Here is a 50,203-nt window from a genome sequence, read left to right as displayed (position 1 = left end):
AGTGGACTTTCACCACCTAGCGAATTACCATGCACGGCACACAAAAAAGAAGCCATTCCAATTGTTGGAATGGCTTCTTTCATTTAAAGACTTTACTGCTCTGCAGGGAATTAGTACCCAGGATTTTGTTTTAGGGTAGGCTCCCCATCTGCACCTACACTCAAGTCTATTTGAGCTTGTGGAATGGGATAATATTCACTTTTTCCAGGAATAAATCTTCCACCTCTCACATCAGTGGTTATATTTCCCTGATAATCAAAATAGGTGTTAAGGGTTTCTTCTGCAATACCCCATCTAACCAAGTCGAAGAATCGGTGCCCTTCCATAGCAAGCTCCAATTTTCTTTCGAAATAGATTCTCTCCAACGCCATTTCTTTAGATGCAAAGTCGGCCAAGGTATAATCTGCTATCACGTAATTGGCTGCATTACTGTTCTCGTCAAATCCAGCCATTGGGTCATCTTCATCCACATACTGCTTTAAATAGCCATCTGGATTTGCGGCTCTTTGACGAACTCGATTTACATAATCTAAAGCTACATCCAAACTACCAGCCTGTGCTTCTGCCTCAGCTGCCATCAGCAAGACATCTGCAAATCGGATCACACGAACATTAATAGCTGTACCCGGCGCCCAAGAGCTTTGATCCGCATACTGATCTTGCGTAGCCTGCCAATAGATATTCTTTTTTGGCGCATAAGGACCTCCATAGGTCTGCTCCCTTATCCAAGCCATACCAGGATGCTTGCCCCAATCATGAAAAGGTATACCTCTTCTTCCTACTGTCCAGTCTAGCCTTGGATCCAATGTCCTCGTATCGGGACTAAAGGGCTCGCTACTGGTAATCCCCATATCGCTTTTCACTGGATCTGAGTTGTAATTTGAAATATCGGGAAGTCCGGTTACCGGATCCGTCTTATAGGAATTAACCAAATCCTGTGAAGGCTGAAAGAATCCACAACATCTGAATGGACTATTATAAGGGAAGTTTAGCATGCCACCTTGATTAGCATTGGCAATGGAACCGGTCCCATCGTTAGCTACCATTTGAATATCGAAAACTGTTTCAGAATTATTTTCAGTAGCTGCATCAAAATTATCCCTGAATCGTTCAACCAAAGCATACTTAACTCCTCCTGAATTAACGCCATTATTGATCACATCGGTAAAGACAGTTTTAGCTTCGTTAAACTTCTTTTGATATAAATATGTCTTTCCTAAATAGGCCGCTGCTGCCCATTTATTTGCTCTTCCAAAATCGTCCTGTGCTGCAGGTAAGTTATCAAATGCAAATTGGAAATCTGCTTCAATGTTAGGCCATATATCTACATCATTTGGCTGCTTGGGATCTTCAGTTGTTTCATCGATCCAAGGAACCATATTCCACATTTTCTTCAGCTCAAAATAAAAGTGCCCTCTTAAGAATCGAGCTTGAGCAGCAATATTTTTGCTGTCCTCCTCTGAGATATCTGTGGCCTTAGCTAATAATTTCAAGGTGTTATTCGCTCGGGTAACTCCTCCATATAGCGCTCTCCATTTGCTATTGTAATAACCGTTGGATGGATTGGAAATAAACTTTACAATTTGATCAATAGCAGGTTGGTCACCTCCGAAACTTCCTTTACTTGCTTCACCACCCGCTACAGTACCGTAAACCCAATTATCAGGCGCTGCTTCCCAAGCTGCACCTCCAAATCCAACCCCATCCAGGGCCGCGTAAGCACCGGTCAGCAAATTATCTACACCATCCTTATTGGCAATTACATCCTCACTTAAAGCTCCTAAGGCAGGTTGCTCTAGGAAATTATCACTACAACCTACAATTAACAGCGATGTTAGTATAGGTATATATAGTCTACTTAGTTGTTTTATAATTTTCATATACTTTATTTTATCGTTCATCCTCATTAAAAAATTACGTTTACCCCAAATAGAAGTTGTCTCTGATTGGGATAAGCACCTTCATCTATTCCAAAATTAACGGTACCACCAGAAATTTCCGGATCTATTCCTGAATAGGAGGTAATTGTAAAGGCATTTACCATTTGAGCATACAACCTCAACTTGGAAATATTGGCTCTGTTCATTAATTCTGTAGGGAAGGTGTACCCTAACTGAATGTGTTTTGCCCTTAGGTAGGAACCGTCCTCAACAAAATAGGAGTTAGGAACATCTGCTACACTAAACGATCCCGTAGTTTCCTGAATGGGGGCTTTAGCATCCATATTTTGCGGAGTCCAGGAGTTGTAGAGTGCTGTATGACTCTTAGCCCCTGTAAATGAACTATAAAAATCTGTCCACCATTTCACATTATTCCAAATATCGTTTCCTTGGGATCCATATAGAAACATGCTCAAATCCCAATTTTTGTATATCAATTCTAAGTTTAACCCATAAGTGAAGTCGGGATTTGGATTTCCTAGGAAAACCCGATCATCAGCGGTTATTCTGCCGTCACCATCACTGTCTGCATACCTAAATCTACCTACGGCAACATCTGGTTGATAAGTAGCATTCGGATCGCCAGTTACTGCAATTGCTTCCGCATTAGCATCGGCAATCTCATCTTCTGAATTCCAAAATCCTACAATTTTGTATCCATAAAACTCACTCACAGATCGCCCCACCGCATTTCTAATAATTGTACTACCGTTAAATCGTCTGCCTTCCCGGTCAAAGTAGCTATAACCATCGGCAATCTTTTTAATTTCGTTATTGTAAGTAGTTAAGGTTAGCGTAGTGTTTAAACGCAAATCGTCAGTTAGGTTAAAAAAGGTAGATACATCCATATCCAACCCATTGTTTGCCATTTCCGCAACGTTTACGAAGGGAACAGTAGCATTCCCAACAGTGGCCGGTAAGCTAGGATTAAAAAGTAAGTCTTTAATCTCCTTTTTGTAGTAATCTAAACTTAACTGTACACTGCTATTAAACAAACTTGCATCCAATCCTATGTTAGAATTGATATTCTTTTCCCAAGTTGCATCTGGGTTTCCAATTCGTTGTTGTTGGAAACCTTCTGAAATTGTTTGATTACTTCCTGAAATCGCATAGTATGAATTCTGCTGATTTCCACCAAAGGTGGTAAACGAGTTTGCAGGATCTACGTTCAATTGATTCCCCATTACTCCATAACCACCACGGATTTTAAGATCATTTAACCAATCCATTTCTGGCATAAAAGCTTCATTGCTAATGTTCCACCCTGCACTGACTGCCGGAAACCATCCATACTGATTATTTAAAAACCTAGAGGACCCATCGCGGCGAATAGTAGCACTCAATAAATATTTGTCATCATAGTTATAATCTAATCTACCTATCAAGGAAGATAATGCATCTTGTCTTTTCCAGCTGTAATTGGTCTGTGTTCCCGAACCAGTCTCCAAGGTTACATAATCTGGATCAAAAGAGAAATAACTTTGCATAGACCCACCTACTTCTCTCGCTCTGTTCTTATAGGCTTCCGTCCCCACCAAAACATTCAGGTTATGAACATCATTAAAAGTGTTTTGATACTGAAGGGTATTCGTCCAAGTATAATTGAAGCTCGTATGTGCGGCTTCCCTATAGGTGTTTACCGAACTATTTTCGGCATTTTCATATTCTGGGAAAGAGAACGAGTTAAAGCTATTAGAGTAATACTGCCCTCCAAAACTTGTTCTAAACGTAAAGTTCTCCATAAAGTCAACTTCAGCAAACATGTTTCCGAAAATTCGGTTAGACACTCCCCTGTTATTTCTAGTACGATCCATTATAGCAACTGGATTCCTCGCGTTTCCTAAATCGGAACCAAACGATCCAGCATAATTCCCTTTAATATCCCTAACAGGTATAATTGGTTGCTGTCTGATGGCCATTCCAATGGCACTACCCTCGCTCAACGCGCTAATTTGAGGATTTTCTCTAATACTGAAGCTAAGATTCTGTCCTATCCTAATATTGTCAGAAATATTGAATACCGTATTAGATCGCATTGTATAGCGCTTTAAATAAGTGTTTTTCAGAGTTCCCTCTTGGTCAAAATAGTTTAACGAGAATAAATAACTTCCTTTTTCATTTCCATTACTAACGGACAAGTTATGACTGGTTATACTAGCCGGACTAAAGATTTCTTGGAACCAATTAGTTCCTTGCTTATTAGCCTTTACAATCCTATAGAAATTATCCAAATCTGAACTACTGGTATAATTAGGATTTACGTTGTACAACGACTCATCAACGGTATCTGCACCAACAGGAGCAATATAATTTGGAAGTACCGGAGTGGCTCCATTACCGTATTGGCTATGGTTAATGGGATCCCCTGGATTGGTATTCCTCAAGGCCATAAATGTTAAGTCGGCCATTTCTTGTGAAGAAAGAATATTCCATGGGTTACCGCTCTGTACCATCTGGGTACCATAATACGCGTCATAAGTCACCCTCATTTTTCCCTTTCCTTTTTTGGTTGTAATAACAACTACACCATTAGCAGCTCTAGATCCATAAATGGAAGCAGAACCAGCATCCTTTAAAACCTGCATGGATGCCACATCGTTAGGGTTTAGATCGCTAATATTATCGGTTGGAATACCATCTACCACGTATAGTGGATTGTTGTTTCCAAAAGTGTTAGACCCCCTAATTTTTACTTGAGGTGCCTCGCCAGGCTGTCCTCCTCCTGTAATGGTAACTCCAGAAGCCCTTCCTTGCAATTGATTGGTCACCTGTCCCGAGGGTTGCTTTTGCAGATCATCAGTTTTTACCACTGATACTGCCCCTGTAAGATCTTGTTTCCGCTGGGTTCCATACCCAACTACCACAATTTCCTCCAAGGCAGTAACATCGGTTTCCATACTAACATCAATAGTGTTTTGCCCATTTACAGCAACCTCTACATTACTATAACCAATGTAGGAAAATACTAAAACTGCATCCGAAGCAACATTTATACTATAATTACCATCAAAATCAGTTACGGTTCCGTTAGTAGTTCCCTTTTCCAAGACATTGGCGCCAGGAATGGGCATTCCAGTTTCATCTAACACAACCCCTTTTACGGTGCTTTGATATTCACCGATTATTTCGTTGGATTCATAATTGTTCGCCCATAAAGAATTTGGAAGAACAAGCCCGAGCACTACAAGGATAAAACCTGCCCAATAGGGAAAAAATTTCTGCCAGAGCTTAAAAAACAATAGTGTTCTTTTAATCATAATTTAAATAGTTTAGTTAAGTAATTTATTGTCGACCATTCAATAGGAATAATCCTATTTTTTTTTGTGCGACCACCAATATACAAATATTAACAAAACTTTAAAATTTACAAGAACACCCAATTATGCAATATAAACGTAGCTTATGCGACGATCGTCTAAAATACAACAAGCATAAAACACCCACCTAATTTACTATTAATCAGCAGGCAAAACAATCATCACCGTAAAGTAAGGGTAATTTAAAATTTGAATTCCTCCTACACAAAAGCAGTCACAGCAGACACCAAAGATCACCTTATGAATCCCTTACAAGGTTAACTTTAAAAGTATGTTTACGACAGGCTCTAGTTTATGCGAAGATACGGGTTTAAAAATAGGAATAAAATCTATAAATGTAAGTCGAGCTTGGTAAAACCAGGCTCGACTGTGACGAACAATTTGCCGCACACTTATATGAAAAATAATCTAAACTAGAAAAAGATAAAAAGCATCTCCACTAATATGGCTATACCCCTTCTACTTCCTCCTTAACTTCTTCCAGGTCTAATCCCCCGTAATTGCCAGAGCTCATCAGGAGGAGGGCCGAGTTGGCGTACTGCTGTTTAAATACAAACTCCCTAAAAGCTTCTGCATTGGTGAACACCTGTAAATCTTCACGCCCAAAAGCTTCTTTAATTTGTTCTGGGGTAACTTCTTGAAGACCTTTAATTTTCACCGATTCTGGCAAATAGAAAACCGCTGCAGTGGTAGCATCTTCCAACGCCCCTTTATAACCTTTTAAAAACTCTGGATTAAAACTACTGTAGGTATGCAGTTCCAAACATGCTATCAGATTCCTATTCGGGTATTGCTCGCGCACCGCTGCAGTACTTGCCTTTACCTTACTAGGCGCATGGGCAAAATCTTTAAAAGCAACGCTTAATTTCCCCTCAGCCATCTTTTCTAGCCGTTTTGAAGCCCCCGTAAATGTAGCTATAGCCTCATAAAAATCTTCCTCATCCAAGCCCATGTTTTGGCAAATCCACTTAGCACCTGCCAAATTGCTTAAATTGTGTTTTCCGAAGATGGGAATTGGCATAGGGCCATCTGGCGTTTCTAGAATAGTCTCCCCATTTTCCACGGAATATTCTGGAGTACGATAAGCGAGTTTTCTAATAGTATTTTCCGAAGCCTCCACTATTTTAACAACATTCTCGTCTTCCTCATTATAAGTGATACTCCCGCCTTTTACAATACTATCTACAAAACCTTTAAATTGCTCCAAATAGTATTCATAGGTAGGAAACACGTTAACATGGTCCCATGAAATGCCACTTAGCAACGCTATATTAGGACGATACAAGTGAAATTTAGGTCGTCTGTCCAAGGCAGAGGATAGATATTCATCCCCTTCCAATACGATAAAGTCATTCTCCTCACTAAGGGATACCATTTGATCAAAACCATCTAATTGGGCGCCTATTAAATAATCAACAGGACGATCATGATAATTCATAACATGAAGTACCATTGCCGTAATAGTCGTTTTCCCATGACTCCCACCAATGACCACTCTAGTTTTATACTTGGATTGTTCATATATAAATTCTGGATACGAATAGATTTTAAGCCCTAATTCCTGTGCTCGCAATAGCTCGGGATTATCCGCTTTGGCATGCATACCCAATATAACTGCATCCAAAGATGAATGCACCTTCTCTGGAAACCAGCCATAAGAAGCTGGCAGCAACCCCTTTGCCTTCAACCTGGTTTTGGATGGCTCGTAAATTATGTCATCACTACCGGTAACCGTATGTCCTTTATCCTGTAGGGCTAGCGCCAAATTGTGCATAACGCTCCCACCTATTGCTATAAAATGAATTTGCATTAAAATCGAACTTTAAAAACCGTAAAGATATGAATTGTAATAGCCTTATTCACCTTCCAAATAAAATTTTGCAATCATAATAGCTACGAAATATTCATCCCCACGCTATGTGAAAAACATCAAGACTAATTCGGCCACCTGCCACTTCCTTCATTTCCTTATCTTAGCACTAAAATCCATTAAAAATGAACATTAAACTATCCGAACTTACCTCCAAAGAAATTATGCCGGGATATCACGGTAAATTAATCCATACGCAACATATGAGTCTTGCTTTTTGGGAGGTAGAAAAAAATGCCATTGTTCCAGAACACAGCCATAAAAACGAGCAGGTAATGCAGGTACTAGAAGGAGAATTCCAATTTACACTTAATGGAGCAACCAACACCTATATTCCGGGAGATTTAGTTGTAATCCCTCCTATGGTCCCTCACAGCGGCAAGGCCCTAACAGCTTGTAAACTGATGGACGTTTTTAGTCCCACCAGAGAAGAATATCGCTAAATTAATCCCTTATACTTAGAGAAATCACACCACTGGAACTATGGAAATATCACTTAAAAACAAAAAGGCCCTTATAGGAGGAAGCAGCCAGGGAATTGGCAAGGCCATTGCACAACAATTGGCTAAAAGCGGTGCCAGCGTAACCATAATGGCGAGGAGTGAAGACAAACTAAAATCCATTATTTCCCAACTCCCTACCAATCAAGGGCAAACCCATCAATATTTAGTGGTGGACTATACCAACTATGACAGCTATAAAAAAATTATAGAGACGTATTTCACCCAAAATTCGGTGGACATTTTAGTTAACAACACCCAAGGCCCGTCCGCAGGAAATGCACTAGAGAAGGATGTACCTGATTACCAAAACGCCTTTGATCTCTTGTTCAAAACAACCGTATTTACTACGCAGCTAGCCCTTAAAGGTATGAAGGCTAAAAACTATGGACGCATTATAAATATTGCCTCCGTAACCGTGAAAGAACCAATTTCTAACCTAGTACTTTCCAACTCTATAAGGGCAGCCGTAGTTACCTGGGGCAAATCTTTGGCCATTGAAGTGGGTAAATTCAACATTACCGTCAACAATACATTGACAGGATTTTTTAACACAGAACGACTAAAAAGCCTAAATGAAAACAAGGCAAAATCAATAAATATTCCGTTGGAAGAAGTGGAAGAAGATATGATTTCCCATGTCCCAATGGGTAGAATTGGCCATCCAGAGGAGTATGGATTTTTGGTAACCTTCTTAGCTTCGGAGCAAGCTTCTTTTATAACAGGGGCTAATATCCCCATAGACGGCGGAATGCTTAAATCTATATAAGAATAGCGTACACTAAGGTTATTGTTCATTTTTTTAGGTGTAATATTACAATTACGACCAGAAGCGAGAAAGTCCTCCTATTTCTCAACCAATAATAAAAAGCAAGGGTTCTAAGCATCGTTGTACGGTAGGTATCTGAAGCCTTTTTAGATTAATTTCCCCACTCCTAGGCAACAGTGGTATCTTTTTTGCATCTAAGGATTATAGTTCGTTTTTCTTCAAATGAAAATCAACCAATATTCAATAAAGACCTCCTATGAAAAAAATAACCGCCTTAGTTATCATATTTCTTTCCATACAGCTTGCTCAATCCCAAGCAACCCCAGCTTATTATGACAGCATGTGGAAACGGGTGCAGCAATTGGAAAAAGAATCCATGACCAAATCGGCCATGGAGTTGGTTGCCCAAATTTCCGCTAAAGCAAAAAAGGACCATCAGGAGCCCCAGGTTATTAAATCCCTCTTATACGCTTCCAAATATAGTATGGTCCTGGAAGAGGACGCGCAATTGGAAATTATTGAGGATTTTAAAGATAAGATAGCAGAAAACCAGGTGCCTGTAAAAAATATTCTGGAAGGGTATTTGGCCAACTTATATTGGCAGTATTTTCAACAAAATAGATATCGATTTTACGATCGAACCAAAACGGAAACAAAAATAGATAGCGCCGATTTCAGGACTTGGGATTTAACCACCTTGTTTTATGAGGTAGGAAAACATTTTGATGCATCTCTAAATAATAAGTCCCACTTGCAACAAACACCGGTTGATCACTATAATGAAATTCTGGTAAAACAAGACGATTCGGAAATTTACAGACCTACTCTATTTGATCTTTTGGCACATAACGCTTTGGACTTTTATACCAGTTCCGAAAATAGCATCACCCGTCCAGCCGATAAATTTGAACTAAACAACCCAAGTATATTTTGCAATGCAAAGGAGTTTGTTCAGCAAAATATTACTACTAACGATAAAACATCATCACACTTTAAAGCACTTCAACTCTATCAACAATTAGTGTTGTTCCATCTATCCGATCCTTCTCTTGAAGCCTTGGTTGACGTGGATATAGCCCGATTGAAATTCATCTGGGAAAATGCCGTGTTCCCCAATAAGGATCAGCAATATATTGAGGTACTCCAAAATTCTGCCGAAACTTTTAAAGAGAACGAACACAGTGCGCTGTATCGCTATGAAATTGCATATGCACATCATCAGAGCGGAAACACCTATCACCCTACCATTAATCCAACCCCAAGATGGAAACACAAGGAAGCCTTGGATATCTGCGATTCTATAATTGAACAATTCCCGAGTAGCCGTGCAGCTGAACGATGTACCTCCCTAAAATCTCAAATTCTCACTAGCAACCTACGTCTCACCACAGAACAACATATCCCGGTACACACCCCTTCCAAGATTCTGGTTACGTATAAGAATCTTTCACACTTACAACTGGCCGCCCACCAAATTTCAGCCAGTGAACTTAAAACATTAAACACACTATATCCTCAGGAGAAAAAACTCGCTTTCATAAAAAAGCTAGCTTTGGAAAAGCAATGGGAATCCACTTTAAAAAATGAAAACGACCATCAAGAACACCAAACAGAAGTGCTGTTGCCAGAACTCCCAAATGGCAATTACATCCTTTTGGCCACTCCAAAAGACGCCACCTACACCAGCTCCTCGTTCACCCCTATCCAGGTCACAGACCTGGCCCTCGTGGAATCTAGAACAAATGAACTGCTCAACTTCCAAATAATAAATAGAACTAACGGGGCACCTAAGATAGGTGCTAAGCTTAAGATCTCGTATCGGCCCAGCTACCAAAGTCCTACAGAAACTAAGGTATTTACATCCGATAAATTGGGGAGGGTTTCCTTACCCCTAAATGCAAAATCTCCAAATAACATCACCGCAGAGGTCAGCCACGAGGGACAAATAGCCTATTTTAAAGACATCTATGTTCCTAAAAAAACAATGTTAGAGGGAAAGGACACCAGCTATCCCTGTTTTCTTTTTACGGATCGCAGTATCTACAGACCAGGTCAAACCTTATTTTTTAAGGGAATTGCCTTGCAAAGAACAGAAAACACCTCTGAGATATTAACCGAGACAGAAATTGAAGTGACCTTAAAGGATGGCAACCAACAAGTGGTATCGGTTCAGGAATTTAAAACCAATAATTACGGCTCCTTTTCTGGGGAATTTACCATTCCAAACAATACCCTTACAGGCAACTTCTCCTTAGAGGCCACCTCTACGGAATTTAACCTCCACGGATATCAAACTATTTCTGTGGAAGAATATAAACGCCCACGATTTGAAACTACGTTTCAGCCCATCACAGAAACTTATCCGCTCAACGACAGTGTTTTGGTCCAAGGAAAGGCCGTGGCATATGCGGGGAGTACTATAACACATGCCCCTGTAAAATACACCGTAAAAAGAATAGTAAGATCCATAATTTGGCACGGCCAACACCTTCCATATTACCAGGCAACTCCACAAATCATTGCACAGGGCACCACTACCACGGATGCCAAGGGGCAGTTCGGCATAAACTTTATGGCCATACCAGACCTAACGGTTCCCAAAGAGCAGTTACCGGTTTTTAACTACGAGGTCACTGCAGATGTAACGGATTTGAACGGTGAAACAAGGAGCGCCACCACAAACATAAAAGTAGGATACCATGCCCTTACCGCTAATATTGAAATTGCAGAACTCATTAACCAGAAGAATAAAAAGCATAAAATTACAATTAGCACCCAAAACCTTAACGGACAAGCAACTCCTACCCAAGGAACTATAAAAATGTATAAACTAAAGGGTCCAGACCGCGTACTGCGACCACGACCCTGGGCCGCACCGGATTATCCTGGTTTTGACAAAAAAGAGTTTAAAAAACGCTTTCCCCACGATTCCTTTGAAGATGAGTCCGATCCTTCCCAATGGCCAAATGGAGAATTGGTTTGGGAAGCTCCTTTTAATACTGAAAACGGCAAGACCATTGAATTGAATCTCTCTAAGAAATGGGCCTCTGGCAAATATCGCTTGGAGTTAAGCACCTCCGATATTTTTGGTCAGGACGTAAAGGATATTGCTTACACCACCCTCTATAACCCTTCCGATAAAACCCTAGCGGACCAGCAACTTTTTCAGATAAAATACGATAAACCCTCCTACACTATTGAAGACCAGGTTACACTAAAGGTGAGCTCTGCTGCCAAGGACCTATCGGTTACCCTGTTAGTAGAAAAAGAGCGAAAGATTGTTGCAACCCACCTGTTAAAACTTAACAACACCACTAAAACCTTAAGAATTCCAGTTACACCAGGCGATTTGGGAGGATTTGTAATTCATTACTCCTTTTCCTTCCATAATGCTTTTCATACAGATAAGCTGTCCATTCCCGTACCCCACCCAGATAGGGACATCCAAATTGAAACAGTAAGTTTCCGAGATAAAATTGAACCTGGCACGGAGGAAACTTGGTCATTTAAAGTAACAGGACCAAAGGGAAACGGATTAAACGCTGAAATAATGGCCAATATGTACGACGCTTCCCTAGATGCCTTTAAACCCCATGCTTGGTATTTTAATCCCAATTCACATGGAGACTACTATTCCAACATTCACCTTAGCGCTTCCAAAAGCTTCCAAATAACTTCCTTTAGGACAATTACCGATTATGCACCAGGAGATGGTTATATCCCACAACGCTACGATAGTTTTAATTGGTTTGGATTACATTTTGGAAACGGCCACCTTCAGCGGAACCGTATCATGATAAAGGGCGCCGCCCCAAGTGAATTGATGGAAGAAGCAGTGGAATCTTCGGACCAAGTTCTCACCATGGCCAATGAAGCCCAGACACCTGGTGAAAAGACAGGAGATACACCAGTAGCTATGGAGGAAGACAAAAACATAATTGGATTTGAAAACATCCAGATTCGGAAAAACCTTCAAGAAACTGCTTTTTTCCTCCCTCAGCTCCACACGGATAAAGATGGGAATGTTTCTTTTTCTTTCACCACCCCAGAAGCACTTACCCAGTGGAAGGTACAGTTATTGGCACACACTAAATCCCTAAAAAGTGCCATTTCTACCCTTACCACTGTCACTCAAAAAGAATTAATGGTAACTCCCAATGCACCTCGATTCTTACGGGAGGGCGATCAGGTTACCTTTAGCAGTAAAATTTCGAACCAAACAGACCTGCTACTAGCGGGGAAAGCAAAGCTAGAATTGATTGATGCTGTCACTGGAAAAGATATTGGGAAGGAGCTACTTATTGCCTATTCCGATTCCTCTGCAGCCTTAAGCACACGAGAATTTAAGGTAGATGGCAATGGGAATACCGAGGTCTCTTGGGTCTTAACCATTCCAAAGGGAATCCAGGCGATACAATACAAAGTGATGGCTACGGCTAATAACTATAGCGATGGCGAGCAAAACATCCTACCAGTACTTAGCAATCGCACCTTAGTAACCGAAACCCTCCCCATGTGGATAAATGGCAATCAGACCAAAAGTTTCACCATGGAGAAACTCAAGAATCCCCTCTCCCCCACCTTAAGACACCATCGGTTAAGCTTGGAAATCACCTCCAATCCGGTTTGGTATGCCGTACAGGCCTTGCCCTATTTAATGGAATACCCCTCCGAAAACAACGAACAGGTTTTCTCCAGATATTATGCCAATACGCTTGGAGCACATATCGCGCAATCCAATGCAAGAATTCAGGAGGTCTTTAGCCAATGGGCCAATTCTGATGCATTATTGAGCAACTTGGAGAAAAATCAAGAACTAAAATCAATTCTAATAGCGGAAACCCCTTGGCTTAGGGACGCCCAGTCCGAAAGCGAACAAAAGAAGCGAATCGCCCTGTTGTTCAACCTAAACAAATTAAAAAATGAGCAAAACAACAGCTGGCAAAGGCTACAACAAAACCAAATGCCCTCCGGTGGATGGGCTTGGTTTAACGGAGGACCAGAAAACAGGTTTATAACCCAACATATACTTATAGGTCTTGGTCATCTTCAAAAACTCACCTCAGCTTCCCCTTCCGGTATAACATCGCCTAATCCTGAGAACGAGGAGCAGCGACCACTGATTACCAAAGCCTTTGAATATTTGGACGCCCAATTTCTTTCGGAATACGAGCGGTTGAAAAAATACCATACGGACCTCAGCAAAGACCACCTAAGCACAACCCAATTGCACTACCTCTATTTGCGTAGTTTATTCCCTAACCATGCCATGAGTGAAGAAGTAGCTAGCATCAAGGAATACTATCTAAAACAGGCTCTACAATATTGGACAAATAAAAGCCTCTATAGCAAAGGACTACTGTCGCTAATCCTCTATAGGAACAACCATAAGGAGGCCGCTAAAAAAATTATCAAGTCACTTGATGAAAATAGCATCATTAGCGAAGAAATGGGAATGTATTGGAAACAGAATACGGCTTCATGGGATTGGAACCAGGCTCCTGTAGAAACTCAATCCCTATTAATAGAAGCCTTCTCCGAAATTAACAACAACCCCAAGCAGATAGACTTGTTAAAGTTATGGTTATTAAAAAACAAACAGACCCATCATTGGACTACTACCAAAGCGACCACCAAGGCAATTTACTCACTTCTTTTACAGGGAAGTGATTGGCTAGTAGACTCTGAAGCTATAGAAGTCCAAATTGGGGATCAACATATCAATCCAGCAACCTTAGACAATGTAAAGATTGAAGCTGGAACGGGCTATTACAAAACCTCTTGGGATAGGTCCGAAATTAAACCTGCTATGGCTACTGTACAACTCAACAAAAAATTGGAGGGGAGTGCTTGGGGCACTTTAACCTGGCAATATTTTGAAGACTTGGACAAGATATCCTTCGCAGACACCCCATTAAAGCTAAGGAAAAAGGTTTTTCTTAGGAACCACATCCCAACTGGAGAGGAACTAAGCGAAGTTTCGGACACCAAACCACTTAAGATAGGAGATCTTGTACGGATACGGATAGAATTACAGGTAGATAGAGGAATGGAATTTGTACACATGAAAGATATGAGGGCTTCTGGATTAGAACCCACAACAGTACTTTCTAGTTACCAATGGCAAGATGGACTTGGTTATTACCAAAGCGTAAAAGATGCAAGCGTTAATTTCTTCTTCGACTACCTACCCAAAGGAGTTTATATTTTTGAATACGACCTTAGGGTAAACCATTCTGGCGATTTTAGCAATGGCATCACAACTATACAAAGTATGTATGCACCAGAATTTAGCAGTCACACTGAAGGCCTTAGACTACAGGTAGATTAACAAAAACCTTAGTAAATATCTGGATAACATGGAATTTTTTATTAATTTAACATAACCAATATAAAATCCATAATCATGAACTCTACATTTTTCATAGGACTAAGAATAGTCTTCGGACTTTTTCTCATTGTTTTTGGGGCTAATAAATTTCTACATTTTATGCCAGCCGGTGAAATGTCAGAGGCCGCCATGAACTATTTTTCGGCCTTAATGAGCACCAACACCCTATACATTGTTGCCATTGTTGAAATACTTGCAGGAGTTTCTTTGTTGCTCGACAAGTTTGCACCATTAATGATGCTTATTCTGATGATAATCTCTGTAAATGCAATGTTATTTCACGCTTTTCTAGAGCCAAGTTCCATAGGAGGAGCCCTAGTCCTTATAATATTGAATATCGTTATGCTCTATGCTTATAAGGAGAGATACAAAGATATTTTAAGACCCTAAAACAATAAGGATTGAATATGACCATAAACAGCAGCTGGCCAATACCAGCTGCTATTTTTTTTTAAAACCAAAAAGGTCTAATGAAAGTTAAACAGGAATGCTTGCGACTTACTTTTCTTTGGGCGGGTATTTTACAAATGCTTTCTCTACCATAGCCCTCAGTATCTCCTCTCTTTTTTGCGGACCACTGTTTGGATTAAAAGAACGCGTGGCAACAGCTTGCCAAAATAGCTCATCTTTATACCTATCTACAAAATCAAATTGTATTTCCCATTCCATCTTAGAAGCACCTACAGGAATGCCAACAGACAATCCGCCCCCTACACTTCTCCCTGTACCACCAACACCAACACCTACGGTATTTCGTGGAGTGGCATGAAGGGTGCGCCCTAAGATAGCCACATAAAAATCTGGCTCCTCAGACAATAGAAATCCTTTGTTCCTCAAGGTAGAATCGATGGCTCTCATAAGCCTACGGGTATCCAGCTCACTTAGACCGGTCTCCATATCCGGATAGTAGTTATAGGTGGTATAGGCAGAAAAAACAGTTGCCTTATCGTAGTCGTATTGTACATTAATAGCACTACAGGAAACTATCGAAACAAGGATAAAAATGGATAATACCGTTTTCATGGAAGACGTTTTTATAAAAATAGTGAAAATTACACTTCCCTATTTTATAATGCATGGAAAATTAACCAACCCAAGACCAGGCATATCCGTACAAAAAAATCCTAATTGCTCGGTTTGGAATTAATCGTTCAGCATGGCCCAGAGCTTATCTTTAAGCTCTACTAGACCTAACTGCGCCACGGAAGATATAAACATATAGGGTATATCCTTAAAGTCCTTATCTAGCTCCGTTTTCATTTCGGCCATGAGTTCGTCATCCAACATATCGGATTTTGAAATGACCAAAAGTCGTGATTTTTCTAAAAGGTCTGGGTTATACCTTCGGAGTTCATCCAATAAAATTTCGTATTCCTTGGATATATCCTTACTGTCTGCAGGGATCAAAAACAACAAGGTAGAATTTCGTTCAATATGCCGTAAAAAGTAATGACCAAGTCCCCTTCCTTCAGCAGCACCTTCTATAATTCCTGGAATATCGGCTATAACAAAACTTTTAAAGTCCCTGTACTCCACAATCCCCAAGTTAGGCTTGAGGGTGGTAAATTCGTAATCGGCAATTTTTGGTTTTGCGGAAGTAAGTACGGATAGCAAGGTAGATTTTCCAGCATTGGGAAACCCTACAAGCCCAACATCGGCAAGCACTTTCAATTCCATGATAACATCTAACTCCTCCCCTTCCATTCCTGGCTGAGCATATCTTGGAGTTTGATTGGTAGAGGTTTTAAAATGCCAGTTACCACGACCTCCCAATCCACCTTTGGCCAGAATTACCTCCTCTTGGTCCTCGGTGATTTCCAGCAATACTTCTTGGGATTCTGCATCTTTTATCACCGTTCCCAAGGGCACTTCTATATATACATCTTTCCCATCTGCACCAGTACTCCTATTCTTGCTTCCATGCTCACCATGTCCGGCCCTAAAAGTACGGGTATATTTAAAGCTCAATAAGGTCCAAAGGTTTTTGTTTCCACGAACAATTACATGTCCACCTCTACCTCCATCGCCCCCATCGGGACCACCTTTAGTAATAAACTTTTCCCTATGTAAGTGTACAGATCCCTTTCCCCCTTTACCAGATTCTAGGTGTACTTTTACATAATCAACAAAATTTCCCTCAGTCATTTAATTAGTTTAATATTTCAAATCACAAGCTAGAAAAAAGCACTTTAATAAACTTTACGACCTCCTAGAGATTAGTCTGCCACGAACAAAGGTCATATCACCCATAATTACAGGCGTTAACAATGCATTGGGCCTTGTTTATGGAAGTTTAGGCCTCCTGTAATTCTTCAATTACTTTGGCCAAACGGCTGGTTATATCCTCTATGGAGCCTATCCCGTTTACACTATGAAACTTCCCTTGAGCGTCGTAGTAATCTTTTAAGGGTGCAGTTTTCTCGTTATATTCCTCAAATCTGTAACGGATTTTATCCTCATCCTGGTCATCAGACCTTCCGCTTACCTTGCCACGTTCTAGCAATCGCTGGATTAACACCTCATCATTTGCCTCCAAAGCAATAGTAGCATCAATTTTCATTTGTTTGGATACCAAGAAATCATCCAAGGCTTTTGCCTGTGCAGTAGTTCTTGGAAAACCATCAAAAATAAAGCCACTGGCATCGGCATTTTTCTCCACCTCGTCTTGCAACATATTTATGGTTACCTCATCTGGGACCAGTTCTCCTTTGTCTATATAAGACTTGGCAAGTTTACCTAATTCGGTACCATTCTTTATGTTGAACCTAAAAACATCCCCGGTGGAAATGTGTTTAAGGTTATATTTTTCTTTTAAAAACGAGGCCTGCGTACCCTTACCTGCTCCCGGTTTCCCGAACAAAACGAGATTAATCATGTGTCTTTGGTTAATTTGATAAACTTCCTTTAAATTTCTTCCCAATTCATTATAATCCAATCCGTAGCCCACAATAAACTTATCCTCAATCTTCATCCCGAAATAATCAATATCATACTCCCCACTGTAGACGTCGGATTTGTAAAACATGGTAGCAATTTTGAAGTCCTTTACGTTGGTTTCCGAAAATATATCGATCAATTTCCTCACTGTCCGCCCCGTATCGATAATGTCTTCCAAAATAATTACACTACGCCCCTCAATATTTTCCGGGACGTCCAATAGGGTTTCCACAATTCCCGTGGAGGTGAGCCCTTGGTAAGAACTCAATCGCACAAAAGAAACCTCACATGGATGCTGATACGCTTTCAGAAAATCGGACACAAACATAAATGACCCATTTAGCACACCTACAAAGATGGGAACTTCCCCTTTATAGTCTTCTGCAATGGTGTCTGCCATCTTTTTTACCGCGGCCAAAATTTCGCCCTCGCTTATAAATGGCTTAAAGTATTTGTCGTGAAGCTTTATCAATGCCACTGATTTTTATAACAAATTCAAGTTGGCAAATATAGCACTTTGATTTCTCTTTTTTACCCGATCGGGTCCAGTTTCTAAGATTTAAGCGTATTTTTGTGCTTAAAACACCACATTTCATAAATATTTAATAGCAATCATTTCTAATGAACTATTTTTCTTCTGATTTTAAATTGGGAATTCTCGGCGGCGGACAATTGGGAAAAATGATGTTGTACGAGACCCGAAAATACGATATCCACACCAAGGTAATGGACCCATCGTCCGATGCACCCTCCAGAATCGCTTGCAACGAGTTTATCCATGGGGACTTAATGGATTACGATGCTGTTTACAACCTAGGAAAGAAGGTAGATATCCTTACTATAGAAATTGAAAATGTAAACTTAGACGCCCTTGCCAAACTAGAGGAAGAGGGAGTAAAAGTATACCCTCCCACCCAGGCCTTACGCATTATTCAGAACAAGGCCAAACAGAAGTTATTTTATGTGGACAATGGCATTCCCACTGCAGATTTTCAGCGTTTTGCCTATAAAAGTGAAATTGAGGACAGCATCGCAAATGGAGGATTAAAATTCCCTTTTATATGGAAAGCCACCCTATTTGGGTATGACGGTCAAGGGGTTAAGGTAGTCCGAAAGCTTCAAGACTTGGAAGACTTGCCAGCGGGGGAATGTATTACCGAAGAGCTAGTCCCCTTTAAGAATGAACTTGCTGTGATTGTTGCCCGCAGTGCCAGTGGGGAGGTAAAGACCTATCCGGTGGTAGAAATGGAGTTTCACCCAGAGGCCAATCAGGTAGAATACGTCCTTTGTCCGGCTCGAATTTCAGAATCTGTGGCCAAAAAAGCCAATGAAATTGCCCTAAAAGTCTCCGACAAACTAAAGCAGGTGGGGATTTTGGCTGTAGAAATGTTTCAGACCGAAGATGATCAAATCTTGGTTAACGAGGTGGCCCCAAGACCACACAACAGTGGACATTATAGTATAGAGGCCAGTTATACCAATCAATTTGAGCAGCATATCCGCGCTATTTTAGACCTGCCTTTGGGCAGTACGGAAAGCAAGGTGGCTGGTATAATGGTAAACCTGGTGGGAGCAGAAGGACACACCGGCGATGTGGTATACCAGCACATTGAAGATATAATGAAGCTGGAAGGGGTTACCCCCCACATCTACGGGAAAAGACAGACCAGACCTTTCCGAAAAATGGGACACGTTACCATTGTTAACCCAGATATTAGTGAAGCCAGGAAAACAGCGGAACTGGTAAAAAACACCATTAAAGTGATTAGTAAATAATATTTGCAATAAAGAAATTTACAATATATTATGAGTAAAGTAGCGGTAGTAATGGGAAGTACCAGCGACCTCCCAATAATGCAGGAAGCCATTGACATATTAAAAGGCTTTGACATTGAAGTTGAGGTAGACATCGTATCTGCCCATCGCACCCCGGAAAAGCTATTCGATTTTAGCAAAAATGCCCATCTTAAAGGAATTTCAGTAATCATTGCAGGTGCAGGAGGAGCCGCCCACCTACCGGGAATGGTGGCGTCTATGTCTCCCCTACCCGTAATTGGGGTTCCGGTTAAGAGTCGAAATTCTATAGACGGCTGGGATTCCGTACTCTCCATACTACAAATGCCGGGCGGAGTTCCAGTGGCCACCGTAGCCCTAGATGGGGCCAAAAATGCGGGAATTTTGGCCGCCCAAATAATTGGAGCTTCAGACAAATGTGTTCTGGACAAGATTATCCTTTACAAGGAAGGTTTGAAGCAAAAGGTAATCGAGGGCGCAAAATCGGTCCACGAAAAACAGTAATACTAAGGTAGCTCTTCCCAGGATTAGGTAATTCAACTATTTTTACCTGTTAGTCTTGGGAAGTCAAGTGATGGTTGCTAACCAAAATAGAGGCCAAGCCTACTAGGGTCCCCTTCTGCTATCTTTGGGACTATCCCTATGGTCCACGTTAAAAACCATTATTTTTTACAACTTCAAAAAAATAACGCATGAACAATCCATTATTAACCCCCTTTGATACGGCTCCGTTTTCCAAAATAAAAAACGAGCACTTTAAACCTGCCATCTTGCAGGCTATTGAAGATGCCAAAAAGGAGATTGACGCCATTGCCCAAAATACAGAGGAGCCCACCTTTGAGAATACCATTGCCGCTCTGGATTTCTCTGGACAGCAATTAGATAGAGTCACCAGTGTTTTCTTCAATCTCAATTCGGCAGAGACCAACGAAGAGATCCAGAAGATTGCGCAAGAGGTTTCGCCTTTACTTTCCGAGTTCAGCAATGATATTACTTTAAACGAAACCTTATTCAAAAGGGTTAAGGCGGTTTTTAATCAAAAAGATCAGCTCTCATTAACCCCAGAAGAACAAACCTTATTAGAAAAGAAATATAAGGGCTTTAGCCGAAACGGAGCTAATTTACCCGAAGAAAAAAAGAAACGCTTACGGGAAATAGATGCGGAACTTTCCAAACTAACATTGAAATTTGGAGAAAATGTACTGGCAGAGACCAACCGATATGAAATGCACCTCACCAAGGAATCCGATTTGGACGGACTCCCAGAAGGAGAAAAGGAGGCCGCGGCAGATTTAGCGGAATCTAGAGGCAAAACCGGCTGGCTAATCACTTTAGATTATCCCAGCTACATACCTTTTATGAAATATGCTTCCAACAGAGAACTACGCAAGGAGCTTTCCATCGCCTTCGGCAGCAAGGGTTTTCACAAGGACGAACTAGACAACCAGGAAAACATCCTCAACATCACCAGGCTAAGACATGAACGGGCCACCCTGTTGGGGTACAAAACACATGCCCATTTTGTGCTGGAAGAACGCATGGCCCAAACCCCGCAAAAGGTAGAGGAATTCCTCAATGAGCTCCTGGCCATGGCTAAACCTGCCGCTATACGAGAATACAAACAATTGGAAGCGTTTGCAAAAGAACTAGACAATATAGACCGTTTGGAAAAATGGGACAGCGCCTATTACTCGGAGAAGTTAAAGCAAAAACTTTTTGATCTGGACGATGAAAAGTTAAAGCCCTATTTTAAACTAGAGAATGTAATTGACGGGGTCTTTAAAATTTCCGAAAAATTATTTGGCTTGCGATTTAAGGAAGTATTTGATGTTGATAAGTACCATCCAGATGTAAAAACCTATCACATATATGACAGAGACAACAATTTGATCTCTTTATTCTATGCCGATTTCCATCCCAGGGCCGGTAAAAGAGGCGGTGCTTGGATGACTTCCTATAAACCCCAATACATACGAAATGGAGAAAATATACGTCCACATATCTCCAATGTATGCAATTTCACCAAACCCACGGCTTCTAAACCCTCCCTCCTAACTTTTAATGAGGTAACCACCCTATTCCATGAATTTGGACATGGCTTGCACGGGATGCTGGCCAATACGGTTTACCCAGGACTTTCCGGGACATCCGTTTATTGGGATTTTGTAGAGCTACCAAGTCAGGTTATGGAAAACTGGTGTTATGAAAAAGAAGCCTTGGAATTATTCGCTACTCACTACAAAACCGGCGAACCTATTCCTATGGAATATGTATCCAAAATTAAGGAGTCAGCAACCTTCCAAGAGGGAATGGCTACCCTAAGGCAATTGAGCTTTGGCCTACTAGACATGTCATGGCACGCTGCAGACCCCACCGGCATTACCGATGTAAAGGCTCAAGAGCAAAAAGCTTTTAAGGAAACGGATCTTTTCCCAGACGTAGCACAAACCTGCATGAGCACCTCTTTCTCCCATATTTTTCAAGGGGGATACTCCTCGGGCTATTACAGTTATAAATGGGCAGAAGTTTTGGACGCCGATGCCTTTGCGTATTTTAAAGAGCATGGGATTTTTAACCAGGAAATTGCCAATAAATTTAAAGACAACATCCTTTCCCTAGGGGGCACAGAAAACCCTATGGAATTATACAAGAGGTTTAGGGGTAGGGAGCCAAAATTGGAACCACTTTTGGAACGAGCTGGATTATTAGCGAAATAGACCAAACAGCAACTAGACTAGTTTAGTTTAATGTAAACCATCTACACCCAGATTGGTAATACGGACACCCCCTATTGCTGATCTGGGTTTTTTAGTTGCTCATTCTTCCATGCGTCAAAGCCACCGGTGAGGTTCACCACTCTAGTATAGCCCATTGCCTGTAGTTTTTTCTGGGCCAAGGCACTTCGCCCTCCCACTTTACAGTACAGATAAATGGTTTTATCTTTATCTACCCCCTCAAAATTAGTGGCAAAATCTGCATCGGACCAGTTTATATTTTGAGCATTTTCTAGGTGCCCACTATTAAACTCGGCAGGAGTCCTTACATCCACCAAAATAGCATCGGCAAGCAACTTTTGATTAAATTCTACTATAGGCATTTCACCATTTACCTCCTGTTTGCAGCTCGCAATAAGAGGCAGAATCAACATAAAGCAATAAAAGGCTATTCTCATAATAAAAAAGATTGAATCCAAAATTAAACAATCCAAGTCAAAAAAAATCAATTACTTTTGAATATACAACGCGTATGACGAAGCAATTATTAAATCCGGACACTTGGGTAGATCGCTATTCGGACTACCTCTTTAATTATGCTATTTCCCGTGTAAACGATGCTGAAATAGCGAAGGATTTGGTCCAAGAAACCTTTTTTGCGGGGTTAAAATCGGCCAAAAATTTTAAAGGGGAAGCGGCAGAGCGTACATGGCTTATTTCCATCCTCAAGAGAAAGGTAATTGACCACTATCGAAAAATAAACTCCCAAAAAGCAAAATCCATGGTCCGCATAACCCAAACTAGGGACACTGAGCAGCGTGGAGATTTTATGGAGCAACAAGTAGCAGACCCTACCAGTCTTTTAGAGAACAGCGCTTTGGAAAATGAGGAATTAGGCATAGCCATCCAGGAGTGCATCAATAAACTACCTAAAAAACACGCATTGGCTTTTACGCTAAAAACAATTAATGGCTTAAGCACCGAAGAAGTGTGTAAGGAGCTCAATATAAACCCGTCTAATCTTTGGGTTATTATCCATAGGGCTAGGACCGCTCTAATGGATTGCCTAAATACTAATTGGTTCAAAATATGAGGAATTGCAGACAAGCTGAAATTATATGCACAAAAATCCAATACAAGGAAGCTACATTTCTAGAAAAACTACAGATACGATTGCACTTACTTCTGTGTAGAACTTGCAGAGCTTTTGTTAAAAAGAACAGCAGACTCACCGCACTCTGCGACAAGGCCAACTTAAAGACATTAGGCTTGGAAGAAAAGGAAAGGCTAAAGAAAAAACTATCTGGCAAACAACAATAAACGGTCCATCAGCAAGTAAATCAACCACCATAAAATAGGAATCCCCTCTACCCAAAACGAGGAGAAGTACTTAGACTGTATCCTTGTTGTTCTAAAGATCATTAACCATAATATTAATACCACAATCCCTTTTCCCAGAACCTCCAAATCCGTATAACTCCCCTTTAAAAAGGTTACTAAAAAAAACAGTACGGCACCAAAAGCCCCAAATATTTTAGAATTAATTAGCCCAAAACGCTGTGGCAAGGTTTGCAACTGCCTATCGTCGTACTTCAGATCTCTAATCTCGAAAGGAATCATTAGCACTATAACCAATATAAAACGCTGAATAGTTTCAACTAGCACATCCCAGCCAACGGGTAGGCTAGCCGACATCACCGGCAAAATTACGGTAACCCCTGCCCAAACTAAAGCCACCACCACTATTTTAAATCCGGCCAAACTCCTAAGGTTCCTAGCTCTGGGAAGCAAGGGAATGGCATACAACAAGGTCAATAATAACAGTATACCAATACCCAGCCAGGCACTTAACGTTATATGGGAGGCATGATACAAGGCCAAGGCACCGGCCACAAAACTAACTACCTGTATGTAGACATGGTAGGTAGTAGCCACCCTGATATATTTCCTGGCCAGCACCCCGTATTTCACAAAATTGTAACACACCATGGTCCCAAAAAACATCAATAAGGCAAAATGACGCCCTCCTGGAATTCCAAAGAGCATTCCCGTGACCTCTATAAGGGCAAAAACCGCCCATGCCGTATGTATACTGGCATCGAGATAAAAATGGAACAAGCGTCTTAAATAAAACATAGGGCAAGGTAACAACCAACTGTTTACAACTTGTGCAATTGGTTAAAAACTTTAATAGTGATCCATAATAAACCTACAAAATAGTTGTAAATAATGAGTACTTTTGCAGACCATTATTTTAGATAAAATATTCAAAATATGAGGACAGATGTATTTGCCCTACGGCACATCGGCATTGGAGAAAAGGATCTTCAACAAATGTTGAATACCATTAATGTTGCATCTTTAGACGAGTTGATCAAAGAGACTATCCCCGATGACATCCGGTTAAAACAACCTTTAGATCTAGATTCGCCTATGAGCGAACACGAATATTTATCCCATATTCAAGATCTTTCCGAAAAGAACAAAGTATTTAAGTCCTACATTGGCCTTGGATACCATGAAGGCTTAACCCCTTCGGTAATCAAAAGAAACATTCTGGAAAACCCGGGTTGGTATACCGCATACACCCCATACCAAGCAGAAATTGCCCAAGGGCGATTAGAAGCTTTGTTAAACTTCCAGACTATGTTGGTAGATTTAACCGGAATGGAGTTGGCAAACGCCTCCTTATTGGACGAAAGTACTGCGGCAGCTGAGGCCATGACGATGCTCTATGAGGTGCGTAGCCGAGCTAAAAAGAAGAACAAAGCACAGAAGTTCTTTGTTTCCGAAGAGATTTTACCACAGACACTGTCCGTACTAAAAACAAGATCTGCACCTTTAGACATTGAATTGGTTGTCGGGAATCACGAGGATTTTGATTTTGGCGATGATTTTTACGGGGTGCTTCTACAATATCCTGGTAAAAACGGTCAAGTACACGATTTCTCCTCATTTGCTGCTAATGCTGCAGAAAGGGATATAAAAATCGCTGTAGCAGCAGATATCTTGAGCTTGGTAATGCTTACCCCTCCCGGTGAGTTTGGTGCCGATGTAGTGGTAGGTACCACACAGCGTTTCGGAATCCCATTGGGTTATGGGGGGCCACATGCCGCCTATTTCGCCACCAAAGAGGCCTATAAAAGAAGCATCCCAGGAAGAATTATAGGCGTTACCAAAGACGTAGACGGGAAGCATGCACTTAGAATGGCCTTGCAAACAAGGGAGCAACATATAAAAAGAGACCGAGCCACCTCTAACATTTGTACTGCCCAAGTGCTTTTAGCAGTTATGGCAGGAATGTATGCGGTATATCACGGCCCCAAAGGATTGCAATACATTGCCAATAAAGTACATAGCTCTGCAACTACCTTGGCAAATAGCTTGGAAAAGTTGGGGGCAACCCAACTGAACACCTCCTATTTTGACACCTTAATGGTAAAGGCGGATGCCGTAAAAGTAAAACCGATTGCTGAAAGACAGGAAGTGAACTTCCGTTATATTGATGATACTACCATAGGAATCTCCCTAAATGAGGCCACCTCGCTAAACGACCTGCAAAAAATTACAGACATTTTTGCAGAGGCGCTGAGCAAAGAAACAAACACTCTCCAAGAATTGGATACCAACTGTAACATCACCCCTGCAGCTAGGAGAAACTCCCCGTTTTTGGAAAATGAGGTCTTTAATTCCTATCATTCTGAAACAGAGTTGATGCGCTACATCAAACGACTGGAAAGAAAAGATTTGGCCCTAAACCACTCCATGATTTCCTTGGGATCTTGCACCATGAAGCTGAATGCAGCCTCGGAAATGCTCCCCATAAGCATGGCACGTTGGGGCAACATACATCCTTTTGCCCCTATAGACCAAGCGGAAGGATATCAAATAGTCCTTAAAGAACTAGAGCGATACCTCACTATTATTACAGGTTTTGCCGGGACCTCCCTTCAGCCTAATTCGGGTGCACAAGGGGAATATGCAGGATTAATGGTTATTAGGGCTTATCACGAATCTCAGGGCGAAGGTCACAGAAACATATGTTTAATTCCCGCTTCTGCCCACGGAACCAACCCTGCATCTGCAGTGATGGCCGGAATGAAAGTGGTAGTGACAAAAACCGATGAAAATGGGAATATTGACGTAACCGATTTAACCGAAAAAGCAATTTTACACAAGGATAACCTTGCTGCTTTAATGGTTACCTACCCTTCTACCCATGGTGTTTTTGAATCATCTATTAAGGAAATCACCCAAGTGATCCATGACAATGGAGGACAGGTGTATATGGATGGTGCCAATATGAACGCTCAGGTAGGACTTACCAACCCAGCAACGATTGGAGCAGACGTTTGTCATCTTAACCTACACAAAACCTTTGCTATTCCTCACGGAGGAGGCGGACCTGGTGTGGGCCCAATTTGTGTAGCAGAGCAATTAGTTCCCTTTTTACCGGGCAACCCAGTAATAACCACTGGTGGAGAAAAAGCCATTACTGCCATCTCTGCTGCCCCATGGGGAAGCTCATTGGTATGCCTAATATCCTATGGCTACATTAAGATGCTAGGTGAAAGTGGACTCACCCAAGCAACTAGAACCGCTATTTTAAATGCCAATTACATAAAGAATAGGCTAAGTGGCAGGTTTGAAGTACTTTACACAGGAGAACAGGGAAGGGCAGCCCATGAATTGATCATAGACTGTAGACCCTTTAAAGAGAAAGGCATTGAGGTTTCCGATATTGCCAAAAGACTAATGGATTATGGTTTTCATGCCCCTACAGTTTCCTTCCCCGTAGCAGGGACTTTAATGATTGAGCCCACGGAAAGTGAAAGTTTAGCAGAATTAGATCGTTTCTGTAACGCGATGATTTCTATTAGAGAAGAAATAGACGAGGCAACATTGGAGGATAGCAATAATCCGCTTAAAAACGCTCCACACACCTTGGAAATGATAACCTCGGACCAATGGCAATTTCCTTATAGTAGAGAGAAAGCGGCTTTTCCATTACCTTATATTATGGAAAATAAGTTTTGGCCTTCTGTTAGGCGAGTAGATGAAGCCTATGGAGACCGTAATTTAATCTGTACCTGCGCTCCTATAGACGCCTATATGGAAGCATAGAAACGACAGACAATCAACAAGATAGCAGCCCTTCAACATTATTTGAAAGGCTGTTTTCTTTTGCACTAGCGCAGAAAAATGGCTATTGAACATCGTAAGAACTGTCTGCACAGTAAAAACTTACCATGTATTATTATATATTTATACTAAAATGAGCACCTTATTATGAAAATTGGAATTACAGGCACTGGCTCTTATTTGCCAACAGAAGTAACCAAAAACACGGATTTCATAAACCACGAATTTTTAAATGACGATGGAACTCCTTTTGAGCATCCCAACGATGTCATTATCCAAAAGTTTAAGCACATTACAGGTATAGAAGAGCGCCGTTATGCCACGGAAGACTTAAACACCTCCAATTTGGCCTTCTTTGCCGCAGAAAAGGCAATCGCCGATGCAGGTATTGATAAGGAAGATCTGGATTATATTATTGTGGCCCATAATTTTGGCGATGTATCCAAGGGTAAACCACAAGGAGACACCTTGCCCAGTTTAGCCACAAGGGTAAAACACCAGCTACAAATTAAAAATCCCAAATGCGTGGCATACGACCTAATGTTCGGCTGCCCTGGCTGGGTAGAAGGAGTAATACAGGCCAATGCATTTATAAAAAGTGGCATTGCAAGAAAGTGCCTGGTAATTGGTGCAGAAACACTATCCAGGGTAGTAGATAGGCACGACCGTGACTCCATGATCTATTCGGACGGAGCTGGCGCTGCCATAGTGGAAGCTAAGGAAGACCATGGCGAGATATTAGCCCATAATAGCGCCACCTTTGCCAATGGGGAAGCTTATTTTCTCTTCTTTGGCGAGTCGTACTCCCAAGAAACCGAAGAAGATCATCGGTACATTAAAATGTATGGCCGAAAAATTTATGAATTTGCAGTCACCAATGTCCCTAAGGCCATGAAAGAGTGCTTGGACGAGAGTGGGGTGGATATTTCTGAGATCAAAAAGATTTTTATCCACCAAGCAAACGAAAAAATGGATGAGGCCATTGTAAAACGTTTCTACAAGCAATACAATCGTGAAATGCCAGAAGGCATTATGCCCATGAATATTGCGAAGTTAGGAAATAGCTCGGTTGCTACCATCCCCACATTATATGATATGGTAAAAAAAGGAAAAGTAGAAAACCAATCCATTTCCAAGGGAGATGTTGTTATCTTTGCGAGCGTTGGCGCTGGTATGAATATAAACGCCATAGTTTACAGAGTATAACTGTCACTAACCCATGTACGAGAAAACTTTTCCGAACAAACGATTTAAAAACACCTTAGCTTTTCTACAGAAACACGTATCTCCGGATCAGCCTATCCTAGATCTTGGTGTAGAAAACCCCTTCTCTAAAATCATGAAAGAGAACGGATATACGGTATCCAACACCAAGGGAGAGGACCTAGACTTAGATTTTACCTCGGTACAGCAAAGCGATGCAGAGGTAGTAACCGCCTTCGAGATATTTGAACATTTAGTTGCCCCCTATAATATTCTCAGGGAAATTAAAAGCAATAAATTAGTGGCAAGCATTCCCTTACGACTATGGTTTTCCCCTGCGTATCGCAGTAAAACAGATCCTTGGGACCGACATTACCACGAATTTGAGCCTTGGCAGTTCGATTGGCTATTGGAAAAATCGGGTTGGGAAATAAAAGACAGGGCCAAATGGACCAACCCTGTAAATAAGTTAGGAATAAGACCACTATTAAGAAGTTTTACCCCCCGATATTACATCGTGTATGCAGAACGCACTACCACTTCTAAGGACAATCTAAAGGAAAACTAACAGTAGCAATCAACAGCCCTGGGCATTCCATAGTTGCTTTTCGTATTTTAGTCGCTGTTTACGTCGAGCCATGAAATATCAAATCATTATTCCCGCCCATAATGAGGGCAACTTTTTATCTGCCCATTTGCAATCTGTGGTAGACCAAAGCTTACTACCGGCAAAGGTAGTGGTTGTTAATGACCATTCTACAGACAATACGGAAGATATCATAGACCGGTTCACCTCCCAATACAATTTCATTACCAAGCTTAACACCACTTCTTCCACGGAACATATGCCTGGCAGCAAAGTGATTAACGCCTTTAACAAAGGTCTGGAGCAAATTGACCCCGACTATGATTTTCTGGTAAAATTGGATGCAGATACCATACTTCCACCAAATTACTTTGAAACCATCTCCCAGATTTTCCGTCAGCACCCCAAGGTGGGCATAGCGGGCGGCTTTATTTACGAGCAAGACCAGGATGGAACGTGGACCTTGAACCACCCTATGGACCGAGATCACGTTCGCGGAGCCTTCAAGGCCTACTCCAGAAACTGTTTTAAGGCTATTGGTGGACTTAAAAACGCTATGGGATGGGATACGGTAGATGAGCTGCTAGCACAGTACCACGCGTTCGCTATTCACACCGAGGAGAGCTTGGCCGTTAAGCACCTACGCCCCTTGGGAAAGGCGTATAACCAAAAAGCAAGGTTGCTGCAGGGAAAAGCGATGTATACCATGCGCTACGGATTTATAATAACTTTAATTGCCTCCATAAAAATGGCTGTAAAACACAAAAAGCCACTCGTTTTCTGGGATAATATGCGGGGTTATTATTTAGCAAAAAAGAGCAAATCGCCCTTCTTAGTCAATGCGTCAGAGGGTAGGTTTATTCGTCATTTGCGATGGAAAAAAATAAGGGCCAAACTTTTCTAAGAAGAAAAGCTTGGCCCTTTTAAAACCCTTGTTGGTACTATTCGCTACTCCAACACCTCCGAAATAGGCTCTCCAGTAGCCCCAGATGGAAATGCAATCCCTAAAAGAGCAGAGATGGTGGGCGCAATATCAGGAATTTCTGTTCTGATCACTGTACTCCCCGTTTTAATCCCTTTTCCGTAAAACAATAAAGGCGAATGGGTGTCATACATCCATGGAGATCCATGTGTAGAACCAGTTTTTGCATAACTAATGGTTGCCGGATCATTCACTATCAGGATATCTCCGGAACGCTTCTGGTTGTAGCCGTTCTGAAGGATATGGGAAACTCCTTTGCTATAATCGTTTTTCCACATTTGCTCTGCAGTGTATACTTTATAGATTCCTTTGTAGCCCATCAATTCCCTTGCAATGCCATTTTGCACCGCAACAGGATCAAGCTCCAAGCTCTTAACAACCTCATGGTCTAGAAAAATTTGATTATTGCTAACGTTCTTAACAATATCCTTGGACCCAAAGGAAAACTCCAAGAAATCATCAAAGGTTTTTCTGTGCTCCCTAAAAGAAAGGTAATTTGCAGGGATTCTTTGATCCTTCAAATACGCAGGCACATGTACCGCTGCATGATCTGCTGTAAGGAAGACGGTATATTCCCCTTCTCCTACTTTCTCATCCAAGGTATTGAAAAGTCTTTCCAAATCTAGATCTAGACGCATATAGGTATCTTGGACTTCCTTAGAATTTACCCCCCATTTGTGCCCTACATAATCCGTACTGGAATAACTAATTGCTAAAAAGTCCGTTATATCATCCGTTCCCAAGCCCTCATTTTCCAATGCAGCCAAGGCAAAATCCGTAGTCATACTATTACCATATGGGGTAGAGGCCAGAATACCATACTTCCCATTATCGTCCCATAAGGCCTTTAAGTTGTATGGAAAAGTTGCTGTAGACTTTCCTTTAAACAAGCCTTCATAATTATTTTCATCCGTTCCACTCTCCACATAGGTATCAATATCCTTTAGTGTATCCCACGTCTTTTTGTACTTATCAACACTTTTTTTGCGGTTATATTTTTGCACCCATTTAGGCAATTCTTCCATATAATAGGTACTTGTTATCCAGTTACCTTCATCTCCACCTTTAAACCAGTAGGCCGCATTGGCGGTATGCCCTCCCGGAAGAACTGCACCTCTGTCTTTAATAGCAACCGCAATTACCTTCCCCTGCATTTGGGTATGCAACCTCAATTGATCCGTAACGGTGGTAGACAGCATTCGGTGGGGCGACATTTGACCAGAAGTAGACGCTGTACCAACGGAGTGATAGGTATCGTCTCCAGCACAGTAAACACTTTTATCTTCATACTTATCATACCAGTCATTGCCAATCACTCCGTGTATGGAAGGCGTAGCCCCGGTATAAACCGACGCATGACCGGGTCCGGTATAGGTAGGCGCATAGTTAAAATGATTGTTTTTACAATTGAAACCATCATTTACCATACGCTTAAAGCCACCTTCCCCATACTGATCCCAAAATCGGGTCAGGTAATCGTACCTCATCTGATCTACTACGATCCCTACAACTAATTTTGGACTTACAGCAATCTCTGTAGCTTCCTTTACTTCTATTTTTTTCTTAGATTTTCGCTGTGCCTGCACAGGAGCACCAAGATGGCCAAGAAACACCAATAAAAACAAGACTAAAGCACTTCTATTTATCATTTTTTTTTCAGTTTAAACAATCTCAAAAATATAGAAATAAAACCTTTATCCCGTAATTGAAGGTTAAATGATTCTTAATATTGTTATTTTTACCGCTCAAGCTTATTTTTATTGAATGAACTACTTAGCATCCATAGGCAGTTACTTTATTATGATTACCGAGGTTTTTAAAAAACCCACCAAATGGTCCATAATGAAGAAGCTTATTTTAAAGGAAATTGACGAGCTTATTTACGGATCTCTCGGCATAATTATCTTCATATCGTTTTTTATAGGAGGTGTTGTGGCTATACAGACCGCCTTAAACATCACTAGCCCGCTTATTCCGAGAAACCTCATCGGTTTTGCCACTAGGCAATCGGTAATACTGGAATTTGCCCCAACCTTCACCTCCATTATTATGGCCGGAAAGGTAGGTTCCTATATAACTTCCAGTATTGGCACCATGCGGGTTACGGAGCAGATTGATGCCTTGGAGATCATGGGGGTAAACTCCCTAAACTATTTAATTTTCCCCAAAATTATTGCCATGCTGTTCTACCCCTTTGTAATTGCCATTGCCATGTACGTAGGGATTTTTGGAGGATGGGTAGCCGGTGTGTTTGGCGGATTTAGTTCCAGCGCCGATTTCTCGGAAGGTCTACAATTAGATTTCATCCCCTTCCATATTACTTACTCCTTTATAAAGTCGATTGTATTTGCGCTACTCATAGCCACCATCCCTTCTTACCACGGGTATTATATGCGAGGGGGTGCTTTAGAAGTTGGTAAGGCGAGCACTACCTCCTTTGTTTGGACCAGTGTGGTCATTATTATTGTAAACTACGTGTTAACACAATTACTATTGGGCTAATGATTGAAGTTAAAAACATACACAAATCTTTTGGTGACTCCCATGTTTTAAAAGGGATCGACTGTTATTTTGAAAAGGGAAAAACCAACCTCATCATTGGTCAAAGTGGTTCGGGAAAAACCGTATTCCTTAAGTGTCTCCTAGGCCTCTTTAAACCAGAACAAGGAACCATTAGCTATGATGGTAAAATATATTCCGAACTCACTGGAGCAGAACAGCGAGACCTGAGGCAGGAAATGGGAATGGTATTTCAGGGAAGTGCTCTTTTTGATTCCATGACCGTAGAAGGCAACGTAATGTTTCCACTGGGCATGTTTACCAAACAATCCAAATCCGAGATGCAAGATCGGGTAGACTTTGTACTAAAACGGGTAAACCTAGTAGATGCGCATAATAAATTTCCATCCGAAATATCTGGGGGAATGCAAAAAAGGGTCGCCATAGCCCGGGCCATTGTTATGAATCCCAAATACCTTTTCTGCGATGAGCCCAATTCCGGTTTAGATCCCAAAACGGCAATACTCATAGATAATCTGATCCATGAAATAACCCAGGAGTACGATATCACAACTATCATTAACACCCATGATATGAACTCCGTAATGGAAATAGGTGAGAAAATCATCTTCCTAAAAAACGGTCACAAAGAATGGGAAGGCAGCAATAAGGAAATCTTTAAGACAGACAACGAGGCGGTGACAGATTTTGTATACTCCTCCGAACTGTTCAAAAAGGTGCGTCAAATGTATATAGAGGAAAGAAATTAAATTTCATCCTCTCGCACCTGAATCTTAGGGTTTTTCAACCTCAACCGCAGCCAACTGGCCAATTTCTCGGTGTCTTTCACCTTTTGATTGGCAGATAATTCCTTATCCCACTTTACAGTGAACATAGGAATGGTATCCAGTTTATTAAAATCTGTAGTGAGGATATAGGCAAATCCCAGATTGCTTAAGTTCTCATAATTGGTCTTGGCTTCTGCACTGATTTCTTTAAAGGGGATCTGCTGGGCTGCAAGGTCACTCATTTTCTCCACGGCTTCTTTTAAAACCCGTATCTGCTCTTCCTTACTTAGGAGCTCTGCCTTCTTGGATTCGTACAATTCGTTTACATACTTCATCTGATCCAACTCCAGGTTTTTGGAGCCTTGGACAATTTTCAGATCCACGTTGCGCAACTTTACATAATCGTCTTTTTGGGCGTTCCAGGTAGCTATAATATTATCGGGGATAGGCTCACTTCCCATAAACACCAATTCTATATGGCCATTTTTTCCACGTCCGTAGTCTATTTCCGTTAGGTTATCTAGATAGCGTCCTTCCCCTGGCAATTTATAAGGAATAATATTATTGGCTATAAACTGACTGGCTTCCTTTCTAAAAAGGGATTCTTGGAAGACATTGTAAAAAGTGACTCCAGCCGGAATCATAACCAATACTGCCACTATGGAAGCCATTCTAGAGATAAATCTTCTTCGCTGAGAATTGGCATATCGCACCATGGGAAAGCGCAATAACTTTAATACCAAAAATGTAGCCAATCCAATAAAAATGGTATTGATAATAAAGAGATACATGGCTCCGGTGGCATATCCAAAATTACCAATAGCCAAACCAAAGCCAACCGTACACAAAGGCGGCATTAAAGCGGTTGCAATAGCCACCCCAAAGATAACACTAGCAATAGTCCCCTTTTTTGCCCTTGCAATTACCAAAGCCAGACCTCCAAAAAAGGCAATTAGCACATCCCTAATATCCGGAGCGGTACGGGCTAATAATTCGGATGATTCATCGCGTAAGGGGAAAAAATAAAAAAACAGGAAAGCGGTAAACACACTAAGCACCACCATTACCGCAAAATTCTTCAAAGATCTCCTTAAGGTATCAATATCATTGGTCGCCAAGGAAAGCCCCATTCCCAATATGGGTCCCATTAGCGGCGAGATTAACATCGCACCGATTACTACTGCCGTAGAGTTGGCATTAAGACCTATAGATGCTATAAAAATAGAACAGATCAAAATCCATGAGGTATGCCCCTTAAACGGTATATCTGCGATAATAGACTCCTTGGTGGCCTCTTGATCGGTGTTGTCCCTAATATCCAATAGGTCCTTTAGGAATACACCCACTCCTCCCAAGAGCCCCTTAAAATCTTTCTTTATATTCTCCGGGTTCCCATTGGCAAATTCTTGCCCTCCATTATTTTTTAACTTTTCTTCCATAATTAGCCAAACTGATCACCATATTGATCTTTAACTTTTGCACGTATATTTTTTATGTCCTGTTCTTTGGATTTGGGGTAAATTAACAATACTTCTTCCTTATCCACAATTATATAATCTGACAAACCATCTACCACCACTATTTTGCCTTTGGGGGTGCGAATCATATTGCCATTGGCATCCTCAGTTAATACGGATGCATTAACCACAGCATTGTTATCCTTATCTTTCTCCAACTTATCGTAGAGGGAACCCCAAGTCCCCAAGTCGTTCCAATCAAAAGAGGCAGGAAGGACAAAGATATTATTAGCGGGCTCCAATATGGCGTAATCTATGGAAATATTCCCAGCCTTAGGATAATGCTCTTGGATAAACGCCCCTTCTTCCGCTGTATTGTAATAGGGTAGGCCTTTTTGAAATAATTGGTACTGATCCGGGCAATACTTTTTAAATGCCTTTACGATGGTGGCCACGCTCCACATAAATATACCTGCATTCCATAAAAAATTTCCTTGAAGAAGAAATTCCTTGGCAGTATCATAGTTAGGTTTCTCCCTAAACTGCACCACTTTCTTTAAAAGATCCGCATCGTCCTTTCCATATTCTATGTATCCAAAACCTGTATTGGGAAAGCTAGGCTTCACCCCCAAGGTACATAACACCTCTTCCTTTTCACATTTCTCAAAACAAGTCACCACATCGTTGGAAAAGGCAGCCTCATCTTCTATCCAATGGTCGCTAGGAGCAACAATCATTACCGCCTCGGGATCCATTTTCTGTATTTTTAAGGCGGCATAGAGAATACAGGGCGCTGTATTTCTCATGGCAGGCTCCAATACCACCTGTTCCTGATCTACCACCGGTAATTGCTCTAGCACCAAGCTGTTATACCTCTCATTGGTGAGAATCAATATATTCTCTGTGGGAACAAATTTATTTAAACGTTTAAACGTCCTTTGTATAAGAGTATCCCCAGTACCCAACATATCGTGAAACTGTTTGGGATAATCGGAAGTACTTACAGGCCAAAATCTAGATCCTACCCCTCCAGCCATTAAAACGGCATAATACTTTTTGCTCATCCTTCTTTCTTAAGTTTTAATCAACTCTACCTCGGCGTTTGGTTGAAAGAGATATACCTTTCCCGTTGTTACTTCAACACATTCGTACCGCTTTACCCTTCTATTTTTCTTTTGGAACATTTTACCATTATAGATTCGGAAGATACTTCCATGCGGCAGCTCAAACACATAATTCTTACCTTTCTCCCGCTGATCATATTCTTTAAGTGCTATGGATAATCTTGCATCGGTATCACTACTAGCCCTAGGATTCTTAAAATGATTGGCCAATAAGGGCAACAACTTTGCTGGAAATACCTCTGGCCTAAGAAATGGCAGCATTAGTAGCTGAAATGTTCTTTTCCATTCTACCCCATGTGGCTTTATAGTTCTTCCATATTTTTCAAAAGCTATCAGATGCGCAATTTCATGCACCAAGGTAATTAAAAATCGATATTTATTGAGGCTTACGTTTACTGTAATCACATGCTTTCCATTAGCCAGCCTGCGATAATCCCCATGACGGGTAACCCGTTCGTTTACAATTTTTAAATTTATATGATTTTCCTTTATCAACTGCATGCATAAACCTACAGCTCTTTCTGGAATATATTTCCCTAACGTTTCCTGCATACAGGCAAAATTAGAAATTTTATACTGGTACGGGCATATTCCCCTTAGTTTATATGTAGTTGGAGCTTTTTGAGTTCTCCTATTCCCTTGGCCTTCTTACCGGCACATGTTTTTTTTTGCAGCTAGTCCACTTCTACACCATCCATTTCCTTATTTGCTCCTATATATTATTGACAACCGTCCTAATTCCATGGAAGGGTTCACAAGATAAGATACTGGATCTAATAATCTTTGGAGAAACTTATAAAAATAAGAAAGCAAATCCATTCGGTTCTCAAGAATTAACATCCCCATTTGCAGGTAAATCACAGAATTTACACCCTTACAGGAAATAGCAAATCTACCCCAACTAGGTACTTTAGGGGTCTAAATTGAAGCCAAATGATGCAAATCATGCATTTTTACACTATTATTAACGCTTAAAAGCCAACTCTTTGCCCTAACTTTGCAGTTTATTAAACTAGAGACTGGGTAAAGTATTAGCTCCACTATATTTGAAGGCACCCACATCCTAGCAATATCAATAAAACTTTACGGTTATCTACAACATGAACGATTTAAGAACTACCAATAGATTACTGCTGATCATAGTGATTCCTCTAGTATTTTATTTACTAAAATTACTATCGTTTATCTTTATACCTTTAATTTTTTCCATGTTCATCGCCCTGTTATTTTTACCCTTGATGCGATGGCTCAACAAAAAAAAGGTATCCAAACCTATTAGCATATTCATAGTGGCCTTGATTATTTTGATGGCCTTAAAGGTCTTGGGCGGACTCATACAGCTTTCTAGTCAGGAATTGCTATCTCCAGACAACCAATTCTTAGGAAAAGCAGAAGCTAAATTAGAATTGTTATTTATAGGGTTAGAAGAGAACTTTGGACTTCCCTATTCCCAGGATAAGAACATCCTGAACAATATTTTTCCTCATGAAAACATGATGAAAAATTTTGGTGCCACTTTGGACTTCCTAGGCAATACGATTACCATGATCTTAATGACCGTCTTTTTTGTGGTTTTATGGCTAGCAGAATCCATCAACGTTCAAAAGTTAATGAACAATACCATTTTAAAACAAAAGCACACCTCGGTAAAAACCTTTCTCAAAATTGAAAAGGACCTTATAAAGTTTATTAAGGTGAAGTTTCTAGTAAGTCTTTTTACGGGAATTGGAATTGGATTGGCCTGCGTATTCTTTGACGTTAGCTTCCCGATATTCTGGGGCTTATTTGCTTTTGCCATCAACTTTGTACAGATGGTAGGATCCTTTGTGTCCGTTATTCTTTTAAGTTTGTTTGCCTTTGTAGAATTGGAGACCACCAGTATCCTACTTTTCTTCATCCTGTCTATAACGGCAGTCCAAGTACTATTTGGCTCTATTTTAGAGCCCGTATTCATGGGAAAATCCTTCTCCATAAACATTATTACCGTATTGGTGGTATTAATGCTGTGGGGCTATATCTGGGGTGTTCCAGGACTGATCATGGCAATACCTATCACGGTATTCATGAAAATTATCCTAGAACAATTTCCACAGACCAAGGTAGTGGCCAACCTAATATCTGGGAATGGGGCAACGGTACCGCTGCCCAAACCCAAGAACAAATAAAATTAGAATTACTCCAAGGTCTCCCAAGTCTTGATCTAAGGAGTAGAATTAGAAACCTGAAGCAGCTTTCCGTTAAAGAACTTACTTCCGTTAAGAGAAAAATCCTTGATATAGGTAGCCATGTCTAAGGGAGTTGTATCTACCTTATAACCGGGAAAGGCTTCCTGAAGCATTTCTGTCTGCACAGCTCCCAAGGCCAATACATTAAATATAGGACCACTCTCCTTAAACTCCTCTGCCCAAAGCTCGGTCATGGTAATTACAGCGGCTTTGCTAGAACTATAGGCGGTAAGTCCGGGAAACTTAACACTCCCCTGTACTCCACCCATGGTACTTATAGAGACTACATGCCCCGTAGGGGGCATAAGCGGAATTATTCTCTGAGTCAATTTTGCCACTCCAAAAACATTTACCCTGTAAACCTCCTCCAACTCTTCCATAGAAGTTTCCAAAAATGGTTTATTCACCAGTTTTCCGGCATTGTTTATCAGAATGTCCACTTGCTTCCAATTTTTTTCCAGGAAGGAATCCAATTTCTCAAAATCTTCCTCCTTGGCCAAATCGAATGAAAAACTACTGATATTTTTATGTTTCAATGCCGCTACGGGAGCATCGTTTCTAGAAAGTGCCAGCACCTGATGCCCTTCATTGGCAAATAATTGCGCCAATTGAAATCCAATTCCCCTACTACTTCCTGTAATAATAATATTTGCCATTAGTGATATGTTATTTCCTTCATTGGGGCATTAACGATTTGCTCCAAAACCGGAATTGTTTTATTTACTAGGTTCGCCATATGATCCAAATCCATCAAATAAGCTTCGTCCCCCACGTGGTGATAATAGTCGTAATTGGTAAAATCGAACGTACAAAAGGTCTGTGATGGTATTCCAAATTCTAAATGGAAGGGATAATTATCCGAACGCATAAACAAGTTATATTCTTTGGCGGTAGGTAAAAATCCAACCAAATTCTCCTTGGCATAGGCATTACTGACTTCTGCTAAATTAGACTCTTCGTATCCAGTAAGGTACATTAAATAATCCTTGTCTTTCATAGGCACGCCCACCATTTCAAAATTAAGCATTAGATATAGATTCAACTCCTCCTGCTTTAATTTCTGGGCTAAATGCTTGGACCCTAAGAGTCCTTTCTCCTCTGCGCTGAACAGGGCAAAAATGAGGCTGCGCTTATTGGCCCTGGTTTCCCCAAAATAACGAGCTATTCCCATTACCGTTGTGGTCCCTGAAGCATTGTCATTGGCACCATTTGCGATACTATCTCCAGCCACTGGAGAAACTATACCTATGTGATCGTAATGGGCCCCAACAATCACAAATTCGTCTTTAAGGGTCTCATCGGTCCCTTCTAAATACCCTACAATATTATAGGTAGGCACTTCAAAATTAGACAACGTATCCTTATAACTAGTGAAATAGGGAGCAACACCATAGCTTTTTAGCAAGTTTTCTAAATGCTGAGCCGCCTTGTTTATTCCTTCCGTACCTGCATCCCTACCCATCAGTTTATCCGAAGCCAGATAATTAATAATTTCTCCTACTTCCTCACTACTGGAGAAGGACTCCCAATTGGCAGTTTCCGATGCGGATGAATGCCTCGGCTTCTGACGCTCCTTTGTACGAGCTTCCTTTCCAAGAAGCACCGTCTGATCTACTTTAGCTCCTCCGCAAGCCATCATTAAGCCTGCAAATCCTACTACAAATATTTTTTTCATAACCATGGTTTTATTTTGGTGTGATTAAAAATCATCCCACAAATAACTGTCGGATGCATAATTTTCTTGATTGCGAACGGTTTAAATCTAAAAAAGCACCCTGAAAGACAGGATGCTTTTTTTATTGATTTTTGCCCTTCAAAAGTCCCCAATATACAAATTGGAGTGGACTGGCCCTAGAAAACCGGGACCAATTATCCTTTTTAGGCGAGCATGGTTACCGGATTCTCCAGATAAGCCCTTAAGGTCTGTAAAAACTGAGCTCCCGTAGCCCCGTCAACGGTTCTATGGTCGCACGCCAAGGTAACTTTCATAGTACTACCTACAACGATCTCCCCATTCTTTACAACCGGTTTCTCCTCAATAGCCCCTACCGATAGAATAGCGGAATTAGGCTGATTGATGATAGAGGTAAACTCGGATATACCGAACATTCCGAGATTGGAAACGGTGAAGGTGCTTCCTTCCATTTCCGCCGGACTGATTTTTTTATTACGTGCCTTTCCAGCAAGATCTTTTACAGAAGCTCCAATTTGCGTCAAGGTCATTTGATCTGCAAATTTTAATACCGGAACCAAAAGCCCATCCTCTACCGCTACAGCAACCCCAATATGCACATGGTGGTTTATTAGCGTAGTATCGTTGTTCCAAGTGGTATTTACCTGCGGATGTTTTTTCAATGCCATGGCACATGCTTTCACTACCATATCATTAAAGGAAACCTTGGTATCTGGAAGACTATTGATCTGTACTCTAGACGCTTTGGCATGATCCATATCTACCTCAATGGTAAGGTAATAATGAGGTGCAGAGAACTTAGACTCTCCAAGACGCTTGGCAATAACCTTGCGCATTTGCGAGTTCTTAACCTCTTCTACCATCTCTTCCCCTACTGGCAAATTAATTGGAGCGGGAGCAGCTGCTTGCGCTACACCGGCCTTCTCTTGAGGAGCTGCGGCCTTTTCAGCGGCTTTTTGCACTGGCTTATACTCCTCTATATCTCTTTTAATGATCCTACCTTGATCACCACTACCTTTTACATTTCTTAGGTCTATCCCTTTCTCCTCTGCCATTTTCTTGGCCAAAGGTGAGGCTAAAATACGCTGACCATCCTGAGCTACGGCTGTTTCCGTTGCTGAAGAAGAAGTAGCAGTCGTTTGACTAGCTTCTTCTTTGGAGGCTTCTTCTTTAACCGGTGCGGGCTTACCATCACTGGCCAATACAGCGTCTACATCCGTACCTTCTGGGCCAATTACAGCAAGGACAGCATCAACTGGCGCCGTCTCCCCTTCCTGGATTCCTATATGCAAGAGCGTACCAGAATAAAAGGATTCGAATTCCATAGTTGCCTTATCGGTTTCTATTTCGGCCAAGATATCTCCTTCTTCCACCTCATCACCAACTTTTTTCAACCAAGTGGCTACGGTCCCTTCTTCCATGGTATCGCTTAAGCGAGGCATTTTCACCACTTCAACCCCTTCAGGTATCTCCACAGCTGCACTAGCGCTCTCTACATTGGCGTTTTCTTCTGCTTCCACAGTTTCTTCTTCCTTTTTCTCTTCTTCCTTAGCTTCTGGAGAAGAATTGATCAGTGAAGAAATATCCTCTCCCTCATCACCTATAATAGCAAGTAGAGAATCTACAGGAGCCGTATCGCCTTCTTCGATACCGATATACAATAAGGTACCCTCGTTAAAGGATTCGAACTCCATAGTGGCCTTATCGGTTTCTATTTCCGCCAATATATCTCCTTCTTCTACCTTATCACCTACCTGTTTTAGCCACTTAGCAACAGTCCCCTCTTCCATGGTATCGCTAAGTCTTGGCATATTTATTACTTCTGCCATTTACTTAAATTTTATGTTGTACAAATGGATAATCCTCTTGTTCGTAGACCATATCATAAATCTGGCTAATTGGAGGATAATCCGACTCATCGGCGAATTTTTCACATTCCTTAACCAAATCCTTAACTCTCGTATCTATTTCCTTGATTTCCTCATCCGAAGCGTACTTATTCTCCTTGATTACCTCTAACACTTGGGTAATAGGATCTATTTTCTTGTACTCTTCCACCTCTTCCTTGGTTCTATAGCTCTGTGCATCGGACATGGAATGACCTCTATAACGGTACGTTTTCATTTCCAAAAAGGTAGGACCTTCTCCAGATCTTGCGCGCTCTATTGCTTTGCTCATTTCTTGAGCTACGGTAACAGGATCCATTCCATCTACAGGACCACATGGCATTTCGTAACCGAGGCCAAGCTTCCATATTTCGGTGGAATGAGATGTTCTTTCCACGGAGGTTCCCATGGCATACCCGTTGTTTTCACATACAAAAACTACTGGTAATTTCCACAGCATCGCTAGGTTAAAGCTTTCGTGTAGTGACCCCTGTCTTACTGCACCATCTCCCATATAACAAATGGTAACAGAATCGCGCTTAAAATACTTGTCTGCAAAGGCTAGGCCAGCTCCCAAAGGAATTTGCCCCCCTACAATACCGTGACCTCCGTAAAATCGGTGCTCTTTAGAGAAAATATGCATAGACCCACCCATACCTTTAGAGGTACCGGTAACCTTACCATAGAGTTCTGCCATCACTTTTTTAGGATCCTCGCCCATCCCTATTGGCTGAACGTGATTTCTATAAGCGGTAATCATTCTATCCTTTGTTAGATCCATGGCGTGCAATGCACCGGCCAGGACCGCTTCCTGCCCATTGTAAAGATGTAAAAATCCACGAACTTTCTGTTGAATGTAGGCCGCAGCTAGCTTATCCTCAAATTTCCTCCAGAACAACATGTCCTCATACCACTTAAGGTAGACCTCTTTGGTTATTTTTTCCATTAATTATCAATTTTTGAAGTATATCGCATTATTTAAAAGTCCTGCTTAAAATAAAAACGGAGAACAAAAATACATATATAAATCAATAGGAAAAAAATATTATTTAAAAGGTTTAGACAAAGAACCGCTATAAGCCGCATCCTAAGAACTATGGAAGCCACTAAATAGTAAAAAACCTCTATCTATTTTAGCCTAAAAAGCTACTATTAAAAGGAAGGGGAAGAATATCTGCAACGGAGTGACATTTTAGGACTTCCCCAGTTTCACCGGTCATAATAAGTGAAATAGGAGTCTTTTGTTTGATTTCGTATTCCGAAATGGACTGTCGGCAATTTCCACAAGGTGCAGCGGGGGTATCCATTACATAGGTAGTAGATGTAGCACTGATGGCAATGCTAAGAATAGGAACGTTGGGATATTTTGCAGCTGCGTAATAAATAGCCACCCTTTCTGCACACAATCCTGCTGGGTAGCAGGCATTTTCTTGGTTATTTCCCTGAACTACCTCACCGTTAGCCAAGAGGATGGCCGCCCCTACCTTAAAATTGGAATAGGGAGCGTAGGCTTTTTTCCGAGCCTCAACGGCTATTTTCAGCAATTCCCTGTCCTTTTCCCCCAGGTCTTCACTGGATGGATACACCAACAACTCAAAACTTATATTCTTCTTTATCATGATACATACCTATATAAAATACCAACAAAAATAAACAAAACCTGCACAAGGGCAGGTTTCGGATACTTATCAAATAAAGTATCGCTTATTTAATTATTGTAAAATTCATCCCCTAAATTAAAGGTCAAGGAGAACCGCAAGGTATTTTCTAGCGGATTTCTCACCTTGGAGGTAGAGAACAAATAAGAAAGGTCTATCTGAGCCGTTCTATATTTGAATCCGGCACCTAAGGTGAAAAACTTCCTAGAGCCTTTTTGATCGTTCTCATTAAAATACCCTGTCCGCAACATAAAGGACTCCTGATATACATATTCTGCACCCAAAGCCCATGTTAACTCTTTAAGCTCCTCATTAAACCCTCCGGGAGCATCGCCGAAGGACTTAAAAACCCCTTCAAAAAAAGAAATCTGCTGATACACATCGTTATCGGCAGCATTAATTACTCCATCATCATTAAAATCTTTAGGTGTAGGCACCAACAATTTATTGAATTCCGTGGTGAGCCCTATTACGTTATCTTGATCTAAAATAAAATCGAACCCTACCCCAGCCTTTAAATTTGTGGGCAAGAAATTCTCTTGTCCCCCATCATCATATTTCATCTTCCCACCTAGGTTAGAAATATTGAAACCGGCCCTCCATCGACCATCAAAATTCTCATAGATCCTTTCTCTAGACCTATAATAACCGGAAACATCAACCGCAAAGGAACTTGCCGCCTTAGAATCTTCACTCCCGTTGTCTGGCAGCTTAAGATTGGAGCTTATAAAGCGCCCTGCAACGGACATGGAAAAAGTCTGACTTAACTTTAAGGAATAGGATCCATCAAAAGCCACTTCATTAGGCTTGGCCAATCTCCCTGGATCTCCAGCAAATTGCCGCAGCTCTATTTCTCCTAAGGTAAAATAGCGGATACCAATAGCAAACGCACTCCTATCATTTATTTTATTGTGAAAACTTGCACTGAGCAATGAAATATCTGTAATTATACTTTCAAGATAGGGGGTATAACTAAGTCCGAAACCCATTTTTCGATCTGCAAAGGCAAATTTAGCGGGATTCCACTGTTGTGAAAAAGCATCCATAGAGGTTGCCACGCCCATATCCCCCATACCAGAAGCCCTAGCATCGGCTGCTATAGTCAGGAAAGGGACAGCAGTGGTTATAACCCTGTCTTCTTGTGCCGACACTTTAATTACCACACAAAACAGACATAGTATTACAAAATTTTTCATTTTTTAAAAGTCTAGTTAATACGATTGGCGTAAAACTGGTCAATTATAATTAAATAAAATATAATTATAGTCCTACTACCATATTAAACGTCTATTTTAATATTATCTTGTAGAAAGCTAATTTTTTTTTTGCCAAAATAGTTTAATATTCGCGATTAATGACCAACCTTGGGTGTCAATCGCACCTGATTAAAATATTTTTTATATTTTTCGCGAAAGAAGTAACCACCACCCATACTAGATTAAATTATCAGCCGTTATTTATATGTAACTATGGTTGACTGCGTAAATCATTTTCGGGATAAATTAATTTTGACCCCTATAAAATATTATGCCTCAATCATCGTTTTATATGCCAAAAGCGACACAAATTATTAAAGAATAAAAATAACAGACTTCTATTTGGAGGTTTGTTTTTGAACTCAAGTCCTAATTATGAAAAAAGAATTCATCAAAGTTGTACTCTCCTGTGCAATTGTAGCGGGTGGTTTTACAAGTTGCAAAAATGCATCGTCCAAAAACACCTCGCGAGCCACAGGCTGGAAAATTAACGCCAAGGAGGGAGGATTTCAATATAATTCAGACTTTAAGGAACAGGAAACCGCCCCAGGGCTCGTTTTTATAGAAGGGGGAACTTTCACCAAAGGGCAGGTTCAAGATGACGTGATGAAGGATTGGAATAATACGCCAACCTCCCAACACGTACAGTCCTTTTATATGGATGAAACAGAGGTTACCAATGTGATGTACCTGGAATACCTAGACTACCTTAAAAGCGTATATCCTCCAGAAGACCCAAGATACGTTCACATTTATACTGGAGCACTACCGGATACTCTGGTATGGAGAAACAGGTTGGGCTATAATGAAACCATGACCAATAATTACTTAAGACACCCTGCCTATGCAGAATATCCCGTGGTGGGAGTAAACTGGATACAAGCCACCCAATTTGCCGCTTGGAGAACAGACCGTGTAAATGAAGTAATGCTAGAACGGGAAGGCTACCTTTCCAAGGACGCAAAATACAAAGTAGTCACAGGAGAAATAGATGGCAGCTTTAGCACCGAAGCCTATCTTAACCGACCAGAATCTGTTTACAATGGACAGATAGATTCCCTGCAAGGGAAACGCAAGAGGGATTCCGTTTCTGTATTTGCAAAACGAAGCAGCGGCGTAATTTTACCTGAATACAGACTTCCCACCGAAACCGAATGGGAATATGCTGCCCAAGCCCAAATAGGTAGTAGAGAGTACAATAACTATAGGGGACGAAAGAAGTATCCATGGGAAGGAAACTACACCAGAAATGGACAGCGCGTAGGAAGAGGGGACCAATTGGCCAACTTTAAACAAGGGAAAGGAGATTATGGCGGAATTGCAGGATGGTCCGATGACGGTGCCGATATTACTGCGGAAGTAAAATCGTATAAGCCCAATGATTTTGGTCTGTATGATATGGCTGGTAACGTGGCCGAATGGGTAGCGGATGTGTACCGACCCATCGTAGATGATGAAGTAAGCGACTTCAACTATTTTAGAGGGAACGTATTTATGAAAACCGCCATTGGAGAGGACGGAAAAGTGAAAGTAATAAGGGACTCCGTTGTTTACGACACCATGCCCAATGGGAAAATCTTAGCTAGAAATCTACCGGGAGAAATTAAAATGGTCCCCGTTGGAGAGGAAGAGACCTTCCTAAGAACCAATTTCTCTACTAGCGACAACCGCGGATATAGAGATGGGGAACCAGGATCTACCCGCTACTACGACAGATTTACTAGTGGAGATACAGATGACAATAATGCAAAGAAAATGTACAATTCCCCAGTGAGCAAGGTTCAGGTAAATGAGGATGGGGAGTTAGTAAGAGCTTACGATACCTCTAACAACAGAACTACTTTGATAAATGACGAAGTTAGGGTATATAAAGGAGGTTCTTGGAGAGACAGAGCCTATTGGCTAGATCCGGCCCAAAGAAGGTACCTACCTCAATATATGGCAACGGATTATATTGGATTTAGATGTGCCATGTCTAGGGTAGGTTCCAAATCCAAAACAAATAACAAAACACCTAGAAGCAAGAAAGTGCGAAAATAAGACACTCTCCCACCTAAATAATTATAGAAAAAAAGCCCTTTACATAAAAGGGCTTTTTTTCTATCTTCGACCAATGACAATAGAACAACTGCACAGCCTTTTTTTAAAGTATCCGGATATATGTACGGACACTAGAAAAGTATCCCAAAACTGCTTATTCTTTGCACTAAAGGGTGATAATTTTGATGGAAACGACTACGCATCGGAAGCCTTGGAAAAAGGGGCCTCCTATGCTCTTGTAGATAAACGCGAATTGGCAGGTTCGGAGCGCTTCATTTTAGTTGATGATGTTCTAGACACCCTACAACAGTTAGCGCAATATCACAGGCAATTTTGCAGCGCAAAGATCATAGGGCTAACCGGTAGCAATGGAAAGACCACTACCAAGGAGCTTATCACAGCAGTACTTTCAGAAAAATACAAGACCATTGCTACCAAAGGGAACCTAAACAACCATATTGGAGTTCCGCTAACCCTTCTTTCCATAACGTCCGATACGGAAATCGCCATAGTGGAAATGGGTGCCAACCACCCTAATGAAATCGGTTTCCTTTGCCAATTGGCCCAACCAGATTACGGCTATATCACCAATTTTGGAAAAGCACATCTAGAGGGATTTGGTAGCGAGGAAGGGGTTATTGCAGCCAAGAGCGAACTCTATGACTACCTGCTGACAAACAATAATCTTGTCTTTTTTAATGCCGATGATCCAATACAGGTTCAACGACTTGCAAATACCGACAATAAATTAGGGTATAGCCAGCACCCACAAAACCACCTGCCTATAATATTCCAGGGGTGCAACCCCTATGTCACTTTAAAAGTAAAGGAAGTAACCATAGAAAGCAGGTTAATTGGCAGCTATAACTTCACCAACTGTTGTGCAGCAATACTTATGGGCCACTATTTTAAGGTACCTCTATCAGCAATTAAGTCAGCCTTGGAGAATTACAACCCAAAAAACAATCGTTCACAAGTAATAGAAAAAAACGGCACTCAGATTATCTTGGACGCCTACAATGCCAATCCCACTAGCATGAAGGCCGCCTTGGAAAACCTCCATTCAATAAAAGCAACGCGTAAGATTGCTTTTTTAGGGGATATGTTTGAGCTGGGTAGTTCAGCAAAAAAAGAGCATCAAGCCATTGCAGACCTTGCCGCAGAAATGAATTTTGATACGGTAGTATTGATTGGTGAAAACTTCCATCAAACTACAACTTCCCTACACAAATATTCATCCTTTGAAGTACTTAAAGAACACATAGGGAATATTTCCACGGAGGGAGCTACAATACTAATAAAGGGATCTAGAGGAATGGCTTTGGAAAGATTAACAGACCTTCTCTAAGCGCTACAAGCGGCGCTTTAAAGTGTTTTGTGGGACATACTGGATTCGAACCAGTGACCTCTGCCCTGTCAAGGCAGCGCTCTAAACCAACTGAGCTAATACCCCGTTTTATCCTTTTCTTCAAGTGAAAAAACAGCTGGACAAACTTACATTAAATTAACACAAGAGTCCAACAAAATTATGAAGAAATTTAAATCATGGCATGTATTGCAAATTCATTAGCAATACATGCCATATTTCTTTAAGAAGCCCCAAAGGTAAAGACCTCTGAGGGAGTTCTAGCCTCTTTTAAGATCTTCTCCATTTCCTTCACTATTGCTGGATGGTCTTCCGCAATATTATGCTCCTCTCCAATGTCGGTTGAAAGATTGTACAATTCCAATTTTGCATTCGGGTCTTTTAGAACGTTGTACTTTACACTTTTCCAATCCCCCATTCTAACCGCTTGTCTTCCTCCCAACTCGTGAAACTCCCAGTAGAGATAGGGATGATTTTGTTGTTTTTCCTCATCTCCCAGTAGGGTAGGTAAAAATGAAATCCCATCCAGATTGGACAGCTTCTCCCCGCCTAACATATCTATCAAAGTAGGAAAAACGTCCCAAAATGCAGAAACATGATCTGTAGCAACCCCCTCCTCTATAACCTTAGGCCATTTAACTGCCATGGGAACGCGGATACCACCTTCGTACAAATCGCGCTTATAACCTTTAAAAGGACCATTGCTATTGAAGTAATCTGGGTCTGCCCCGCCTTCCTTGTGCGGACCATTATCAGAAGTGAATATTATTATAGTATTTTCTGCTATTCCCAACTCCTCTACCTTTTCAACAATTTCACCCACCTGCTGATCTAGGAGTCGCACCATACCAACAAAGGCTGCGTGTGGCTCTGCTTGGGAGCCATACCCCCCATAACCTTTAGCCTTGCTTCTATCTACCCCTCTATAGGGAGTTTCGGGCTCAAACTTACCACTGTATTGCTCATGGATTTCTTCGGGTACCACCAATTCTGCATGAGGGATAATAGTAGGCACATAGGCAAAGAAAGGCCCATCCTTATTTTCCTCTATAAACTGAAGGGTCTTATCATGAATAAGATCAGGAGCATACTCCCCTCTCTGATGTTCAGCATTCCCAGCCAACACAATAGAATCTTGATTAGCCCATAGATGCTGGGGATAGTAATTATGTCCCACCCGCTGGCAGTTATACCCATAGAAAGTATCGAACCCCTGGTAATTGGGATCTCCTTCAGAACCGGGGTAACCAAGTCCCCATTTACCAAAAGCCCCCGTGGTATAGCCAGCATCTTTAAGGAATTTTGCAAGTGTATTTGTGCCTTTAGGAAGTGGATACTGCCCCTCTGGCTGAATCTCGTAATTACCTCTAATCACTGTGTTCCCTGTGTGCATACCAGTCATCAATGCAGAGCGGGAAGGAGCACAAACCGTACTCCCGGAATAATGCTGTGTAAACAACATCCCTTGCGCAACCAACTTATCTATATTGGGAGTGGTAAATTTTTCCTGCCCCAAAACACTGAGATCCCCATACCCCAAATCATCGGCAAGAATATATATGATATTGGGTTTCCCTAAAGAAGAAACTGATTCTTGGTTAACGGCCTCCTCCTTGGAAGAAGACGATTTTCCGTTAGTTTTACAAGAGATTACACTAACAACAACAAACAATAAAAATCCAAATCGATATAATAAATGCATAGTACTCAAAAAAATTAATGACAGAGGAAGATTACAACCAATCCCCAAAAAGGTTTCGCCTCAAAAATAACTAATCTTTATAATTTTAGTTACTCAATAGAACATATTTAATCCCAACACCTATTAGCAATAGCACCTTATTCCAATAACTAAAACTTAACTGATTGAAAAAGCGCACCCTTACCAACCACCCCCTGGGACCTATAAAAGCAGCTGCGCACACTTACAAACCGACACACCACCATCCATATAGGGGAAAAGACGTTTCAAATATCATCTAGCCACCTGGGGAATCATTTTTACACAGTCTAGTTAAAATAGGATCAAGCTCAAAAGTTGTGTGTAGTCAAAATTATCAGGTAAG

General features: G+C 41.1%; 36 protein-coding genes and 1 tRNA gene. 17 read left to right on the top strand and 20 right to left on the bottom strand.

The features are described 5' to 3' along the window. Window positions 1-110 precede the first annotated feature (110 nt). From BV214_RS06425 to BV214_RS06415, 3 genes are all read right to left on the bottom strand, one after another. Window positions 111-1,880, bottom strand: a complete 1,770-nt coding sequence (locus BV214_RS06425; RefSeq protein WP_086476677.1) for a RagB/SusD family nutrient uptake outer membrane protein — start codon at window positions 1,878-1,880, stop codon at window positions 111-113. Window positions 1,881-1,906: 26 nt separating this feature from the next. Further along, complete coding sequence (locus tag BV214_RS06420) at window positions 1,907-5,197, bottom strand: SusC/RagA family TonB-linked outer membrane protein (protein ID WP_086476673.1); 3,291 nt, start codon at window positions 5,195-5,197, stop codon at window positions 1,907-1,909. Window positions 5,198-5,705: 508 nt separating this feature from the next. Then, window positions 5,706-7,067 (bottom strand): UDP-N-acetylmuramate--L-alanine ligase, encoded by a 1,362-nt coding sequence (locus BV214_RS06415; RefSeq protein WP_086476672.1) that lies wholly within the window; start codon window positions 7,065-7,067, stop codon window positions 5,706-5,708. A 185-nt stretch (window positions 7,068-7,252) separates the two neighbouring features. On the opposite strand from BV214_RS06415, the gene BV214_RS06410 reads away from it, so the two are divergent. The 4 genes from BV214_RS06410 (at window position 7,253) to BV214_RS06395 (ending at window position 15,177) form a co-directional block, all read left to right on the top strand. Beyond that, window positions 7,253-7,570, top strand: a complete 318-nt coding sequence (locus BV214_RS06410; RefSeq protein WP_086476671.1) for a cupin domain-containing protein — start codon at window positions 7,253-7,255, stop codon at window positions 7,568-7,570. A 40-nt stretch (window positions 7,571-7,610) separates the two neighbouring features. Then, the gene (locus BV214_RS06405; protein WP_086476670.1) at window positions 7,611-8,396 is read left to right on the top strand and encodes an SDR family oxidoreductase; all 786 of its coding nucleotides are present in this window, start codon (window positions 7,611-7,613) and stop codon (window positions 8,394-8,396) included. 256 nt (window positions 8,397-8,652) lie between these two features. Beyond that, complete coding sequence (locus BV214_RS06400) at window positions 8,653-14,727, top strand: alpha-2-macroglobulin family protein (RefSeq protein ID WP_086476669.1); 6,075 nt, start codon at window positions 8,653-8,655, stop codon at window positions 14,725-14,727. A gap of 75 nt (window positions 14,728-14,802) precedes the next feature. After that, window positions 14,803-15,177, top strand: a complete 375-nt coding sequence (locus BV214_RS06395) for a DoxX family membrane protein (RefSeq protein ID WP_086476668.1) — start codon at window positions 14,803-14,805, stop codon at window positions 15,175-15,177. A gap of 108 nt (window positions 15,178-15,285) precedes the next feature. Here the strand turns inward: BV214_RS06395 and BV214_RS06390 are convergent, their stop codons facing one another. The 3 genes from BV214_RS06390 to BV214_RS06380 form a co-directional block, all read right to left on the bottom strand. Further along, on the bottom strand, window positions 15,286-15,810 hold the full coding sequence (locus tag BV214_RS06390; RefSeq protein ID WP_086476667.1) for a DUF4136 domain-containing protein: 525 nt from the start codon (window positions 15,808-15,810) through the stop codon (window positions 15,286-15,288). Window positions 15,811-15,930: 120 nt separating this feature from the next. After that, on the bottom strand, window positions 15,931-16,932 hold the full coding sequence (gene obgE / locus BV214_RS06385) for a GTPase ObgE (protein WP_086476666.1): 1,002 nt from the start codon (window positions 16,930-16,932) through the stop codon (window positions 15,931-15,933). A 148-nt stretch (window positions 16,933-17,080) separates the two neighbouring features. Further along, on the bottom strand, window positions 17,081-18,196 hold the full coding sequence (locus tag BV214_RS06380) for an adenylate kinase (RefSeq protein ID WP_086476676.1): 1,116 nt from the start codon (window positions 18,194-18,196) through the stop codon (window positions 17,081-17,083). Window positions 18,197-18,345: 149 nt separating this feature from the next. Between BV214_RS06380 and BV214_RS06375 the strand changes: the two genes are divergently transcribed. The 3 genes from BV214_RS06375 to BV214_RS06365 all read left to right on the top strand — a co-directional run bounded on the left by BV214_RS06375 (window position 18,346) and on the right by BV214_RS06365 (window position 22,235). After that, complete coding sequence (locus BV214_RS06375) at window positions 18,346-19,500, top strand: 5-(carboxyamino)imidazole ribonucleotide synthase (protein WP_086476665.1); 1,155 nt, start codon at window positions 18,346-18,348, stop codon at window positions 19,498-19,500. A gap of 30 nt (window positions 19,501-19,530) precedes the next feature. Continuing rightward, window positions 19,531-20,022, top strand: coding sequence for a 5-(carboxyamino)imidazole ribonucleotide mutase (purE, locus tag BV214_RS06370; protein ID WP_086476664.1), 492 nt, complete (start codon window positions 19,531-19,533; stop codon window positions 20,020-20,022). 188 nt (window positions 20,023-20,210) lie between these two features. Further along, window positions 20,211-22,235 (top strand): M3 family metallopeptidase, encoded by a 2,025-nt coding sequence (locus BV214_RS06365; RefSeq protein WP_086476663.1) that lies wholly within the window; start codon window positions 20,211-20,213, stop codon window positions 22,233-22,235. 71 nt (window positions 22,236-22,306) lie between these two features. Here the strand turns inward: BV214_RS06365 and BV214_RS06360 are convergent, their stop codons facing one another. Then, a complete protein-coding gene (locus BV214_RS06360) occupies window positions 22,307-22,690 on the bottom strand; it encodes a rhodanese-like domain-containing protein (protein WP_223883340.1) in 384 nt (127 codons plus the stop codon). 74 nt (window positions 22,691-22,764) lie between these two features. Here BV214_RS06360 and BV214_RS06355 point away from each other — a divergent pair, with 74 nt between their 5' ends. After that, window positions 22,765-23,325: a sigma-70 family RNA polymerase sigma factor gene (locus BV214_RS06355; RefSeq protein WP_086476662.1), complete on the top strand. Its 561-nt coding sequence runs from the start codon at window positions 22,765-22,767 to the stop codon at window positions 23,323-23,325. Between the two features lie 206 nt (window positions 23,326-23,531). Here BV214_RS06355 and BV214_RS06345 read toward each other — a convergent pair whose 3' ends face one another. Continuing rightward, window positions 23,532-24,368 (bottom strand): UbiA prenyltransferase family protein, encoded by an 837-nt coding sequence (locus BV214_RS06345; protein ID WP_086476660.1) that lies wholly within the window; start codon window positions 24,366-24,368, stop codon window positions 23,532-23,534. A gap of 138 nt (window positions 24,369-24,506) precedes the next feature. On the opposite strand from BV214_RS06345, the gene gcvP reads away from it, so the two are divergent. The 4 genes from gcvP to BV214_RS06325 all read left to right on the top strand — a co-directional run bounded on the left by gcvP (window position 24,507) and on the right by BV214_RS06325 (window position 30,067). Continuing rightward, window positions 24,507-27,356, top strand: coding sequence for an aminomethyl-transferring glycine dehydrogenase (gene gcvP, locus BV214_RS06340; protein ID WP_086476659.1), 2,850 nt, complete (start codon window positions 24,507-24,509; stop codon window positions 27,354-27,356). Window positions 27,357-27,521: 165 nt separating this feature from the next. Further along, on the top strand, window positions 27,522-28,580 hold the full coding sequence (locus tag BV214_RS06335) for a 3-oxoacyl-ACP synthase III family protein (RefSeq protein WP_086476658.1): 1,059 nt from the start codon (window positions 27,522-27,524) through the stop codon (window positions 28,578-28,580). A gap of 13 nt (window positions 28,581-28,593) precedes the next feature. Then, window positions 28,594-29,145 carry a class I SAM-dependent methyltransferase gene (locus BV214_RS06330; RefSeq protein ID WP_086476657.1) on the top strand — a complete coding sequence of 184 codons (552 nt, stop codon included), beginning with the start codon at window positions 28,594-28,596 and terminating at the stop codon, window positions 29,143-29,145. A gap of 70 nt (window positions 29,146-29,215) precedes the next feature. Next, entirely contained in the window at window positions 29,216-30,067 is an 852-nt protein-coding gene (locus BV214_RS06325) for a glycosyltransferase family 2 protein (RefSeq protein WP_086476656.1), read from the top strand. Window positions 30,068-30,111: 44 nt separating this feature from the next. On the opposite strand, the gene pafA is transcribed toward BV214_RS06325, so the two are convergent. Then, window positions 30,112-31,794, bottom strand: a complete 1,683-nt coding sequence (pafA, locus tag BV214_RS06320) for an alkaline phosphatase PafA (RefSeq protein ID WP_086476655.1) — start codon at window positions 31,792-31,794, stop codon at window positions 30,112-30,114. A 115-nt stretch (window positions 31,795-31,909) separates the two neighbouring features. On the opposite strand from pafA, the gene BV214_RS06315 reads away from it, so the two are divergent. Both BV214_RS06315 and BV214_RS06310 read left to right on the top strand, forming a co-directional pair. Next, window positions 31,910-32,647 carry an MlaE family ABC transporter permease gene (locus tag BV214_RS06315; RefSeq protein ID WP_086476654.1) on the top strand — a complete coding sequence of 246 codons (738 nt, stop codon included), beginning with the start codon at window positions 31,910-31,912 and terminating at the stop codon, window positions 32,645-32,647. Then, a complete protein-coding gene (locus BV214_RS06310) occupies window positions 32,647-33,414 on the top strand; it encodes an ABC transporter ATP-binding protein (RefSeq protein ID WP_086476653.1) in 768 nt (255 codons plus the stop codon). The genes BV214_RS06315 and BV214_RS06310 overlap by 1 nt, the downstream gene beginning before the upstream one ends. On the opposite strand, the gene BV214_RS06305 is transcribed toward BV214_RS06310, so the two are convergent. Genes BV214_RS06305 through BV214_RS06295 form a run of 3 tightly spaced genes read right to left on the bottom strand, consistent with a single transcriptional unit; the run spans window position 33,411 to window position 36,565 of the window. After that, the gene (locus tag BV214_RS06305; RefSeq protein ID WP_086476652.1) at window positions 33,411-34,871 is read right to left on the bottom strand and encodes a DUF389 domain-containing protein; all 1,461 of its coding nucleotides are present in this window, start codon (window positions 34,869-34,871) and stop codon (window positions 33,411-33,413) included. The two genes, BV214_RS06310 and BV214_RS06305, sit on opposite strands and share 4 nt — an antisense overlap. A gap of 2 nt (window positions 34,872-34,873) precedes the next feature. Then, window positions 34,874-35,953, bottom strand: coding sequence for a mannose-1-phosphate guanylyltransferase (locus BV214_RS06300; protein WP_086476651.1), 1,080 nt, complete (start codon window positions 35,951-35,953; stop codon window positions 34,874-34,876). Window positions 35,954-35,962: 9 nt separating this feature from the next. Further along, window positions 35,963-36,565: a SprT-like domain-containing protein gene (locus tag BV214_RS06295; RefSeq protein ID WP_086476650.1), complete on the bottom strand. Its 603-nt coding sequence runs from the start codon at window positions 36,563-36,565 to the stop codon at window positions 35,963-35,965. Between the two features lie 548 nt (window positions 36,566-37,113). On the opposite strand from BV214_RS06295, the gene BV214_RS06290 reads away from it, so the two are divergent. Then, a complete protein-coding gene (locus tag BV214_RS06290) occupies window positions 37,114-38,178 on the top strand; it encodes an AI-2E family transporter (RefSeq protein WP_086476649.1) in 1,065 nt (354 codons plus the stop codon). Window positions 38,179-38,213: 35 nt separating this feature from the next. Here the strand turns inward: BV214_RS06290 and BV214_RS06285 are convergent, their stop codons facing one another. The 6 genes from BV214_RS06285 to porV all read right to left on the bottom strand — a co-directional run bounded on the left by BV214_RS06285 (window position 38,214) and on the right by porV (window position 44,671). After that, window positions 38,214-38,894 carry an SDR family NAD(P)-dependent oxidoreductase gene (locus BV214_RS06285; protein ID WP_086476648.1) on the bottom strand — a complete coding sequence of 227 codons (681 nt, stop codon included), beginning with the start codon at window positions 38,892-38,894 and terminating at the stop codon, window positions 38,214-38,216. Beyond that, window positions 38,894-39,913 (bottom strand): M28 family metallopeptidase, encoded by a 1,020-nt coding sequence (locus tag BV214_RS06280; RefSeq protein WP_086476674.1) that lies wholly within the window; start codon window positions 39,911-39,913, stop codon window positions 38,894-38,896. The genes BV214_RS06285 and BV214_RS06280 overlap by 1 nt, the downstream gene beginning before the upstream one ends. A gap of 203 nt (window positions 39,914-40,116) precedes the next feature. Continuing rightward, window positions 40,117-41,760, bottom strand: a complete 1,644-nt coding sequence (locus tag BV214_RS06275) for a pyruvate dehydrogenase complex dihydrolipoamide acetyltransferase (protein WP_086476647.1) — start codon at window positions 41,758-41,760, stop codon at window positions 40,117-40,119. Between the two features lie 4 nt (window positions 41,761-41,764). Further along, window positions 41,765-42,763, bottom strand: a complete 999-nt coding sequence (gene pdhA / locus BV214_RS06270; RefSeq protein WP_086476646.1) for a pyruvate dehydrogenase (acetyl-transferring) E1 component subunit alpha — start codon at window positions 42,761-42,763, stop codon at window positions 41,765-41,767. A gap of 187 nt (window positions 42,764-42,950) precedes the next feature. Beyond that, window positions 42,951-43,436, bottom strand: a complete 486-nt coding sequence (gene cdd / locus BV214_RS06265; RefSeq protein WP_086476645.1) for a cytidine deaminase — start codon at window positions 43,434-43,436, stop codon at window positions 42,951-42,953. Window positions 43,437-43,525: 89 nt separating this feature from the next. Beyond that, complete coding sequence (gene porV / locus BV214_RS06260) at window positions 43,526-44,671, bottom strand: type IX secretion system outer membrane channel protein PorV (protein WP_086476644.1); 1,146 nt, start codon at window positions 44,669-44,671, stop codon at window positions 43,526-43,528. A 435-nt stretch (window positions 44,672-45,106) separates the two neighbouring features. Between porV and gldJ the strand changes: the two genes are divergently transcribed. Together gldJ and BV214_RS06250 are read left to right on the top strand one after the other, a co-directional pair. Next, complete coding sequence (gene gldJ / locus BV214_RS06255; protein ID WP_086476643.1) at window positions 45,107-46,771, top strand: gliding motility lipoprotein GldJ; 1,665 nt, start codon at window positions 45,107-45,109, stop codon at window positions 46,769-46,771. A gap of 73 nt (window positions 46,772-46,844) precedes the next feature. Then, the gene (locus BV214_RS06250) at window positions 46,845-48,119 is read left to right on the top strand and encodes a UDP-N-acetylmuramoyl-tripeptide--D-alanyl-D-alanine ligase (protein ID WP_086476642.1); all 1,275 of its coding nucleotides are present in this window, start codon (window positions 46,845-46,847) and stop codon (window positions 48,117-48,119) included. Window positions 48,120-48,149: 30 nt separating this feature from the next. Here the strand turns inward: BV214_RS06250 and BV214_RS06245 are convergent. Next, window positions 48,150-48,224 (bottom strand) — tRNA-Val (locus BV214_RS06245). A 136-nt stretch (window positions 48,225-48,360) separates the two neighbouring features. Further along, window positions 48,361-49,839, bottom strand: coding sequence for an arylsulfatase (locus BV214_RS06240; RefSeq protein ID WP_086476641.1), 1,479 nt, complete (start codon window positions 49,837-49,839; stop codon window positions 48,361-48,363). Between the last annotated feature and the right edge of the window lie 364 nt (window positions 49,840-50,203).

The sequence above is a fragment of the Arenibacter amylolyticus genome, assembly GCF_002150785.1.
In the GTDB taxonomy this organism is placed as follows: domain Bacteria; phylum Bacteroidota; class Bacteroidia; order Flavobacteriales; family Flavobacteriaceae; genus Arenibacter; species Arenibacter amylolyticus.
The sequence above is the reverse complement of the archived record's forward strand: the minus strand, read 5'-3'. Positions and strand labels throughout refer to the sequence as shown.

Excerpts from the sequence above, each read along its gene's own strand:
- BV214_RS06425 (WP_086476677.1), bottom strand. The coding sequence starts at position 1,880 with ATGAAAATTATAAAACAACTAAGTAGACTATATATACCTATACTAACA.
- BV214_RS06420 (WP_086476673.1), bottom strand. The coding sequence starts at position 5,197 with ATGATTAAAAGAACACTATTGTTTTTTAAGCTCTGGCAGAAATTTTTT.
- BV214_RS06415 (WP_086476672.1), bottom strand. The coding sequence starts at position 7,067 with ATGCAAATTCATTTTATAGCAATAGGTGGGAGCGTTATGCACAATTTG.
- BV214_RS06410 (WP_086476671.1), top strand. The coding sequence starts at position 7,253 with ATGAACATTAAACTATCCGAACTTACCTCCAAAGAAATTATGCCGGGA.
- BV214_RS06405 (WP_086476670.1), top strand. The coding sequence starts at position 7,611 with ATGGAAATATCACTTAAAAACAAAAAGGCCCTTATAGGAGGAAGCAGC.
- BV214_RS06400 (WP_086476669.1), top strand. The coding sequence starts at position 8,653 with ATGAAAAAAATAACCGCCTTAGTTATCATATTTCTTTCCATACAGCTT.
- BV214_RS06395 (WP_086476668.1), top strand. The coding sequence starts at position 14,803 with ATGAACTCTACATTTTTCATAGGACTAAGAATAGTCTTCGGACTTTTT.
- BV214_RS06390 (WP_086476667.1), bottom strand. The coding sequence starts at position 15,810 with ATGAAAACGGTATTATCCATTTTTATCCTTGTTTCGATAGTTTCCTGT.
- obgE (WP_086476666.1), bottom strand. The coding sequence starts at position 16,932 with ATGACTGAGGGAAATTTTGTTGATTATGTAAAAGTACACCTAGAATCT.
- BV214_RS06375 (WP_086476665.1), top strand. The coding sequence starts at position 18,346 with ATGAACTATTTTTCTTCTGATTTTAAATTGGGAATTCTCGGCGGCGGA.
- purE (WP_086476664.1), top strand. The coding sequence starts at position 19,531 with ATGAGTAAAGTAGCGGTAGTAATGGGAAGTACCAGCGACCTCCCAATA.
- BV214_RS06365 (WP_086476663.1), top strand. The coding sequence starts at position 20,211 with ATGAACAATCCATTATTAACCCCCTTTGATACGGCTCCGTTTTCCAAA.
- BV214_RS06360 (WP_223883340.1), bottom strand. The coding sequence starts at position 22,690 with ATGAGAATAGCCTTTTATTGCTTTATGTTGATTCTGCCTCTTATTGCG.
- BV214_RS06355 (WP_086476662.1), top strand. The coding sequence starts at position 22,765 with ATGACGAAGCAATTATTAAATCCGGACACTTGGGTAGATCGCTATTCG.
- BV214_RS06345 (WP_086476660.1), bottom strand. The coding sequence starts at position 24,368 with ATGTTTTATTTAAGACGCTTGTTCCATTTTTATCTCGATGCCAGTATA.
- gcvP (WP_086476659.1), top strand. The coding sequence starts at position 24,507 with ATGAGGACAGATGTATTTGCCCTACGGCACATCGGCATTGGAGAAAAG.
- BV214_RS06335 (WP_086476658.1), top strand. The coding sequence starts at position 27,522 with ATGAAAATTGGAATTACAGGCACTGGCTCTTATTTGCCAACAGAAGTA.
- BV214_RS06330 (WP_086476657.1), top strand. The coding sequence starts at position 28,594 with ATGTACGAGAAAACTTTTCCGAACAAACGATTTAAAAACACCTTAGCT.
- BV214_RS06325 (WP_086476656.1), top strand. The coding sequence starts at position 29,216 with ATGAAATATCAAATCATTATTCCCGCCCATAATGAGGGCAACTTTTTA.
- pafA (WP_086476655.1), bottom strand. The coding sequence starts at position 31,794 with ATGATAAATAGAAGTGCTTTAGTCTTGTTTTTATTGGTGTTTCTTGGC.
- BV214_RS06315 (WP_086476654.1), top strand. The coding sequence starts at position 31,910 with ATGAACTACTTAGCATCCATAGGCAGTTACTTTATTATGATTACCGAG.
- BV214_RS06310 (WP_086476653.1), top strand. The coding sequence starts at position 32,647 with ATGATTGAAGTTAAAAACATACACAAATCTTTTGGTGACTCCCATGTT.
- BV214_RS06305 (WP_086476652.1), bottom strand. The coding sequence starts at position 34,871 with ATGGAAGAAAAGTTAAAAAATAATGGAGGGCAAGAATTTGCCAATGGG.
- BV214_RS06300 (WP_086476651.1), bottom strand. The coding sequence starts at position 35,953 with ATGAGCAAAAAGTATTATGCCGTTTTAATGGCTGGAGGGGTAGGATCT.
- BV214_RS06295 (WP_086476650.1), bottom strand. The coding sequence starts at position 36,565 with ATGCAGGAAACGTTAGGGAAATATATTCCAGAAAGAGCTGTAGGTTTA.
- BV214_RS06290 (WP_086476649.1), top strand. The coding sequence starts at position 37,114 with ATGAACGATTTAAGAACTACCAATAGATTACTGCTGATCATAGTGATT.
- BV214_RS06285 (WP_086476648.1), bottom strand. The coding sequence starts at position 38,894 with ATGGCAAATATTATTATTACAGGAAGTAGTAGGGGAATTGGATTTCAA.
- BV214_RS06280 (WP_086476674.1), bottom strand. The coding sequence starts at position 39,913 with ATGAAAAAAATATTTGTAGTAGGATTTGCAGGCTTAATGATGGCTTGC.
- BV214_RS06275 (WP_086476647.1), bottom strand. The coding sequence starts at position 41,760 with ATGGCAGAAGTAATAAATATGCCAAGACTTAGCGATACCATGGAAGAG.
- pdhA (WP_086476646.1), bottom strand. The coding sequence starts at position 42,763 with ATGGAAAAAATAACCAAAGAGGTCTACCTTAAGTGGTATGAGGACATG.
- cdd (WP_086476645.1), bottom strand. The coding sequence starts at position 43,436 with ATGATAAAGAAGAATATAAGTTTTGAGTTGTTGGTGTATCCATCCAGT.
- porV (WP_086476644.1), bottom strand. The coding sequence starts at position 44,671 with ATGAAAAATTTTGTAATACTATGTCTGTTTTGTGTGGTAATTAAAGTG.
- gldJ (WP_086476643.1), top strand. The coding sequence starts at position 45,107 with ATGAAAAAAGAATTCATCAAAGTTGTACTCTCCTGTGCAATTGTAGCG.
- BV214_RS06250 (WP_086476642.1), top strand. The coding sequence starts at position 46,845 with ATGACAATAGAACAACTGCACAGCCTTTTTTTAAAGTATCCGGATATA.
- BV214_RS06240 (WP_086476641.1), bottom strand. The coding sequence starts at position 49,839 with ATGCATTTATTATATCGATTTGGATTTTTATTGTTTGTTGTTGTTAGT.